Source organism: Phormidesmis sp. 146-33 (genome assembly GCF_052939515.1).
Window position 1 is genome coordinate 1 of record NZ_JBJPHU010000034.1, and the last position, 57,671, is coordinate 57,671.

The following is a 57,671-nucleotide window of genomic DNA, read 5'->3' on the forward strand; positions in this document are numbered from 1 at the left end:
CCCTCAAATAACGAATGTGATCCTCCCAACTCTTCAACAATACTCCTGCAAACGGTTCGCCGCGTCGATGATAGCCATTTCGTTCCCAAAAACCGAGGGCTTCGTGGTTGAGAAACTCTAAGCCATTGATCCATTTGGCACTCTTCCAGGCATAGAGATGAGGCACGACGAGACGCATTGGCCCACCGTGGTCAGGCGGAAGCGGGTCACCAAACAAGGTGTGAGCAAAAAAGTTTTCTTCTCGTAGAAAATCGTCCATTGAAATGTTGGTGGTGTAGCCGCCGTAGCAGTGTTCCATAAGGTGAACTGCTTGAGGATCGACTTCCACAAATTTCATAAAATCGGTCACTTTGATGCCAACCCACTGCACATCCAGCTTTGACCAGGTGGTGACACAGTGAAAATCAGCCGTGAAGCTGCTTTGGGGCATGTCCATAAAGTCAGACCAGCTAAAGATCTTTTCTTTTGCCAAACCCCAAACTTTGAATTGCCAGGTGTCTCGATCGACGACAGGCGTATCCCCATAGGTGAGAACTGGAAACCCATTGGTCAACCGTTGTCCGGGCGGAACGCGATCTCTTCGAGTTACTCGCAAGGGGTCGTGCATATCGGCTCCTGGCTTCTGGAAAAACTTCCCCAGCATTGCTTAAATTCCTACAGAGTTTTCACATTTACTGTGTAGCAAATTTTGGAACGATCGTGCGTCGTCAGAAGGCATGAGGCGGGAGAACTTTTAGTACGTCATCCCTCGGCCCTCATCCTTATTCTTCTTCGGCTTCTTCTTCGTTAGGCGGGTAGATAAAGCCTCTCGCCCGACCCGTCAAGATCGATTTGCCCATCGACAACGCTTTTTGCGCTTCGACGACTGCCTTGTGCTTCCAGGTGGCTTTGCGTTTGTCACGCTTTGATTTGGAGGTTTTCTTCTTAGGAACTGCCATGATATTCGTCCGCGATCGTTTTTAGACAACCTTCCTATTCTACGGCATTTTCATAAAGAGACTGAATGAGAGAACTTTTGTCGCACGTTTTCATAATTTAGTACATTTGTACTGCTATAGTGTAAGACAAACGTACTACTAAATAAGCTTCTTTGTCACATTAGCCCTTATTGGAGGAAGACGATGAGATATCGACGCTCCCATAGACAGTCTGTGAAGTATTTGTTGGCCGCTGGCACGCTGTTGGCATTGGCTGGCATGTTCATCAATCCGCGTGATCTTTTGAGCGCCAAAGCTCCTAAAGATGCCTGTCAACAGGTCATTCAGCCTCAGAAGGTACTTTCCAGAGAGGAATTGAGTCAGTTGCTAACGATTCCGGAGCGCGATCGCAAGAGTAGAGTCAGGGCGATCGTCAAAGAGCCATATTGCAAGTTGCCAAACTTGGAGATTAGAAGCGGCACAACAGCCCAACGAGACGCTTATCCGCTCGCTTTTGATCCGCAAACCTGGCTGATTATTTTGTACGAAGGGGATGAGTATGCTGGCTATTCATTCAGTTTTCGGCAGTGAGGGAGGTGAGGTAAAGATGCGATCGCTGGTGGTTTCCTGAACTGACTCATAGTTTCCCAAAATCGACCCGTGAAAAGCGTGAGATCAATGAAGTTGTTTCACTTCGTTGCGGGTTCTTCTGCCCCCCCAAGCTGCCAATTCTGGGCAGGGTGGCTTCAGTGTGAGAGTGAGAAAATGAAGATGGACTGAAATCACTAGCATAACCATCAGTCCATGACCCTCATAAAACAATTAAAGGCGATCAAAGACCCGCGTAAACCACGAGGGCAACGCTATGCGCTGTGGCTTGTGACGCTCGATTCTTGGCTACTGGTCGCTTAACAAACCGTGAATTGATAAAGTCTTTCGCTGCGGTTGTCAATGTAGGCAGTCTTCTAAATCCCATACCAGGGAGGAACTTAGAACCAGAAATCTGAAAATTTACCTCAACACAATGGCAACCCGCCGCATGTGGTCAAAAATTTAGATCAAGTATTTAAAGCACTTCTGTGTTGAAGTAGAAAGCAACTCAATAGCTCTTCTTATTTGAGAATATTTTTGCAGTCGCTGCCCACAGGATTTTAATGAAAGTTTACTGAGAAATCGATCGCTAAGTGCTCACAGGCTTACATACTTCTATGAAAGCTTCTGGGGAATCGCTTAATCATAGACTTAAATCAATTATTACAATCAGACAAAAACTCCGCGCCTACTATACTTTCCTCTCTACTGCAATCTCTCTACCAATACGGCGGACTCTATCAGACCCATCAAAAAAATCAAGGGTTTCTATCAATAACAAAAAGTCTATTACACAGTTAGATGTGATAGAAATTATAAGTAACAAAGATCCATTAAGAAAAGATTAGCACTGCCTAGAAATCCTCCACTAGTCATGGTTTGGGTAGGTGCTTTTTACGCCCATCAGTCTTCGTCCAGATTACAACCGAGAGATGATTGCGATGTCTCAACTGCTCCTCCAGTCCGTCTGGTTAATTCCTTGCTATTCACTTTTAGGCGCAGCCTTATCTGTCCTCTGGTTTCCAGGGATTACTCGCCGCACCGGGCCGCGTCCTGCGGGTTATGTAAATGTGATCATGACCTTTTTGTCGCTTATCCATGCGGCGATCGCTCTGCCTGCGACCTGGAATCAACCCGCCTATCAGCTATTTGTCCCCTGGCTGAATGTCGCCGGACTAGACCTGACGATTCCGATTGAGATTTCTTCGCTGACGATCGGTGCGATCGTCGTGATCACAGGGCTAAATGTGCTGTCCCAGATCTTCGCGATCGGCTACATGGAAATGGATTGGGGCTGGGGGCGGCTGTTTTCGCTGATGGCAGTGTTTGAAGCGGGGATGACGGCGCTGGTGTTGTGCAATTCCTTATTCTTCAGCTACATCATTCTCGAAATTCTCACTCTAGGAACCTACCTAATTGTTGGCATCTGGTTTAATCAATCGCTCGTGGTGACGGGTGCGCGAGATGCCTTTTTGACCAAACGCATTGGCGACCTTTTCTTGTTGATGGGTGTGGTTGCGCTGCTTCCGCTGGCGGGCACCTGGAACTTTGATGACCTGGCACTCTGGGCAAAAACGGCGAACGTTGATCCGGGTGTTGTGACCTTAGTCGGATTGGCGCTGATTGCGGGGCCGATGGGCAAATGCGCTCAGTTTCCGCTCCATTTGTGGCTAGATGAGGCGATGGAAGGGCCGGTTCCCGCGTCCGCTTTGCGAAATTCGGTCGTCGTGGCCACGGGTGCCTGGATCTTAGTCAAACTAGAACCCGTTTTGGCGCTGTCTCCCGTGGTTCAGTCAGCCATGATTGTGATTGGCACCATCTCAGCGATCGGGGGTTCTCTGATCGCCCTGGCACAAATCGACATCAAACGCGCCTTCTCTTATCTGGTAACTGCCTACATGGGCATCGTGTTCATCGCAGCCGGAGCCGGACAGACCGAAGCCGCCTTGTTGATTGTATTAACCCATGCGTTGTCGATGGCGTTGATGATGATGAGTAGTGGCGCGATCGTTTGGAATAGCATTACTCAAGATTTGACGATGCTGGGTGGCTTGTGGTCACGCCGTCCGGTTTCGGGTTCAGCGTTGATTGTGGCAGGGTTGGGCTTGATTGCTTTTCCGCCGTTGGGCACCTTTTGGGCGATGCTCAAACTCGCGGATGGGCTGCAAGCGTCTAATCATCCTTTCTTAGTAGGCGTGATTTTGCTGACGAATGCCCTGACCGCCTTTGGCATTACTCGCACCTTCTGCCTCGTCTTTGGTGGCAAACCCAAACAGATGTCCGAGCGATCGCCCGAAATTCACTGGCCGATGGCTCTCCCGATGATCGTTCTGATGGGCTTTACGCTTCACTTGCCGCTGATTCTTCAGTCTCTTTCACTCCTGCCTGCCTGGTCAGAGATGAATACCGACATGGCTCTATTGCTGATTTGGTCAAGCGTGTTTGGGGTGAGCATCAGTGCGGTAATTTATCTTGGCAACTATGTTCAAAAGCCAGTTCAATTCCCGGTAAAGGCGCTGCAAGATCTGGTGGCTTACGACTTCTACACGCCCAACATTTATCGCGGCAGCATTGTCTTAAGCGTTGCCATCATTTCTCGCGTGACTTCTTGGATTGACAGATATCTGGTCGATGGTCTGGTTAACTTATTTGGCATTGTCACCCTGTTTAGCGGTCAAAGCCTGAAATATAGCAACTCCGGGCAGTTTCAGTTTTATGCGTTGACAATTTTGTTTGGGGTGACGGCGCTGGGCTTGTTTCTCTGCTGGTCGTCGCTGTCTCGTCTGGTGCTGACAACCGCCGCTGCTCTTTTTCATCAAACCGTAGGCTAAAGGATCTTCGCCATGTTGAGTGCATTAATTTGGCTGCCACTAATTGGAGCCGCAATTATCGGATTTTTTCCTGGAGAAGTGCCTGCTGCTCGGATACGCAAAGCGGCGATCGCGGTCTCCTCTCTTATTCTGCTCTGGACACTTGTTCTGTTTACTCGGTTTGATCTGTCTGTGCCAGGAATGCAGATGCAGGAATTCATGACCTGGATTCCGACGCTGGGATTAAACTATCGATTGGGTGTCGATGGCTTATCTTTACCGCTGGTAGCGTTGACTAATCTATTGACGCTGGTGGTTATTTTTAGCAGTGACTCGCGATCGATAACTGCGATTTCTCTTAAGCGTCCCCGATTGTTTTATGCGTTGGTGTTGACAATCAGCGCAGGGATGGCGGGAGCGTTATTAGCCCAAAATTTACTGTTGTTTTTCCTGTTCTACGAGATTGAGCTAATTCCGTTTTATCTGCTGATTGTGATCTGGGGCAGTGAGAAGCGTGACTATGCAGGCATCAAGTTTTTGATCTACACGGCGGTTTCTGGAATCCTGATTCTGGCTGCCTTTCTTGCCCTCAATTGGCTCACGGGAGCTTCTAGCTTTGACTATGCAGACATCCAAACTCAAGGGTTGTCTCAGCGGACTCAGTTAATTCTCCTAACGCTAATGCTGGTTGGATTTGGCATCAAAATTCCGCTAGTACCGCTGCACACCTGGCTGCCTGACGCTTATGTAGAATCGTCTGCTTCGACGGCCATTTTGCTTGGTGGCGTATTGGCAAAGCTGGGAACCTATGGACTGGTACGCTTTTGTCTAGGTCTGTTTCCTGAAACCTGGGCGGTGGTGACCCCCGGACTCTCAGTTTTGGCGGCGGTCTGTGTGCTGTATGGCGCAATGGCGGCGATCGCTCAAAAAGACATCAAACGCATGGTGGCCTATAGCTCGATTGGGCACATGGGATACGTTCTATTAGGAACAGCCGCCCTAACGCCACTGGCTATGGTGGGTGCCGTTTCTCAGATGATCAGTCACGGTTTGATTTTGGCCCTCCTGTTCTATCTGGTTGGCGTGATTGAAGAAAAAGTCGGAACGCGCGATTTGGATGTTCTCAACGGGTTGTTGAATCCGATTCGGGGCTTACCTTTGACCAGCGCATTGCTAATTTTGGCAGGCATGGCCAGTGCAGGAATCCCTGGTATGGCGGGCTTTGTGGCAGAATTTTTGGTCTTCCAGGGCAGCTATACAGCGTTTCCGTTACCCACGCTCTTGTGTATCGCTGGAACCGCTTTAACCGCCGTTTACTTTGTGATTTTGCTTAACCGTACTTGCTTTGGCAAACTAAGCAACTACACCGCCTACTATCCCAGAGTTACCTTTTTAGAACAGGCTCCCGCTTTGATTTTGACAGCTCTGATCATCTGGCTTGGAGTACAACCGACCTGGATGGTGCGCTGGAGTGAAACCACAACCACGGCAATCGTTGCTGCAACTCCCCTATCAGAATCTCGCCGTCTCGCACAGCAACCCACCCTCAAAGTCAGTGAATTGAAAGCACCCGCGATCGTCAGTGTGAAGCCCTAATTCTTAGTTCGACGCGAATCCTAGCCCACACCCTTTATTCCTATGAACCTAGCCGCACCCCCCACCACCAAACTGCCTCCGTCACAGCACCCCTTTGCCGACATCATTCACCGTCTCGAAGCGGGTGGGGCCATGCTTCCTGACACCCCTGAGAACTTAATGCAGATCATCGGGTTGTACAAAGCCTATGCCGTGCCGATGGACTTTTATTGGCGAGACTTGCTTTACATTGGCGAGCAGGTTTTTCTCAATCCGTTTCCCTTTTTCAAATACTTCATCTCAGATGAATATCTCCAGCGTCACAACCACTATGCGGGCGATGATGCCGATTTGAGAATCTGGCGCGGAGTGGCGACGGCCCATCCAGAACTGCTGGAATTTATGGAAAAAGGCGAACTCAAGAAAAAACTACCGCGTCTGGCGCATCACCTGTGGCACGATCGCGTCAACATGGAGTTTGCTGAAGAGTGTATGCGGGCAATGCTCTGGCACCGAGGTATGTATGTGCCCGTCAACCAGTTTGATCCGTTCCTCGACAGTGATGAATATAAGGCGAATGCCGATCGCGCTATCAAGGCCTACTTCAAAGGCAATCCCGCGATGTTAGCGTTGCACAAAGCATTCCCCGATTTGTTTCTCGAACAGTGTCGTCAGTCATCCTACTATGCGAATCTCGGACTGTTTTGGGAAGTGATGGCTCCCGTGTTCTTCGAGATGTCTGATTTGTATGATGAAGGCAAGATCGCCAGCGTTCCTCAAGCAATGGATTTTTTGGTAAATGGCATCTTTGCGATCGCAGGTCGTCCTATTTACCATCACGTTTACATTCGCGGCGAGTGTTATGAAATCATTCCCAAATCCAAAGGCTTTACCTGGCTCTATGAAGCCGCTCTGCCCTACGTAGAAGCTGTCTTTTACCGCACGTCACCGTTTAGAGGCACCAAGTCCTACAACGCTCAGGCGGGCCAAGTTCCCGGTAAGCAGCCCGATTTTCACTATGGAGTTCTCTATGCTGACAAATTCCCCGTCGGCACGGCTGGCATTCCGCCGACGCTGTTGGCTCAAGACATGCTGCACTTCTTACCGGAATATCTGGTCGAGTATTACAAACAGCACTGTCGCGGTGAAGACGATATGTTGGTGCAGTTGGCAGTGAGCTTTCAGCGATCGATGTATTGTGTGACTTCTGCGGTCATTCAAGCGTTGCGAACCGCATTGCTCTATCCATTGGATGATCCCAATCCCAACCATCTCAAAGCCAATCGCGCCTTCTTTGAATCACAGCTCGATCGCTTCCTGCGTCCAGAGTCTCGGATTCGAGAAATTCAAAGTCAATCCTATCGCTAAAACCGTTGACAAGAGAGTGGGTGGAGCGATCTTTCTACTCTCTAATTCTGCCCTGTTGAATAGAACAGTTTGTTGAATAAGTTTGTTGAACAAAAAAAGGGGTTTACTGAGGCGGTTCTTTTAAGTGAAACGATAGCACCCACAAACCCCACCCGCTGATTCGTTTGCAAACTTAGCCCATCAAAATCACGTTATCGATTACATGAATGATTCCGTTATCGGCTTCGATGTCTGGCGCGACAACCGTGGCATTTTTGACCTCAAAGCCATCGATAAACTTGACAGGAATCGGCGACCCTTCTAGCGAAGTCACAGAACCCAGCTTTTCTAAATCGGCTTGTGTATATTTGCCAGACGCGACGTGAAACATCAAAATTCGAGTGAGTTGAGGAATGTTTTGTACCAGCGTTTGGATGGTTCCCGGTGGTAGTTTGGCGAAGGCTTCATCCGTTGGAGCAAACACCGTAAACGGGCCAGGACTCTTGAGCGCATCGACCAGATTTGCAGCCTTGACCGCCGTCACCAGCGTACTAAAAGACCCAGCGCCCACTGCAATATCAACAATATCAGCCATAGTTTTTACTTGTTGCGATCGTTAACGTCATAATCCATCAATTGGACATCTAAAACCATTACAGTTTGATACCAATCACTAGATTCAGGATGTGAATAGAATGCAAAACTCAACCCACATATTCAACACAGAGGAGCCTGAAAATCAGTGCCAGCGGCTCACCTCAATGGCTCATCTCAATAAAGAAAGCGTTGCATATCGGATGTGGGTGGCCAGCGATGCGCTACAAGTCAGCAACTCAGCGATGGCTCCAACAAAACCTTTTGACATGCAACGCAGATTGGAAGGGAGCATATGCTCTTGTGCATTATCATAGCTACAAAAGCTATCAATAGAAATCACTGTTCTCAATCACTCGCATAGATATTTATCTATTTACTTATTATGGCAGGAGCTTTTCCTTTGCAAAACGCTACTCTTCACCAACTCAAAGTTTTTGAAGCTGTCGCCCGTCACAGCAGTTTTACCCGTGCTGCGGAAGAATTATTTTTGACCCAGCCTACGGTCTCGATGCAGGTCAAGCAGCTTTCTAAAACGGTCGGCTTACCGCTATTTGAGCAGGTCGGCAAAAAGCTGTTTCTCACGTCCGCCGGGAAAGAACTCTATGCCACTTGTCAGGATGTGTTTGATCGCCTCTCTCAATTTGATATTGCGATCGCTGACCTCAAAGGACTCAAACAAGGCACGTTACGCATTGCTGTGATCACGACTGCCAAATATGTGATCCCCAGAATTTTGGGGCCGTTTTGTCAGCGCTACCCTGGGATTGACATTTCGCTAACGGTGACCAACCACCAATATATTCTAGACAGTCTGGCTGCCAACCGCGACGATCTTTATATCATTAGCCAACTGCCCGACGACTCAGAAGCGCAAACCCATTCCTTTATGGAAAATCCGCTCGTTGTGCTGGCTCCCCGTAGTCATCCTTTGGCAACCGAGAAAAACATCCCTCTCGAACGGATCGCTGAAGAACCTTTTATCATGCGAGAACCGGGATCAGGCACTCGAAAAACGGTTCAGAAGCTGTTTGATGCTCACGGGCTGACGATGAAGGTCAAGCTAGATTTGAGCAGTAATGAGGCGATCAAACAAGCGATCGCAGGCGGTATGGGAATCTCGATTCTCTCAAAACATACGCTGGCACTCGAAGGACTCAACAACCAACTGGCCGTTTTGGATGTAGAAGGCTTTCCGATCGAGCGTCAATGGTATGTGGTCTACCCCGGTGGAAAACAGTTGTCGGCGATCGCTCAGGCTTTCTTCGACTATTTGCTGAATGAAGGCAAACAAGTTGCCGAGCAAACGGCCTTCAAGGGACTGATTTAGGCGGATGGCAACGGATTCAGTAGATTAAAGTCAGATTTCTCTTCCGAGGTGGAGGTTGAGTAAAGAGGTGAAAATAGAGAAGTCAGAGAAAGAACTCTGCACCTAACTTCTAGACTGACTTGGTAAAGCGAGATGTCACCATTTGACCTGCTACAACCTAGACGAGATGCACTTCAGTCCCAACACGACCTGTTGAGCGAGAAGTTGCTGGAACTGCAGCGGAGTTGGGCGATCGCTGCCGATGCTTCCGTAAAATTCCAGCTCTCTAAACAAATTGAGCAGGTAGAAGCTGAAATTAAACAAGTGGTGCAGCAGCAAGAAGACCTTGAACATCTTTCGGAGGATGGTCGGCTGTATCAAGCTTTGCTGAAACTGGGTTACAGAAAGCAGGTACAAACGTTTCGCAAATTTGTGCAGGGAAATCCAGTCTCAGCATTTCTGATTCACGGAGAAATGGAGTTTGGGCAACGATGGCTGTTAAACCGACTGGTGGTGCAGCATACGCGAGACAGCATTACGGGCAAGGTGGTCAAGATTAACCTGACGCGGATAGCACGGCGAAGTGACGTAGCAGCACTTTGGCGAGAACTCGGAAGTCGAGTAGGACTAGGACGACAAGGAAAGACTCCGGAGATCGTGGAGCGGGTTTATCAATGGTGGCGAACTCAGAATGTGTTGCTGATTTTTTATGAGGTGGACTACCTGCCGGAGTCGTTTCTTGACGAGTTGCTGCGAGATTTTTGGCGACCTTTAGCAACGAGATCGTGGGAAGCCGGAAAAGCTGTGACTCCTTATAAATTGCTGATGTTTTTGGTGGATTATGACGGCTGTGTAGGGAGTTGGAAGATTCCATTTGCAGAGAACTTAGAGCCAACCTGGAAACCGGAAACTCCGGTAAAGCTAGCAAGGATTCGTGAATTTTCAGATCAGGAACTTATCAATTGGCTGGAGTTTTCGGCGGACGATTTACCGATCGCGTTAGTCGATGAGGTGGATGAAACCGTGCAGTCTATTCTAGAAAACAGCGAGGCGGGAATTCCTGAACCTGCAATGGGTGAAATTTGTCGATTAGTGGGGTCAGATTGGTATGAGAATGAGGACAAATGGTTGAAACTGTAAGACAAGCCTTGGAATACGGTGGAACAGTGCAGCCTAAGCTAGGAGAGCGAGGGACGAATGGGCAGTTGTTGGCTCCCTATCTGCCAAGTTCGGATTTAGTAGAGGCGGTGAATCTGGCTATCTATCTGGATCGTCCACTGTTACTGAAGGGGGAACCTGGATGTGGCAAGACGCAGTTGGCTTCGGCAGTTGCGTATGAGTTGGGATTGAGGTTGGAGGCTTGGTATGTTAAATCGACCAGTCGAGCAAAAGATGGATTGTACACTTATGATGCAGTTGGACGGTTGCGAGACGCTCAGTTGGCAGCATCCGGGCGATTGACCGATGAGCAAATTCAAAGAATTGACCATCCATTAACTTACATTCGGTGGGGATCGCTGGGTCGATCGTTTCTATCAGATCAGCGATCGGTCGTTTTAATCGACGAGGTTGACAAAGCTGATATTGATTTCCCCAATGACTTGCTGTTGGAGTTGGATGAGCGGCGATTTATTGTCGAAGAAACAGGGCAGGAAATTAAAGCCAAGGTTTCGCCGATCGTTCTAATTACCAGCAATGACGAGAAGGATTTGCCAGATGCATTTTTACGGCGTTGCTTATTTCACTATGTCGAATTTCCCAGTCAAGATCGTCTAATTCAAATTATGGAGATGCTCTTTCCAGACACCTCAAAGCTGCTGCTGGAACAGGCGATATCCCGCTTTCTAGAACTTCGAGAGAAAATGCGGAAAGATAAAGGTGAGTCGGGAAAGAAGGTCAGTACCAGTGAGTTAATTGATTGGTTTCGCGTATTGCGTCGTTATCCTGAAGACCAGGCACTCGCGCAACTAACTGGGAAATTGCCGTTTGCAGGAGTATTGTTGAAGAGTTGGGAGGATCACATTCGTTATTTGAGGGCGGGTAAAGGTGGATGAACTGCCGCTACTAGAATTGTTTACGCAGCTACGCAAGGCGGGGTTGCCTTTGGGCGTGGATGATTACCAGTCGGTGTTGCAGGCGCTGCAAGCAGGATACGGAGTTGGAGATCAAATCGCTTTAGCTCGACTATGCCGAACCTTATGGGTGCGATCGCCCGATGAGCGACAATTGTTTGAGTATTACTTTGAGCAGTTGATGAGTGAACGAGAAACTGGAGCGGAGGCTGCACAGCGTTCTCAACAGCAAAAATTCTTTCGCATTGCAGTGTTTGGAGGGATTCTTGGAGTTCTCATCAGTGTTGGGCTGGTTTGGTGGTTCACCCGTCCGAAGCTTCAATCTTCAATCACTACCCTCCCATCTCCAACGGTACAGAATGCTCCTATCCCAAGTCCATCTGTGGCAGTTCCTCCAATAGTTACGCTGCCGATTCGCAATCCAATTGAGGAGTGGGTTGTCCTGGTTTTAGTATCTAGCGGAGGCGGTTTGTGGCTCATCAGGTTACTGTTTCTTCGGAAGCAAAACTCTCCTGCTGTGGAGGCATCTACACCAAAACTACCGATCGCGTCCCAATTTCTGCCAGAAATCCAAGATGAAGTGCAAATTGCTCAAACAGTGCGGCAGATGGCAAATCAGGATCAGGTCGTGAGCGATCGCTGGTTACACACGACCGATTTTCTGCCCATTACAAAACGGCAGATGAAACAGAGTTGGCGACATTTACGCCGCTTGATTCGAGAAGGGACACCAACAGAATTGGACGTAGCAGCAACGGTGCAGCAGATTGCCGAATGTGGAGTGTTGTTAGATCCTGTGCTGGTTCCACCTCGGATCAATCGAACTGAACTGCTACTGCTGATTGATCAAGACGGATCGATGGTGGCGTTTCGATCACTTTCTGAACGATTAGTCGAAACGGCTGCGCGGGGTGGGCGGTTGGGTAAGATGGGCGTTTATTATTTTCATAACTGTCCGATCGGTTCTCTCTACCACGATCCTTTGCATCAGGAGGCGGAACCTATTGAGGAAGTGCTTGCAAAATTGAAGCGCGATCACACGGTAGTACTGATTTTTAGTGATGCGGGCGCAGCTCGTGGTGGGCTAAATTTAGAGCGAGTGAGGGTGACTATGGATTTTTTGATGCAAGTAAAGCAGCAAGTTCGCACTGTGGCGTGGCTCAATCCAATGCCTAGGTCGCGATGGATGACTACAACGGCGGAAGAAATTGCGCGATCGATTCCTATGTTTGAGGTGACCCGGCAGGGATTGGATGGGGCGATCGACGCTTTACGAGGTCGGCATCAAGCATTCGCTGAACCATTGGGAGAAGAGGGATGACTGCTTTATCTGAGACTCAATCTAGAGAATCGATGCGTCAGATTGCAACCTATCGGCGACGTTTTGGAGAGGGGCATTTTTATCTGGCTTGCCATGCAGCCTTACCTTTGGCACTGACACCTGATTTGTTGTATCGACTGTGGGCGAACTTCCAGAACGATCGTCACGATGCAGATCTCAACATTCCCTGGATTGCAGTCTCAGACTTGTTGTTATCAGGTCTGTGCGAAGAAGTAGGCTTTGAGCTTTATGAGATGGATGCAGCCATCCGAGAAGCATGTTTAAAGCAGCTAAGGAATGATCCCCACTTTGGGCTGGAGCGCATTCGAGAGCTAGCTGACTTTTTGGTTGCTTACATCGAACCGCAACTCGACAGTCTTGATCCAGATATTCAAGACTTTGCAACCGCGCAGAAATGGAGCGCCTTGGCGTATAGCAACCCCTATGAAGCAGCGCGTACAATCTCAACCGCTCTCGCTCAATTAAACCAAACCGACACAATTGAGTGGATTCGGATGGCAACGCTTCTAGAAACGCTGGAGGAACCACTGTTTGAATACCGATCGCTGCTTAATTACGCACAAGCGATCGCAGACTTCTCGCGAGGAAATTTGGAAGGTGCAATCCATCTCCTGAGCCAGATCCTCACGTCAACGAATCGACTCCAAATTGCTCAAGTTGATCTACCGATTCCAGAACTCCTCAAGGGAAAACTTGTAGCGCCTCAAGTTTCAGAACCTCAACAATCTCGCCCCAGAATTGAATTCCTTAAACAATATCGATGGCTAATAAGTGGAGGCATAACTGGATCTTTGGCTCTTGCTTCAGGTGTTTTCTATCTGTCGCAACCGAATCAATCGCCGCAGCCCACTCCTAGCGTTATTAGTGCTGCACCTTCACCACGAGTCACTCAATCTGTAACACCCTCACCTCAGCCTATCGCAACCCCATCAGTCACCCCAGAGTTACCGATTAACTCAACCCCTTCACCCAGTCCGACAAGCCGATCGACCGTTGAATCTACTCCTGCTTCTTCGCAAATAATCCCTTCGCCTAGTCCTTCTACCACTGGGATACCCCAACCCACTACATCCCCCAATGCTTCTACTGATGTCCCCAGTTCTCAACTAACCAACCAACCGGAGAACCTTCAATCACTGCCTACTGTAAACTCCTCTGACACAAATTTACCACCGCCACCGCCTGTTAATTTCCCTCCTCCAACGTCATCCTCAACCGTTCGTTATAGTGGAATGCTGTTGCAGATTAGCTCTAGGGGATCGGCAGTGGCAGATTTGCAGACTCGATTGAGTGCAGCAGGATATTTTAACGGTGTGATTGATGGAATTTTTAGTCCTCAAACACAAGCAGCAGTCATTCAATTCCAGCGCGACCAGGGATTGATCGCCGATGGAGTAGTTGGGTCTCAAGTGTATCAAGCATTGAACGACAGTTCCGGTACCGTAGGCACTATCCCTCGACCCATTGCCAACAGTCGCGAACTGACGATCGGCAGTAGCGGTTCAGATGTAGAGAATCTTCAAAACCAACTCGAAGCGCTAGGTTATTTTGATGCTTCTCCAACGGGATACTATGGCCTACTTACCAGAGATGCTGTTTTGCGGTTTCAAGCGGCTCAACGACTTCCACAAACAGGCATTGCAGATGCTAGAACGCTGAATCAATTGGGGACTGGAACGATCGGCTCTATCGATCGAGTCAATCGCTATGTTGTGGTTGTGCCGAGGAAAGATGAAACAACTTTGGCACAAGTTAGACGATTTTTTCCTGCGGCAGTTGAGAGAGAGTCTGCACGAGGTGCCTACGTAGAAGCAGGTCGCTATCCCAATATGGAGAGAGCCTCTCGACAAGCTGACCTCCTTCGGGTACGAGGACTTGATGTAAGGGTTGCTTATCGGTAAAAGATCTCACCTTCTGATTAACTTTCCCTTTATGACGGGGTTTTAAAAGGGCGATCGCTAGTTTCAAGATGCGCACTCATGCAGTCAGCGATCGCACAACCCGCAAAGATACCTCAAGAATACTCGCCAGTTGTGATTAATCTTTCTCGCTCCTGCAAACGTTCTTGAACATTGAATTGCAGAATCATTGCTGTAACTCGCCCCTCACCTGTCAAGGGGGGTGCGACCTCTACCTGATACTAAAGTGGCTAAAGCCCATTACTGGCAAAGCTTTTGGATGATTTCATAACAGTTTTTTTGATTATTCATTGGTCAATCTTACAGGCACCCAAAACCCTTATGGAGCAAAAGGCGGTTTGTTTTGTTCGATGTATCGGATGGAGGTCGCACCCGTCAAGGGAACGATCATTGCAGTCTCCAGCCGAAAATGGTCTTCCCATCGCTGAGTTCGGGGATTGAAGAAAGGGGTGAGTTGTCGGGTATCGGGGTCAATCGAACCCAAATCGGAACCTTTTGCACGATTGCAGTACGGACAAGCCAGAGCCAGGTTCTCAACCTCCGTCACTCCACCATGTTTCTCAGAAATGATGTGTTCCATCTCAAAGGTGAAGAGTGAGGCGCATTGAGGAAATAAGCAATATTCACATCGCTCTTTGGCTCTATCAATCACCCGTTGTCGCGCAGACGCAGAAACATAGCTCATGCAGATTTTTGGAGTTGCTTGTAAGCATGTGCTTTTGCCAACCGCACCCAGTGTTCCAGCGTTAGATAGCGGTCTAGCTCCGTTTCTTCCTGTCGAGATAGCGTTCCTGTTTTACTTTGAGCTAATAAGTGACTGACTCGTGATTGCAAAGTAGGGGAAGGGCGAATTCTCAAAATCTCCTCTGGAGGCGGCTGGCTGGCTAAAAGCTCAATAATTTCCAGCTCAGACTGAAACCGATCGGATTGCTCATTTAATAGCTCCTGAACGCCGCGCTCTAGAACTTCCGATAGTTGATCGTTAAATGGTTGTAACTTCTGCGCCAAACTGTCAGGCACTTCGACCCTAATCTGCATAGCCTTACTCTTGCTGATGGTGATTCGCTCGATTGAGTCTATCCTACAGAATTCCTCAAAGTATCGGGAAACATTTTTCTTTCACCTCGCCTCTCACTGAGCTTTCTCTAAATCAAGGGTAAAATCTATCTCGAAGACTCCAGAGGTAGTAACCAGAGTCAACGCGAAAACGATTGTTGTCCCTCTCAATCCTGAAAGCACCTCACCGCCTCACCTGGATCAAAAAATCTGAGCCATTACGCTCCTAGTAAGTAACAATAAACCCATCTTCTGCAAATCCTTCCACTGAAATGCTACCTTCCAATCCTTCATCCCAAGTAAATCCCGATACGATCGAACTCTTCTTTTCCTACTCCCATCGAGATGAAGACCTGATGAAAGAATTAGTCAAGCATCTCAGCATTCTCAAGCGACAGGGAATTATTCAAAATTGGCACGATCGACAAATCACCGCAGGCAGTGAATGGGCAGGCCAGATTGATGAGCATCTCAACGCGGCTCACGTCATCCTGCTTTTGATCAGCCCAGACTTTCTGGCATCTGACTACTGCTACGACATTGAACTAACTCGCGCAATGGAGCGGCACGAGAGCGGGACAGCCTGCGTGATTCCCGTCATTCTGCGTCCGGTGGATTGGCAGAGTGCACCCTTTGGCAAACTTCAAGCCGTGCCGAAAAATGCTCGGCCTGTGGCGCTCTGGGCAAATCAAGATGAAGCCTTCCAGGATATTGCTCGGAGCATCCGTCAGGTTGTTGAAGCAATGGCGAAGCAGGGGCACCAAACCCAACGACGAGTGCAAGCAGAGCTAGAAACTAGAACTTACCTCACACACAGGATTAGTCAGCAGCAGCGACGCATTCAACAAGAGATCGAGAGTCTCCAGCAAATGTATGATCTCTTGAGTGAAAAACTGCATCGATTGCGAACAGATTTGGCAACTCAGGCAGGAAGCGCGATCGCGTTTCAGCTCGAAAAAGAGATCGATCGCGCTGAAGCAGAACGCACCAACACTGAGCAACGGTTGAGAGAGCTAGAAAGCCAGCTTTAGAGACAAATTCAACTCCATACAACACCTAATGGCAAAATAACTCGACAACAATAGATCACTTGCCATTTCATCCGCTGATAACTTTGTGACGCGTTGTTTGAAGATCTGGTCAGCGTCAAAGTCAAATGAGAATCTCACTTACTCAACTAGACCTGTTGCTGTATGATTCATTCACTGTAGGATTAGTGCTCCCGTGCCTACTCTGGATCTTGGGCAACTGCAAGAGAATTGCCCCTACATTTGTCACTCTGGTAGTTTGTACTGGTCTACAATCCGTTTGGCGTAATCGGGGACATGTTGTTCTAGCTTTTCGGGGTAGTTGCGTTTTACATATAAATAGTTGCGGGTAAAGTGAGAGTCGATCGAGAAGCGGGCATATTCCAAACCTTTGGGGCCGATTTTCTCGATCACCACGCCCATTAGTTTAGCGGCCCACATCGGAAGCGTCACGCCTTGATCGTAGGCAGGAATGCTCTGCTGAACGGCATTATGGCGATCGCCTTGAGACATCACAGGCTGAGTGTCGATCTGGTCTTGCACCAGATCCAGCATTTCTTGACCGCGATCGTTTCGCACCACAATCCACTGCCAGCCAAAGGGTGCGCCCATGTATCCCACGACCAGATCCGCGAGGGAATTTACATAGTCAAAACAACTCATACAAGAGGGCGCAAACACATCTTTGAGTTGGTTGGTTTTGAGTCCAAAAAAGGGCACCCGTTCAACAGAGCCGTCCTCATGCTTGAAATGCACTCTAAAATCCTGCATGAATTCGTAATGCACCACTGTATCGGGCGATCGGCTAGTCGTTTCCAAAAACTTTTGCAGCCCGGCGCGATCGACGTTATCGACACAGGGCGTTCCCAACACATAGAGCTTTTCGAGACCCAATTCTTTCTCAACGGCTCTCAAGGCTTGAATCTGACAGCCTACTCCAATGACTAAAAGCCGCTTCATCCCAGACTGCTCAACCTGTTCAAGAATCGATAGATTGGGTGACAGCGTGGGTTTGTTAACTCGTGCCGCGAGAATTTCTTGAGGCGTACGGGCGATCACAGGTTTGGGCTGAAAGCGATCGTCGGCCGTATTTTGAACGCAAACTACCCCTTCGACCAGTCCGCGAGTCAGCATCTCAATGGCGATCGAGCTAACAATCCCCGTCCACTGCGCGCCAGGAATCGGCTCTTTTTTGCGGGCGGCCATCATGTCTTGACTCACGCCAAAGTACCATTCATCCGGATTGTCGAGATTGCGGGCGCGATCGTGAACCTGCTTTTCTAACTCAGCAATCTGTTGATTTAAGAAAGCACAGGCTTCTTTAACATAGTGAATGTAATAGGTGTCACACAGTCCACACTCGCTACACAACGCTTTCGCAGGACGGCGACTAGACGGTTTGAGCGCTTTTGCCTTTTTGTGGGAGCTTTGAAGCATTTTTTATCAGAGAATATCGAAACTGATTCACCTCTTGGATCTTCTCATGTTTGTTGAAGGCTGTGCGTTGCTTTGAGAATTTCAGACCGTTTCGTTAAGCAGTGCATCGCTGCGGAGAATCTCAGAGTGACATGAATTTTGACTTAAATGCTTCACTTGAGCCGCCCAACAGCAAAGCAAAATGATGTTATCGAACCGACGTTAAACCAGGTTTTGCAGAAAATTTGGGACGAGCGGAGTAGGTCGCAGCCAATGTCTCCACCGTAAACGCACAGGGTTTGGCAATCTTGTAGCCTTGAGCATAATCAAATCCGATCGCTTTCACCTTTGCCAGCGTTTCATCATCTTCGACACATTCTGCGATCGTTTTTAACTGCATCACATGTCCAATGTGGTTGATCGCTTCGACCATCGCGCTGGCCACAAAATCATGGGCAATTTCTTTAACAAAAGAGCCATCAATCTTGAGATAGTCAACAGGCAGATTTTTTAGGTAGCCAAACGAAGACATGCCGCTGCCAAAATCATCCAGTGCAAACCGACAACCCAACTGCTTGAGATCGCGAATCACTTGAGCCGCTTTACCCAGATTAGAGATTGCGATCGTTTCTGTAATCTCAAAACAAATCAGTTGCGGCGGAATCTGATGCAGCGTTAATTGTTCTTGAATAAACGTCACCAGACTCTCTTCGTTTATGCTTTCGCCTGACAAATTGATAGCAAACAGACAATCACACTCTAGATTTTGCTCTTGAGCATAACGCCAGAGATAACGGTAATACTCGCCTTGAGTTGCAAACAAAGTTCGGATTACCCAACGGTCGATCGCAGGCATCAGATGATACCTTTCGGCTGTCGAGAGAAATGCTGCGGGTAATAGCAACGTATTCGTCTCGTCTAACATCCGAATCAACACTTCATAATGCTCAGAGGATTGACGATCGGGAGCCAGTGGCAAAATAGGCTGATAGTAAAGTCGAAACCGATCTTCTTCTAGCGCTTTGGCGATCTGAGTGATCAACGGACTGCCGCTAACGCGAATCAGATGAGACGACTCAGGCTGATAAATTTCGATGCGATTTCGCCCCTGTTTTTTGGCTCGATAACAAGCTGCATCCGCTTGATTAAAACTGTCGATCGCACTCACATTCGCATCCATCAGCGTCAGACCAATACTCACGCCGATCGCAAAGGTTTTTCCCTGCCAGACAAATCGAAAGTTCTGGATTTTTTGGTGAATTTCTTGAGCCACCTCCCGGCCTTCTGCCAGAGAACACTGGTGCAACAGCAGCCCAAATTCATCTCCGCCCAACCGAGCCAACAGATCAGACTTTCGCACCCAGCTTTTCAACAAATCACTGACCTGACGCAACAGTTCATCGCCTGCCAGATGCCCACAGGTATCGTTGATGATTTTGAAGCGATCGAGATCCATACAGCAGAGGACGTGAGTTTGTCCGATTTGCGCCGTGTGGCAGGCTTGGTCGAGACATCGGTCAAATTCTCGCCGATTGACCAGCGTCGTCAGCATATCGTGACGTGCCTGCCAACAAAGTTGTCGAGCTAGACTTCGCGCTTGAGTGACATCTCGAAACACTAGTACTGCGCCAATGATTTGCCCTTCTTTAGCGCGGATTGGGGACGCAGAGAGATCGATCGCAAACTCACGTCCGTTTTTCTCTAGCAGTAAAGCGTGGTGGTTGAGTTCTACGGTGTTGCCCTTTCTCAGAACTGTTTTTAGCGGATTGCTGACAGGTTTGCGAGTTTCCTGATGCAGAATGTTGAAAACCTTGGAAAGAGCCATTCCTTTGGCGGTTTCACAAGTCCAACCTGTCAGACTTTCGGCTTTGGGGTTGAGCGATCGCACGTCTCCCACTTTGTTGGTCGTAATCACGGCATCTTCGATCGAGTGCAGCGTGATTTGGGCGAGTTCTTTTTCTTGAGCCAGCGCTTGTTGACTCTGTTTGAGACTGGACTGCACTAGCTCATGAATTCGTAACTGAGCCAACAGCAGATGAGGAATATCGAGCAGGGCGTATTCGTCAGGAAGCTGCACGACGATCGGCTCATATAACTGGTGCCGCGGTCGCTCTAAGGCTCGCTGTACGGCGGCCAAAATGGGGGTGTCTCCGGGCAAAATCAGCGGTTTAGTTTCGGTCGTTTTGTAAAAGAGGTGAAGCGGTTTTTTTAGGAAAAGCTCTGGGATGTAAGGGCGGCTGATCTGCTCAAAGAAATGTTTGCGCGAAATCATCCCCGCACACTGATTGGTTTCTAGCAAAATCACACCGGGCAGCGAGGTCGAAGTTTCAAACAGTTGGCTCACTAAAGCAGTGGGCGATCGCGCATCAACGCAGGCCTGATGAAGATACAAACAAGCTAAGGTCGCGTCTAAATCAAGCCTCGGCTCAAACAATCCTGGCATAGGAAATCACAGTCCAAAAGGGGGTCGGCTGAAAGAAGCAGGATAAACAGCATAGAGATAGATGCACCATGACCGTATAAATACCAGGATGACCTATAAACTGAGTACTTTTGGTTACAGATAGATTTAAACTAAGTAAAGGTCTGATTAACTTATTCCAATATCGAAGTTAAGCGTTAGAAACAGTTCAATAGCGACCCTGGACTTTGGACTCTAGACGGACTAAGCTTTTAGTCTCTCAAGGTCTCTCTTTTCCCGAATAAGCCCGAATAAGTATTAGAAAAGCCACCATTGGCGACTGCGATGACATCGAGTTCTGAACCCCCCCATTTTGAGTCGGTCACCGAGGGAGAACTGCACCCCTGGGATCTGGGCGATCGCGTCGAGGCTTTACAAGTCCTGCTCAATGCTCATGGGTTTGTTTTGAGAGTAGACGGAGAGTTTAACAGTCGGACAGAAGCCGCCGTCAGAGTCTACCAGGCTCAACACAACCTGAGAATTGATGGCATCGTGGGTATTCAAACCTGGGCAATGTTAAAAAAGACAGTCCAACCGGGGACACGATCGCTCAAGCAGGGTGACTCCGGAGCAGATGTTTATGAACTTCAAGGTTTGCTAAACGTCAACGGCTATTCGCTGAAGCGCAACGGGGTGTTTGATCCAGCTACTCATGCAGGTGTAGTAAACTTTCAGCAAACGCACAAACTCAGGGCAGACGGCGTAGTGGGAACCATTACCTGGAATCTGCTCCGCGGAAAACCTTTACCGCCTCCGCCTCCTAAGCAACAAAATTGGTTTGTTTGATCGCCCAAAACTTTCACCGAGTCTTTCATCGCTCTCGTATCCTAGAAAAAGGCAAACGCGCAGGATGATATGACTCAACAACCGATTCAGGTAATTGGCGGCGGATTAGCAGGCACCGAAGCCGCCTGGCAAATTGCTCAAGCAGGCGTACCCGTGATTTTGCACGAAATGCGACCAGAACGCCTCAGCCCCGCCCACCACAGCCAAGAGCTTGCCGAACTCGTATGCAGCAACTCGTTTGGGGCACAGTCTAGCGATCGCGCCTCTGGTCTACTCCATGAAGAACTGCGTCGATTGGGGTCGATCGTCATTGCCAAAGCGGATGAGCATCAAGTCCCGGCGGGGGGTGCGCTGGCGGTCGATCGGGCCCAGTTTAGTCAAGATCTCACAACGACGCTGGCTAACCATCCCTTGATCGAGTTGCGGCGTGGCGAAGTGCCCCAAATTCCTTCAGAAGGCGTTACCGTTCTCACAACCGGGCCGCTAACGACCCCAGAACTGGCCGAAGATTTACGGCAATTTACAGGCTTAGAGTATTTGAGTTTCTTTGATGCAGCCAGTCCGATCGTCGTGGGTGAATCAATCAACTTTGACATTGCATTTCTCGCATCGCGCTACGACAAAGGAGAAGCCGCCTACCTCAACTGCCCGATGAACAAAGATCAGTATTTGCATTTTTGGACAGAATTGTGCAAAGCAGAACAGGCAGAACTCAAGGATTTTGAGCGAGAAACGGCCAAGTTTTTTGAGGCTTGTTTGCCGATCGAAGAAATGGCCCGACGCGGCGAAGACACGATGCGATACGGGCCACTCAAGCCTGTGGGACTATTTGATTCGCGCCGAGGAGACTTTCGCGCCCCCGAAAATCAAATTCATCGTCCCTATGCCGTTGTGCAACTTCGCCAGGAGGACAAAGCGGGACAGCTCTGGAATCTCGTCGGCTTTCAAACCAACTTGCGCTGGGGAGAACAAAAGCGCGTCTTTCAGCTAATCCCTGGGTTAGAACAGGCCGAGTTTGTCCGCATGGGAGTCATGCACCGCAACACATTCATCAATTCACCTGAGCTACTGTCGCCCTCACTGCAATTCAAAAAGCGTCCGACTCTACTTGCGGCGGGTCAAATTAGCGGCACCGAAGGCTACACGGCTGCATCGGCTGGCGGCTGGCTGGCTGGCACCAATGCCGCTCGCATCGCTTTGGGGCTTCCGACTCTGACGCTTCCGGTGACAACGATGATGGGGTCGCTGTTTGACTTTATCTGTTCTGCCTCGCCCAAACATTTTCAGCCCATGCCGCCCAACTTTGGCATCTTGCCCACCCTGCCCCAAAAGATTCGCAACAAGCAAGAACGCTATGGGCTGTATCGCGATCGCTCCCTCTCTGACCTGACCACCTGGAGCCGAGAACATAGAGTGGGTGAGCGATCGTTTCAGTTGAGCCACTCTCAGTGAGGGTCGTTAACCCAGTGCTTTCGTGATGGCACTCTCAAACGGGTGCAAATTCAGGCTGCATAGCGGGGGTGGGAAGGGAGAGTAGGGAGCGATCGACGACCTGATCAATCAAGCCATACTCCACCGCTTCCTGCGCCGACATAAAGAGATCTCGTTCGGTATCTTGCTCAATTTGCTCCAGAGACTTCCCGGTATGGTTCGCCATACTCTGATTGATCCGGCGTTTTAGATAGAGAATTTCTCTAGCTTGAATCTCAATATCCACCGCCTGCCCCTGCGCCCCGCCAGAAGGTTGGTGAATCATAATGCGCGAACTGGGCAAACTGCTGCGCTTGCCTTTAGCGCCTGCACCTAATAGAAACGCGCCCATGCTGGCCGCAAATCCATAGCAGATTGTGCAAACATCTGGACGAATGTGATTCATTGTGTCGTAGATTCCTAAGCCATCCAGCACAGAGCCACCGGGAGAGTTGATGTAGAGGTAGATGTCTTTTTCGGGATCTTCTGCTTCTAAAAACAGCAGTTGGGCCACAATTCGATTGGCCATTTCTGACTCGACGGGTTCTGCCAAAAAAACAATTCGCTCTCGCAGCAACCGAGAATAAATGTCGAAGGCTCTTTCTCCCCGACCCGATTGTTCAATAACGGTAGGAATCATGATGTGGATTTCCTCAATGAGTTTGACGGATTCACAAATGGGTAATCGGCAGTAGGGTTGGTTGACGTGAATTCGATGAATCTCTTCGCTTTGGTTGCCTTGGATTGCTCCTAAATCTCTGCTCAATGAGGGACTCTGAACGAGGAATCTTGTCTAAAAGTCTCCCAGAATCGCGGGGTTGGAGAAGCATCAAACGACGCGAAATAATTTAATCGAACTAACTGATTAAAACTCCCATAACCGAGTGATGTTAGGCGACCAGAATGAAGACTTCTTCGAGTTCTAATAGCTGTTTGAGGTCAGATAGGCGAGTTGTCCATTGCTGGCTAAGGGATAGGCAGCTTTGGGTGTCTAGTCGATCGTGGATCAACGTCAATTTCACCCTGGCTCCAGCCTGCTCTAACTTAAACAGCACACGAGACGGTTGGACTTCAACAACATCAGGCGACCAGACGCTATAGGCAAGTCGATGTGGCGGATCGGACTGCAACACTTCGCCAACGCCTTCAGATTGACCATCTTGATTGATATGCTGCACGGGTGACCCCACCTGCCAGTCCGACGCAAGTTGCCCATCTCCCCAATATTGCTGGGTGAATGCGTCGCTGGTCAGCGCTTCCCAGAGTTTTTCGAGAGTGGTTGCAATGTAGGTCACATAAACAAAGGTGGGTTTAGTCATGTTCCGTCTCCCTGGTGTTTTCTTCGAGGCTGCGTTTTAACTCGCTCAGTGCGTCTAATTGATGGCGTTCATATTTACTCAACCAGCGATCGTAGATTTCTTGGATGGGTACTGGGTTCAGGTAATGCAGTTTTTCTCGCCCGTGCCAAACGATGACGACCAGATTTGCGGTTTCTAATACAGTGAGATGCTTTGTCACGGCTTGTCGCGTCATATCAAGGTGTTTGCATAGGTCTCCTAGGGTTTGTCCGTTGTGAATGTACAACTGGTCGAGCAATTTTCTGCGACTCTGGTCAGCAAGGGCTTTGAACACTGCATCCATATCAAAATAATACGCAACTAATTGGTTGCATGTCAAGCGATCGCTCTCTAAAAATTCGTGAGTTCTCTGAAAGTTATGCGCTGCGGGGTTCTGTCTTCCTGCTTCCAACCCCACTTCTCAGGAACTTCAAGGACTTTTCGAGCCACACAGAACTGATAAAGCTGACTGGTCTGAGCGATCGCAGCCTGATCCCTGCCCTCTTCTGTTAATTCGGTTAAATTGATTTACTTTGCAGGGCGGCCCTTCTGCCCAAGTCTGCTATCCTCTACTGCATTGGTTGCTTTAAGGTGCATGAACCAAAGTTTTAGACGTTCTCCACTCACTGCTAAGGAGCCTGAATTAAATAAGATCGGTCATTGCCTGGTGACTTCGCCCCCTAAATCCCCCATTCTGGGGGACTTTGAGATCGAAAAAATTCTGGATTCAAGGCAGTTTCGAGGTTCAAAGTCCCCCAAACTTGGGGGATTTAGGGGGCTGAAGCTGATTGAAACGAAGCGAAAAGCAACTGCGAGAATTGCAGTTTAATAAATTCTAATTTCTAAGGCTCAAATCGCCGAGTGGGTAGACGTTAAGGCTTTATTATCTAGCTGTAGAATCAAAAACTTCCAATAACTGGGAACGTTAGAATAAGTTCTCTATTCCTCACCCATGCTGCAATCCAGTCAACTCCCAGCGCAGATGCAACCAGACGACCTGTTTCGACGGTTTGTAGAGCAAGCCCCGGTGGCGATCGCTCTCTTTGACCAGAATCTACGCTACCAAGGACTCAGCCAGCGCTGGGTTGATGAATTTGGACTGGGCAGCATTTCAGAAATAATGGGTCAGTATTGCTATGACGTTTTACCTGATATTTCAACGCGCTGGCGAGAAGTGCATCAACAAAGTTTAGCAGGCGCGATCGTAGAAAGCGAAGTCGAACAACTACACTTTCCTAACGGCGAAACCAAATGGATGCAATGGCAAGTGAAACCCTATCGAGATCAACAAGATAATATCTCAGGCATCATCATGTATGCAGAAGTGATTTCACAGTGCATTCGCTTAGATGATTCTGAAAGCCACTCGATGGAATGGAAAACGCTAGAAGAAAATCTAGAAAATCACCAGCAGCGATCGATGATTGCACAGCTAGAACATGAGATCGCAGAACGCAAACGCACAGAAGCAGAGCTACAGGCTTTATTTGCTGCAATGACGGATGTGATCTTTGTTTTAGACGCTGAGGGACGTTATCTCAAGATTGCTCCGACGAATCCCGATTTACTTTACCAGCCTTCTGATCGGGTCATCGGCAAAACCATGCACGAAATTTTACCCCTAGAAGAAGCGACTCGATCGGTCAACTGCATTCAACAAGCGCTCAAGACTCAACGGGCTGTCAGTTTGGAATATAGCCTCTCGATCGACGGAAAGCTGCTCTGGTTTGATGCGACCGTTTCTCCGATGCTCGACAACACCGTAATTTGGGTGGCTCACGATGTCACCGATCGCAAACAAGCTGACAGAGCACTACAACTGATGCAGTTTTCGATCGATGGGGCAGCCGATCCGATTTTTTGGATCAAGTCAGATGCTCGGTTTTTTTATGCCAATCAAGCTGCCACCCAAGTCTTGGGCTATTCGCTTTCAGAGTTTATGTCTCTGTCAGTGCTGGATATCGATGTGGATTTTCCTGCCGAAGCCTGGAGCGCCCACTGGCAAATTCTCAAGCAGCAAGGTGGAATGGTTGCAGAATCACGGACTCGCACCAAAGCAGGAGCCATTATCCCGATCGAGTTTGCGATCAACTACCTCGAATTTGACGGCGAAGAATATAGCTTTGTGTATGTGCGCGACATCAGCAATCGCAAGCAAGCCGAAGCAGAACTTCGAGAATTTGCCGATCGCCAATCGCTGCTCAATCGCATTGCCAATCAGATTCGCCACTCGTTAGAACTGGATGTCGTTCTTGAGACTGCGCTCCAGGCCATTCACCAACTGCTAGAAGTCGATTACTGTTTTTTTGCGTGGCATATTCCTGACTCAGAATCGCCGATGTGGGAAGTGATCAAAGAAGCAAAGGGAGCAGATTTGCCAAGTGTGATTGGTTGTTATGCAGCGAGTCTCGTCGGTTTGGAGGCAAGACAGCTCCTCGATCAAGAAATTTTGCAAACGGATAACGTGGCGAATCTAGCAGAGTCAACCTATCAAAAATTTTTGCAGTCGATCGACTCCAAATCTTCGATTTTATTAACTGTGGAGACAAGCCTCGATCGCATTGGTCTAATTGCCTGCGACCATCGACAACAGCTTCACCCCTGGACACCGAGCGAAGTGGAACTGTTGAGAGCCGTCACGGCCCAGGTGGCCATTGCGATCGACCAGGCCGAACTCTACAAACAAAGCCTCGCCGCCGCCCAAACCGCCCAAGACCAGGCCCAACAGCTTGAAGAAACGCTGCAATCGCTGCAAAAAGCTCAAATTCACCTCGTCCAGAGCGAAAAAATGTCTAGCCTGGGGCAAATGGTGGCGGGCGTTGCTCACGAAATTAACAATCCGGTGAGCTTTATCTACGGCAACGTGATCCATATTCGCCAGTACGCCGAAGATCTGCTCGATTTGTTAGCGCTCTATCAAAGCCACTATCCGCAGCCAAATTCAGACATTCAAGCCAAAGCTGACGACATTGATCTTGTGTTTTTGCGCGAAGATTTGCCCAAACTGCTCAACTCGATGCAAGTGGGCACCGATCGCATTCGAGACATTGTGCGATCGCTGAGAATTTTTTCTCGACTGGATGAAGCTGACTGCAAAGTGGTAGACCTTCACGAAGGCATCGACAGTACGCTGATGATTCTGCAAAGTCGCCTTCGCCCCTCGCCCGATCGCCCCTCGATTGAGATTGTCAAAGCCTATGGTGAGTTGCCGCTAGTGCAATGCTACGCCGGACAGCTAAACCAGGTCTTTATGAATATTTTGACGAATGCGATCGATGCTCTCGAAGAAGCGGGAGAGTTGGTCAAAGGTCAAACGCCGACCCAGAAAGCAATGACAATTCGGATTCAAACTGAACGAGTGGGCGACCCCTTGCGGGTAACTCAAAGCGACCCCTTGCGGGTAACTCAAAAAGATCGCGTCAAGATTCGCATTCACAACACCGGATCGAGCATTCCCGAAGCGATTCAACAACGCTTATTTGACGCTTTTTTTACCACCAAACCTGTCGGACAAGGGACGGGGTTAGGCCTCTCCATCAGCTATCAAATCGTCACCGAAAAGCATGGCGGCCGTCTGGAATGTCGCTCTTCTCCAAAGTTTGGTACAGAATTTACGATCGAGATTCCCATCTCTCAAGGTCAAGATTAGCGAGAGTTTGAGAAAATTTGAGCAGAGCGAGTTTTCAAGTTTTGGCTTTTAGCTTTCTGTCTAACGTCTCCCGTCTAATGTCTTTAGTCTAAGAATGCCTTGGTCTAAGAATGTCTTTGGTCTAAGAATGAGCTAGATTGGCTAAGACGTAGGCTTTATTTTAATTTCAGCCCATGCGCTATAACGATCATCGCTGGTTTCGGCCAACTGCTCAATCAGATGCAGAAATCTTAGAGGTTTATCGCACCACCCATCGGTTTTACGAGGAAGCGCACTATCGAGAAGACCACGATCGCTACTGTGAATGGTATCAAGCGATCGCCCTCCAAAATCAGCAAGAGCTTGAGAAGATGCGCGGTGACATAAATCTATTTGGTTGGTTTTGCAAAAAGTAGGCTAAATCGCTTCTAGCTCAAAGTCTTGTAGATGTACCTTGAGCTTGGGGCCAAACTTCACCAAAATTGGGAAATTAGCACTGACCGGGCGGCCCTGCCACTCTTTGACGATTGCCACCACTTCCCCTTCTTGCCCCTTTAGCTCAAACGGCTGACTTCGATGTTCTGGATGGTGATAAATGACAACGGACTCCACAACCCGAACACGAGTTCCTACTTCCATAATCCTTAGTGTTTCCTTGTCGAGAGCGTTCACCACAATCAGTCCAACCCAAAATCTTTTCTACAGTCTTTTCATCTTTGCATAAGAGCGTCCCTCTTCCTCATTGTTTGAGAAAACTCCTGAGCGGCAGCCGTTCTCTAAGCTGATTAAAGCGCTGATTAAAGCCAACCGGATCGACAGAATACCAGACTCCTAGCCCCAATGCACTGGTGAGCAACAGCATCATAAAGATTCTCAAAGGCAACAGAGGCAGGGATTTGCGGCGAGTTGGGGCGATCGCTTCGGGCACGACCGCTTCGGGCAACACCGCCGGGATGATCGCAGGCTCAATAACAGATTCTTTGCGGGGCAGTTCGGGTAAGGGCGCAGACACCTGACAGTAGGTGAGCACGATCGAAGTGTTGTCATGCCCATTGCGATCGTTGGCCAACGCCAACCACGACTGAACGGCCGACTCTAGCGACCCTTTTTCTCGAAGAATCAAGTCTGCATAATCTCTCCAAGACTGCTCCACCAGGTCATGATCGCTCAAGCCATCCGAACAGAGCAGCAGCAGACCTTCTTCTTCCAAAACAAAGCGCTGCACGGCAGGATGGAGAAACTGACTGTCTCGTGTCCCCAAGGCCTGAGTCAACGCCCCCGAATCAGGACGCTTGAGCACATCGCGCTGCAAAGCCCGCCCAAACTTAACTTCTCGCGTCACCACATCATCATCCACCGTCAACTGATGACAATACTGCTGCGTGATCCAATACGCCCGACTATCGCCCACATTGACTAAGTAAACTTCGTGAGCATTGCTGGCGATCGTCCCTTCTGGCAGTCTCACCCGCTGGGGCACCTGAAGCGTCATGACGAGCGTGGTTCCCATGCGACGGCGAGCTTCTCGATCTTGGGCATCGTTTTGAGCCGCGATCACATTATTGACCACGCGCACGATCGCCGCCAGTTGGTCAGCGACGAGTTCTGGAGCAATCAGATCGGGCTGTTCGGCAATCTCGGTCAGCAGCGCCTTGATTTGTAATTGCAGCGACTGGACGGCTAACTGACTGGCCACTTCTCCGCCTTCATGGCCGCCGATGCCATCACAGACGATCGTCAACCGTGGGGTCAAATCGTCATGGGGCTGAGTGCGAGCTTGAATGGTCAGCGGATAGCAGGTGTCTTCATTGTGCGATCGCTGGGGGCCACTTTCTGTCGCGCCAAAGACTTGTAATCTCAGAGGCAGCCGCGCCGATTGTTCGAGTAAAAGCTGGTTGAGTTGGGCTGACACTTCAGATAGCGTCGCACCGCCCTGCATGGTGTCGCAGATTGATTTGAGGGAGTCGGCGATCGCAGGTTTGGCATCGGGCACCCAGATTTGCCAGCATTGACCCAGATTATTGAGCGAAGGATGGGCAAAAGAAGCCGTGACGTGGGTGGGATCGTCTTGATCTTGAATCAGTTCTTTAAGCCGAATTCGCCAGCCTTCGACGCGCAGATTGTCGGGAGACAGCAGACTCGACGCGACCTCCAACTCTGATAAAGGAGTCCAAAGCTGTAGAATCTGCCACAGCCAGTAGACCTGACGGACGGCGCTCGTTTGCTGCCAGACTTGAGCGATCGCCACTTGCAGTTGACCAGAAGCGTCGATTGGTGCATTTTCTAACAGCAGAATGTCTTCTGACTCGTCTTGATAAAACCCATACACTTCGGGCACATGCAGCCGCTGCGGGTAGAGTTGTAGATAAGGAAGCGCCTCGTCAGGCAGCATATCGGGAACGTGGGGATCGATTTCGGGGCGGGTGTCTCGCCAGATTTGAGGGGCAATAATCTGATAGCGATCGTTCTCTAGCGAAGTGCCCACAGTTTTTTGTGCGGCGGTGGCTCCGACGGCCCAGAGATAGCGATGCTCTGATGATTGCAAACTGCTCATGCCCTTAGAAAGCGCGATTGTGTGGTGTGTCATTTTTTTTGCGTTCTTTGCCGTTTGTCTCTGCATCACGAATGCCTTACGACAAATGACCCCAACTGTGAAGGGTTACGGAATCGAGGGAAACCTGATTGAAGATCAACTTAGGTCACTTGCTTGAGCGATTGAATGGTCAATTCTACCTCTCAATTGCCTTCTAAAAATCTCATTTAATATACAGCGTTATTTTGGTAGAAGGGTTTGAATTTCTGCTCTACCGCTTGATACTCTTTGACCCAAAATTTGACCCAAAACTGATATGCCACTAAGTCCGATCGCGGTTTGGTTCTTGATAGGGGTTACCCTGATTCTGGTCGAGTTCTTTTTGCCGACGGCGTTTATTGCCTTTGTGATGGGGGTGAGTGCGCTGATTGTGGCGGCCCTTTCGACCGTTTTGTCGCTTAATTTGCAGATTGCGCTTTGGGTCGTGCTGTCGATCGCGCTGGTGCTAATTTCTCGTCGATTTGTCAGTCGTCGTGCCGCACTTAAGTTAGATGCAACTGAGGCGCAGGCTTTGACGGAGATTCTACCTGGTGAGACGGGACGGGTACTCTATGAAGGCAATTCCTGGAATGCTCGTTGTGAAATGGAGGCGACGATCGCTCCCAATCAGCGTGTGTATGTGGTGGGGAGAAAGGGAACGACGTTAATTGTGATGCCGGATTTGATTCATTAGGAGACTACTTGTATGTGGGGTTGGTTTATTGCTTTGGTGGTTGGCGGCGGTGCCATTTCGAGCGTCAAGATTGTTCAACAGGGAAATGAGGCGCTGGTCGAACGGTTGGGCAGCTACGATCGCAAGCTGTCTCACGGTCTGAGTTTTGTGATTCCGGGACTCGATCGCATTGCCTTTCAGGAAACGATTCGGGAAAAGGTGCTTGACATTCCGCCGCAGCCTTGTATCACGCGCGATAATGTCTCGATCACCGTCGATGCGGTTGTCTATTGGAAGATTGTAGACATCGAGAAAGCCTATTACAAAGTGCAAGATCTGAATGCGGCTGTGGTCAATTTGGTGCTGACGCAGATTCGAGCCGAGATGGGGCAAATTGAACTGGATGAGACCTTTACGGCACGATCGCAGATCAACGAAATTCTCTTACGCGATCTGGATGTGGCGACCGATCCCTGGGGTGTGAAGGTGACGCGGGTTGAATTGCGAGACATCATTCCGTCGAATGCGGTGCAAGAATCGATGGAATTGCAGATGTCAGCAGAACGGCGCAAACGAGCCTCAATTTTGACTTCGGAAGGCGAACGAGAATCAGCCGTCAACTCAGCACGAGGCAAAGCAGAAGCTCAAATTTTGGATGCGGAAGCTCGTCAAAAAGCCGTCATTCTCGCTGCGGAAGCTGAACGGCAGAGCATTGTTCTCAAAGCGCAAGCCGAACGGCAACAACAAGTTCTCAAAGCTCAGGCGACGGCCGAAGCGATTCAAATTGTCACGCAGGCCTTGAAGACGGATTCTCGTGCAGCCGAAGCGGGTAAAGTGTTGCTGGCGTTGGGCTACCTGGATATGGGAGCGATCGTCGGTAAGAGTGACAGCAGCAAGGTAATGTTTATGGATCCGCGTAGCATTCCTGCCACGTTGCAGGGCATGTTGTCGATGACAGAGGACGGAAACGGTAAAGCTTAACGGTTAAAGTACAAAAGTCTCTAACGAAGGCACACTAGCGGGAAGGGCGAAAACGAGATCTGGACAATGAAATCTGGACAATGAAATCTGGACAATGAAATCTGGACAATGATTCAGCTTTAGCCTGAGTCGCAAGCCCATCTTGTTGCAGCTAAAACCGCCAGAATATTTTTATGCCTTCGTTAGACACACCCTCGAAAATGCTAGAAGCATTCAACCAACCGCAGCCCAAATTGGACGACGCGCTATGAAACTTTCTTCTCTCAGAAATTTGCCTCAAGAGTCGGTTTCTCACAATCTAGAAATCGTCAAACAGGTGATGCTGCGATCGTCCACGATTCCCCATTTAACTAACTTTTCTCAAGCGCGATTTGCCCCAGGACAACAGACGATCGCTCATGCTCATGCCGATATGTGGGAAACGTATCTCGTCGAGGCGGGGGAAGGCGTGATGCGAATTGATGGAGCAGAGGTTAAGCTGACGATCGGCACCTGCGTCTCTGTTGAACCCGGAGAAGTTCACGAAGTCATCAACACAGGCACGACAGAACTGGTGCTGACCTATTTTGGGATACAGGTTTGAGAAATGACAAGACTCAAGAGATTTTGCACAATTCATACCTGCTAATTGCGTTTAGAACCGCTTCGTCAACGAACAATTCAACGACGGTCTCAGCTATTATTCTTCCGACAATTAATCGTAGGCAACTAACACTTGAACGAGGGGTGGATCAGTCAAAACTCTGACCACAACGAAGCAGCAAAAAGATAGAAGAAGATTCGTGACGAAAGAATCCTTTCATCAAGGACTCCCTGAACTACAAAACATGGACACAACTGGACTCGAACCAGTGACCCCCACGATGTCAACGTGGTGCTCTAACCAACTGAGCTATGCGTCCAGACCGAATGAAATACTAACATACGTGACCTGTTGATCGCAAACAAATCTTGATCGCCCCCACCCCGCAAATATCTTTTGACAAACTGAGTGAAGAATTCTAAATAGTTGAATAACTCAGCCTTATGGTTGGTTACAGTTCATTACAGGGTATTACGAGAGCGATCGCTCCGTGATAGCTTCATGAAGGTTCATCAAGAAGTGCAGCGTTAGAGTAAGGAGAACACCTTGGAATCACGTTCACAGCAGACCCCCCACCCTGCCCTGCGGGAAGACTTTAGTGAGTATGTCGCCCATCTTCAGCTTCACATGGCGCTGCAAGCTCGCAATCTGGTGCCCCGTTTGACCAAAGCGGCCGACAGTCGAGAGCAAATGCTCCACCACACTCAGGCTACGATCGAAAAGCAAATTTCTCGCCAAGTTTTTTAGGACAATCGCCATTTTGTGAGTGCAATCGGGAGTCAAACCGGAGAAACCTTTTTTCCAAATTGGCTCCCATTTTGATGGAAATTTTTCTAAACGGCTGACTACAATCGAGAGGCACGCTACGATCTGTTAACCTACTTGAGAGCCTATTAGAGAAAGCCATGATGGATGCTGAAACAATCAAAGAGCGCATTAAACTCATCGAAGCCAAGCGCGAATCTCTAGTTCGTCTGCTAGAACAGCCTGATCTTGGCACCCTTCGCATTGATGTAAACCAGGCTTTAGAAGAAATGGACGACTTGATTGACGAGTTTAAGCGTACCTTTCCTCAAGCCAGTTAGATTTAGGGATGAGGGATGAGGGATGAGGGATGAGGGATGAGGGATGAAAAAGCTATCAGAGTTTTGGGATGCATTCTTTGCAAATTTGACTTCTCACTCCTCACTCCTCACTCACCTTGAGTTGCAGATAAACTATAACGATCGTGACTCCCAATAAAATTGTGGCGGCGGCGGCGGCGTACCCAAAGTCAAATTGGGCAAACGCTTGATCGTAAATGTAATAAACCAGCAGATTGGTTGAGTTGAGCGGGCCGCCTCCCGTGATGACATAGACCTGCTCAAAACTGCGAAGTGTGAAAATGGCCGTCGTCACAGCCGCAAAAATCAGCGTCGGACGCAATCCCGGTAGTGTGACATACCAAAACTTTTGCCAACTCCCCGCCCCGTCTAACTCAGCCGCTTCATATCGATTAAGGGGGATGGTCTGAAGTCCCGCCAAAAAGACTACGAGATTAAAGCCAAGCTGCTTCCAAATACTCAGCAAAATCAAAACGGGCATGGCCCAAACGGTGTCCTGTAGCCAGGGAATCGGTGCAATATTCACCACACTTAACCACTCGTTAACGGGGCCATCCGTTTGAAATAGCCAGCGAAACCCCAGACCGACCGCCACCAGAGACGTGATAGATGGAATAAAGTAAGCAGCCCGCAGCAAGCCTTGTAGAGCGATCGTTCGATCTAACAGTACTGCCAACCCCAACGGAATCACCAACCCAGGAATCACAGTCGCCACCGTAAAGTAAACCGTATTCCAAACCACCTGCCAAAAATCAGGACTGACCATCAGCCGCCAATAGTTTTTTAACCCGACCCAATGCACGCCTGCCCTCGTAAAGCTTCCGGCTGTAAAGCTGAGATAGCAGAGGTAAGCGATCGGATACAGCACAAACACACTCAAGAGAATCAGTGCCGGGGCCAAAAAGATCCAGGCGGCGATCGTGTCATTATCCAACCAAGATTGTTGAGAAGAACGGGAAGGTGCCATAGAGGAGACGGTTCCAAACAAGTAAAAACATTGTAGAGAATACGGGTTGGAAATTCTGGAAATGGAGTTTGAGTCTTGAATGTATACAGAAATTACCTTCTGACTTGATTATGAACGATCGTCGCTTACCCATTAAATTCGCCGTGTTGATTGGATTGATGGCGACGGCTGCGCTTTCTTCGAGTAACTCACAAGGAGTCGCCCAGATAGCCAAACCGTCTCCCGATAAGTCTTCTCGGCTGAGTGCAGTCAATCAGCAACTTGTGGGAGAGTGGCGAGGTAAAGAACCGGGTGTCCGTTCTAACTCACTGATTACCCTGATTTTTGCACCCGACGGAACGCTAATTGCATCCTTTATGAAGGGACAGGAAATGGTTGCGCTGCGATCGCGCTATGAATTAAACACTCAGACTCAACCGATGCAGATGCGGTGGTTGTTGGGAGAAATGTCTAAATCCTCCACAATCTTTGAGTTTGCGCCCGATGGACGCTTGCGGCTGGAGCGATTTCAACAAGCGAAGACCCCAAAAAAATTTGAAGTCGATACCCTGATGCAAAAGATATCAGATTCGACAACATTCAAACCCGATGCTCAAGCGATTGAACAAGTTGCAGGTCAGTCAGGAGAGCCAGAAGCGAGACGCTATCTCGATCTCTTAACTCAAGCACAACAGGCTTATCATTTTGAGACTAAAAAGTTTGCTACGTCGATCGCTCAACTCGACCTGGATCTCAAATTAGAAACCGCAGACTATCGCTATCAAATCGTGAGTCAGGGAGATGCAACCAAACAAATTAGAATCGTGGGCCGCGCCAAGCGATCGGGACTAAAAAGCTTTACGGGAGCGGTTTTCTTTGTGCCTGATGTAGCCGCTGTGCCCGGAGGCTATGTATCAAGTCTAGTTTGCGAAACCAACAGACCGTCTCAGTTAGCACCTGTGATGCCGCAATATCCATCCCATCCCTTTGCATCGCTTAAGTGTCCGTCAGGTTCTCAAGGCGCTAGAAGCGAAGCCTTAAAAAATTAGCCTGATCTCTCATTACTTGTTGACCAATCAAACTAAACTGACTGTTTGACGAGTCGATCGACGGTATGACTTCTAATCTCATTTCACCTGACACCTTGCCTGATCCTCAACCTGTGCCACCTGTCAAACTAGGAGTGATGGCATCGGGCAGCGGCAGTAATTTTGAAGCGATCGCTCAGGCGATTTGTGATCAGCAGCTTAACGCCCAAATTCAAGTTGTGATCTATAACAATCCGGGGGCAAAGGTCGTCGATCGCGCGACTCGATATGGTGTTCCCGCTGTGTTACTCAATCATCGAGAATTTGACAGTCGTGAAGAATTGGATAGAGCGATCGTGCAAACCCTCAAACAGTTTGATGTGGAGTGGGTGATCATGGCAGGCTGGATGCGAATTGTTACCCCGGTTCTGATTACGGCGTATCGCGATCGCATTTTGAATATTCATCCCAGTTTGCTCCCTAGCTTTAAAGGCAACCATGCGATCGAGCAGGCTTTAGAGGCGGGGGTGAAGATCACAGGCTGTACGGTTCATGTCGTCGTGCCAGAAGTGGATAGTGGCGAGATTATTATGCAGGCGGCCGTCCCGATCTTGTCAGACGACACACTTGAAACGCTACAAAATCGGATTCATGTCCAGGAGCATCATATCTTTCCGAGAGCGATCGCGCTGGCTACTCGTTCTTCCAGCCATCCTTAGAATCGTGAATTAAATAAGATCGTTTATTGCCAAGCGATCAAATTTGGGGGATTTAGGGGGCTGCAACCCATTGAAACGAAGCCAAAATCAACTGATCAGGCATATCTAAAGAATTTCAGGTTAATAAACTCGCGTTCCTTAGTCCAGCGGCGTAATCCTATGTCATGTGCCATTTCTCGCAAGGCGGGTCACAGAGCTTCTCGCTATCTCTCTTAGGGAAGATGCTCACCCTGTTTGAGTGCGGCATTATGAACACAGATTGAGAAGCTCATCGTCTAACACAAGGGCAGTCCAAACCGGGTAGGGACTGCTTTTTTATTGGAATTTATTTTGTGAATAAAGTGTTCTGACAATCACTAATTGGATTTAGGGGCTGCCCGGATTAGTAACCGTAGCGAAGCACTTTGTCGGATTTACACGCCTTTAGCGCTTGACAGCATGGCGGGTGGCGGGGTTCATCCAGCGTTCGAGGTAGCTAAACCCTTGGGAAGAGAGCAACGTCAGCACTAGATAGACGAGAGCCACGATCGCATACAGTTCAAAGGGTCGATAGTTCTCAGCAACAATCAGTTGACCTTGACGAAACAGTTCTTCAAAGCCGATCACCGCGACGAGACTGGTGTCTTTGAGCAAGGTGATGAATTCATTGCCCAACGGAGGCAACATGCGACGAAACGCTTGCGGGAAGATAATATAGCGAAGCGTCTGAACGGAATCGAGACCCAAAGATTCGGCGGCTTCGGATTGACCCGTTTCAATCGACTGAATGCCAGCGCGAACGATTTCACCAATGTAAGCCGAACTGTTGAAACTCAGCGCAATGACCGCTGCGACAAACCGATCGAACGTAAAATTTAATCCCAACGTCTGCACTAATGCTGGAATGCCAAAATAGATCATAAAAATCTGCACTAACAGCGGCGTACCGCGAAAGAAATCGATGTAAGCTCTCGCCGCCCAACGCAACGGACGAATTCTAGACAATCGCGCAATCCCAATCAGCGAGCCGCCAATCAGCCCCAACAAAACTGAAAAAGCAGCCAGTTGTAAGGTGACTAATGCACCTCTAAGAAGAACAGGTAAAGCCGTGAGAATCACAGTCCAAGATCCCGGTCGTGCTGTGGTAGGGGCCGCCTCGATCGACACAGGTAGCTGAGGAGGCTGAGTGCCAAACCATTTGCGATAGAGGCGATCGTAGGTGCCGTTTTCTAAAATGGTGGTTAGCCCTTGATTGATTCGGGCCAGATTGGGCGAGTTGCGGGGCGTGGGAATGCCGTAAAATTCCTCAGTTAATAGCTGATCCGAGACGCTAAGACCTTGCAGGTTGCCGCCTTTGACTGCGTAGGCGATGATTGGCGAATCGTGAATTACTGCGTCTACATTGCCATTTTTCAATTCTTGCAGGGCTGCCACTGCCGCGTTGAAGGTGCGAATTTTGGCATTGGGGATGCGCTTTGCGGTTTCTGCGCCCGTCGTGCCAATCTGGACAGCGACCTCTTTGCCCTGAAGATCGTCGAGGCTTTTGGCGTTTAGTTTGCCTGTTTGAGTGGCGATCGCTAACCCTGCTTTAAAGTAAGGTCGAGAAAAATCAACGGCCTGCGATCGAGCCGCCGTAATCGTCATCGCCCCCACCGCCGCATCCACCGTATTGGACTGAAGGGCTGGAATGATGCCGTCAAAAGCAATGCTCTGAAACCGCACATTAAATCCGGCTGCCTGCCCCACCGCCCGAATCAAATCAATGTCAAACCCCTGAATCTCACCGCTGGGCGATCGAAACTCAAATGGCGCATAAACTGGCTCGACCGCAACCGTTAGCGTATCCTGTTGACTAGAAGCTTTTTGAACATCGGTGAAAAAGAACAGCAAACAAATCACCGTAAGCAAAACCGATCGTATCCATCTGGTTGCTCGAAATTGATTCATGACAAAAGATCTGCACTGGAGGGGAGATGGGAGATACCGTCTTCTTCTATAAATGAAGGATTCAATTCAATTCCAAATCCGTCTCTAGTCCAATATTCCTCTTTAGTTCAATATTCCTCGCTGACATAGGCTATGAAAAATTCTCATGTGATTCAATTTGACCAGGTTGAGAAAAGTTTTGGAGCGGCCAAAGTTTTGCAGGGGATTAGTGGATATGTCGATCGCGGTGAAGTGCTCTCGGTGATTGGCTCGTCGGGATGTGGAAAAAGCACGCTGTTGCGCTGTCTCAATCGGTTAGAAACGATCGACGCGGGAGAGATTTGGGTAAATGGAATGGATTTGTCGCAGCCTAATTTGAGTCGAAGACAGTTGAGAGAAGTGCGATCGCAAGTGGGAATGGTCTTTCAGCAGTTCAATCTATTTCCCCATTTGAGTGTATTAGAGAATCTGATCCTGGCTCCTCAACAGGTGCTAAACAAATCCAATGCCGAAAGTCAAGAAAAAGGGCGATATTACTTATCTCAAGTAGGCTTGTCTGACAAAGCAGACGCATACCCCGAACAACTCTCAGGCGGACAACGACAACGGGTTGCGATCGCTCGGAGCCTCTGTATGGAACCCAAAGCCATTTTGTTTGATGAACCCACCAGTGCCCTCGATCCAGAACTCGTCGGCGAAGTGTTGGAAGTGATGCAAAAGCTGGCTGAGAATGGGATGACGATGGTGGTAGTGACCCATGAGATTCAGTTTGCGCGGGAAGTAGCTAGTCGGGTGATGTTTCTCGATCGCGGGCGTGTGGCCGAAGAAGGAATCGCTCGTGAGGTATTGACTAATCCTAAAAGTGAGCGGCTTCACACCTTTTTGAGTCGAATGCGACAGTCCGCGATCGCTTGAAATTGAATCTGACTGGCGGTTAAAACCGCGTTTATAAGAACGAAGTCTACCTTCGCAGACTAGGGAATAGGAAAGTAATTTAACCCGCGAAGGTGGGTTTTGTTCTCCTAGCTACGGTTTTAACCGCCAAGTTTATTCAATTCACAATCCTTGCGTTTATTTAATTTTCTTAGCGTTGCGGCGGCGAAAAGAGGTGTATCCGATCGTCGCGGCTCCAATTAAAAGCGCCAGGGTAGAGACAGGTTCGGGGACAGGTTCCGCTTGGTCAATCGGGTTCAACAAAAATCCTTGTTCTTGGCCATTGCGATAACCGATTCCTACAATTTGTCCCTGGTTATTAATTTTCTGTGCAGAAGTGAGTTTCCACTCTGAGTTATTGATCACCTGATTGAGATCAATTAAAGTGTTGTCTTGCCAGAGAACGGCCCGTCGATCGCCGTCTGGTGTATATGACAATCCGACAATCTGTTCTGTGTTGTTAATACTATACGCGAGACTGGTCACTTTACCGTTGTAGCCATCTTCACCCACACCACCTAAAGTTGCTAAATCAAGGGCGATCGAATTCTCCAGAGGATTCTTCCAAACTAGAGCATGAAGGGGCGCTTGATGGTCTCGATCGACTGCTCCAAATCCAACTACCTGCCCCAAGTTATTCATCCCTGACAGTTGAGTTGATTTAGAAAAACAGCCCGTTGAGATCGAAAAACAATAGCCCGGAGCATCCAAATAGCGTGTGTTGGCGCCATCTGACATCAAACCTCGACCGGGGCCACTGCGACCTCTCGCGATCATATAGCCAATCATCTTCCCATTGTCATTTATGGATGCAATGCGATGTCCTGGGAAGACATTTTGGCGTTCTCCTTGCGGCTGTTGCACATATCCTGATGCGCCGCCCTGAAAGTCTTGATAGTCGAGATTAAAGCCGATTTGTCCCTGGTTGTTGATGGTGGTGGCGATCGTTTTTACACAAAAGTCCTGACAAATCGACGACCCAACAATTCCTAAATCGCTAACCGTTTGACCATCGGAGCGAAAGGCTTGACTATAAATTTGAGTAGCCTCTGACTTAAACCCTTCTCCGACCAAAATGCCTTGATTGTTGATGGCTCTGGTCACTAAGGGACTATCTTGTGCGCCTGGTAGCGTCTTCAAATCGGTGAGTGTGCCGTTGTTCCAGAGGTAGTGCTGCCCGACAACTTGCCCGCGATCGTTCAAATCAGACGGCAAAAAAGGTAGGTCAGCCACCGAATACAAAGTAACCGCTTTAACCAAATCGACACTGGTTAGCAGCGCGATCGTCGTTCCAATAGTAGTTAGCAACCCGAATGATTGTAAAGTCATAATTACACACCTGTAGGGCTTTAGACTCGCACTAAGATTGATAGCATTGAATCTCCTAAAGGTCAGATCTCTAAATTACAAGAAAGGCAAAAGGCATGGGCCTAGAGAGGCGTTGTAGAAACAGACAGAAACATTTTTCTGATGGGCAGCGTCAGGAGTGAATGATCAAAAGAACAGCACGACAAAGACTCTGAGTCTCGATACTTTTTGAAGAATCAGGAATTCACGCAGCCACCTTTGTTTTAATTAGTGCGACTCATCCACAATTCATTACTTACAATCGAACTTTTTACTATGCGCTATCTGATTGTTTTGACCCTGTTAGGGCTACCTTTTTTCGTCAGTCCGATCGCAACTGCTCAGACTAATGAGTCATTAACCAACAATCCCGCCCTAGATGCAAAATTCAAGGAAATTGAGGGACTCAGCAAAGCAAAAAATCTAGCGCGTCAAGCAGCAGAAGCAGCGAATGGCGGTCTCGAAGTCTATCGATCGGAGTATTCGATGCATGGGGCTGCGGCTCGATCGCCCTTTCGGGATCAAGGAGATGCCTGGGTGTTTACCTTCAAAGGCGGTGTCCCCGGAGAAGCGCCCAATATTGAAAGTGAAGTCCAGGTGAATAAGACAGACTTTACGACTACGATCGTCTACAACGGTGCCGTTCGCTAGTCAAATCGACTGTAGGGGGAGTCTTCGGTCTCAAACTCAGGTACAGACGGAGGCACGACCCCTACTAGTTCAACGTCAGTTTGATGAACGCTTCGCTTCGCTTTTAGATCCAGGAACGCCCCCTAAATCCCCCACGAGTGAGGGACTTTGAACCAGAATTCCTCTCTTAAAGTCCCCCAAAATTGGCAGCTTGGGGGGCAGAAAGGGTGAATAACAAAGCGAAAAACCCCTCATCGAATTCACGTTAATTCAAAACTGACCCATTAGCTATTGTTCGCCTTTTGTCGCTGGCGAGTGAGAATGCTCATCACTTCGCCAAATGAGGGCGCAGGGAGTAGAGGACTCCAGTCTGTCGCATTCGCAAATCGTCGAACGTGGAGATTTTGAATCGTCTCCGTTACCCCGTCAGAGGAACCGATAATTAACACCCGCAGGATTTCAAACTCATCAGAATGAGGAATGGCAACGTCAGGTAAAAGATCCTGAAGCGGAATGCGAAGCGAAGTAATCGTGAAACGGGGAATGGTATCGGGAAGGAAACGACGTTGAATCAATTCTAGAAATGCGTAAGCGAAATCGCACAGCCAAAAACCAGCGTTCAAAAGGCGCTCTGCCATCGTGATTACTCCAAATTTAGGTTTCCAAAGAAACCCAAAAAACTAGCCGCCCCGACGGTCATAACAAGTCAGAGCGGCCAAAGGAGTGTTAGAATCCTCCATTAGCCCTCCGGACTGGTATCCGCAGTCTCGTGGGTTAGCTGCCCTTGGTTGCGTCAACAACTTTGGGCGGCGACAGACTAGATTTTTTGGGCGATCAGACAGCCTTCCCGTAACGAAAAGATGTCCTTGATTTGAGAGAATATCTGGAATTTCGATTCTCGTCAAGTAGATAGTTCAGTTTGGTGATTGATGTTGGTTTGATGAGAGTTTTTCGCTTCGTTGCTGGGTGCTTATGCCCCCCAACCCCCAATAATTTTGCTACCGTGTACACACAAGTCCGGAGTCGCTTCGTTTCAGTCGCCTTCAGCCCCCTAAATCCCCCAATCTGGGGGACTTTGATAAAGAGAGACTGCGAGCGTTCAAAGTCCCCCAATTTTGGGGGATTTAGGGGGCGAAGGATCTCGGCAATGACGGATCGATCAACTTGTGTGTAAACGGTAGATAATTTGGGGGGACTTTAAGAGAGGATTCGCGGTTCAAAATTACTCACCCGTGGGAGATTTAGGGGACTGTTTAAGTTTGCAGCCGAAAGGAAATCTCTCATGATTTTCGGGTTTGGCTGACGTAATTTTGGTCTTGTGTCAGGTCGTGTTCGTTGACCCAGAGGGCTTTATTTCCGTCAAAAATTCGGCATAGATAGAACGCTTCATCGTGAACCACTGGCTCGATTTTGACCACCTTCCAGCCGTGATCCCCGCGATAAGAAACGGTGTCACCCAGACGAATCGTTTGAGCTTGTTGAAGCTGAGGCGGACGAGCCAGCAGCGCATCACAACGATTCCACACCTCGATCGCACCTCTCTGTAACCAGGGCATGACTCGATCGACGCAAACAGCCAGGATCAATGTCGCGATCGTCATCACCGGAAGAGACCAGTAGTACCGCTCCAGATGATTGTCAACAACAAGATTGAGCGTACGGTCGACGACAAAGTTGTGAATCAAAAAATAACTGTAGCTGTGCAATCCCAACCATACTAGGAGCGATTCAATTTGTAGACGTTGAGATAGCGCTCGGAAGATCACCATACAACAGAGGGTCAACCCGATCGAGATCAGAAAATCATCAAAAATCCAACCAAATTTATAAAACTGAGCAATAAATCCAACAATGTAAACCGGAATGCCAACGAGTAAAGCTTTTTGAGCACGCCAGAAGATCATTCCTTTGCCCTGGAGAGAGGCTTTCGCGATCGCCATCCCCATCACAAAAGTACCGAGTTTGGCAATAAAAGGTAAAAAAGGTTGCCATCCCGCTGGGGTATCGATCACCACATAAGTCGGATGACCACCAAAAACATAAACTGCGAATGCTCTATAAACAAACGTAATTACCAGGCTGATTATAACTAGATTACGAGTGCCCCATCGCTGCGAGAGATGCCATAGAAACGGGAAGATAAACGCAAAACTCAAAATCAACGGAACGAACCACCACGGCCCATTCGTCGGCAACAACAAATCGCCACCATAGTCAAATAGTAGCGGAAACGTCATTCCTGCAAACGTGTGCCATGCGTCAGGAGCATAACTTTGGGTGAGTTGAGCGATCGCCCACAAAATCGGATACGCCAGCCAAGCAACTGTCCAAAATGGTAAAAGAATTCTCAGAAACCGCTTCTTGAGAAAGCTTTTGATCTCCAGTGGTCTCCCCTTTAACGACAGCACCAGACTAAACCCACTCACCAGCACAAACACATCCACAAACTGAAAGCCAAACCAAACGGGCAGACTCACGATTTGAGCAAGCCCCTGACCAAGCTGACTGGAGGCAGCCATCATCCGCTGCAAATTATCGAGCAAGCCCGTGGGCTGAGGCGTGTAGCTGTATTCTGTAAAGAGCAATTGGGCGTGATACCACAGGAGTAAAACCGCAGCAAAAATCCGAATGCCTTCTAGCCAGGCAAGTCGCTGAGATGAATTTTTTTGATATGAACTTTTTGAGAGCGAGGAACCATTTTCACGGGACTCAAAGCGATCGCGCTCCGGCTCAAATTTACCACTCCAAACGTTTTCCCAACCCAATCGTTTCCTAAAATTGGTCATTCTAACTTTCCACACAAAACTACGCCTTTAGAAGCTTGATATCAAATTAAAGAGAGCGCTCAGATGCAGTGCTTCAAATAAAAGTTATTAACAAACATCACAGGTCGAATATTTGACTTGAGTATTTAACCATATGCATCTCGTCTTGTTTTAGCTCTGATTAATTAGGACAAAAAAGGAGCGATCGCGCCATCCTTCGTAGGGTCAGAATTGAGTTGGAAAAGCAATTACTTCTATGTCATTCGTCATTGTCTCATCTGTAAAATTACTGATGCATCTAAGTAGAATTACATAATTTATTCTTAAGGGATTTCCCAAACATCCTGGATTCTACAGTATGGATTGTCTACGTAATCCGGTTCAATCTTGACATTGCTTATTTGGGTTGCTCTCTATGTCGGTCAAACTCACTCATCAGGATCAACGTCTACTCCAACAGCATCGCCTCAAGCGTTTGCGTCAGTTGTTTACCAAAACATTGGGGCTGTGTTCGCTAAAACTCAGTCGAGGAAATCGGCTTTCTATTCATTGTCCAGAACCCTGGATCGTCGATCGCCTCACAGACGATTTAGACCATTTGTTGTACTCAGCCCGGATGGTTGTAGGTGCGAGTTCTCTATCGATTTGCTACGCCGGAGAAGAAGTCTACCGCAAGAAAACGCGCCAGCGAGATAGCTCAATGCCCACAAAGTAAGGGGCAGTTCTTCTACTATGTGAGTAGTTTCCTTTTGGCGGTGTATGACGACGAATTCGATTGAGGTGCCGATCGCGCTGACGATCGCTGGCTCAGATAGCGGCGGTGGGGCAGGCATTCAGGCAGATTTACGGACGTTCGCCTTTCATCAAGTGCATGGCACCAGTGCGCTGACCTGTGTGACAGCTCAAAATACGATCGGGGTGACTCGCGTGGATGCGCTGCCTGTCGAGTCTGTGGTCGCTCAGATCGAAGCGGTGGTGCAAGATATCGGAGTGCAAGCCGCAAAGACCGGAATGCTGCTCAATCAAGAAATCATTGCAGCGGTTTCTCAGCAGATTGGCATTTTCAAGATTCAAAATCTGGTGGTTGATCCGGTGATGGTGTCTCGCACTGGGGCGCAACTGATTGATGATGGAGCGATCGCCACCCTCCGTTCCCAACTGATTCCGCAGGCCGTCATTGTCACGCCCAACCGCTACGAGGCTCAGATTCTCAGTGGTCTGGAGATTGTCACGCTAGAAGACATGCAGACAGCAGCACAGTGCATCTATCAACTGGGAGCAAAGGCGGTTCTAGTTAAAGGTGGCGGCATGAAGGGCGACCTGTGTGGCGTGGATGTGTGGTTCGATGGCGATCGCCTAAAAACTTTGACAACCGAACTGGTAGACACTAAGAACACACATGGTACTGGATGCACACTAGCAGCGGCGATCGCGGCCAATCTAGCTTTAGGAAAAGTAGGACTTGAGGCGGTGCGATCGGCAAAAGATTATGTGACGCACGCGCTGAAATACTCACTCAACATTGGTAAAGGTCAGGGGCCCGTCGGTCACTTCTTCCCGCTACTTATTCCAATCATTCCAAGACAGTCTTGAATATCCAGCAGGACATTGAAAGCTTTTTTCAGTATTGCCTCTTAACTCAGGAGGCTCAGGTACTGTTCGAGATCCGAAATTGGGTTGCTTGCTTTCACACCGTATACTCCCAAAGTTGCCAACTGTGGAATGTTGTTCTGTCACAGCTACCGTTATCTGGATATATGCCTTTAGCCCGTCTCCATACGGGAGCGCAGTTTGTTGAAACGCAGGATAACCATCAAGCGTTTTAAATAGACGAAAGTTGAGGTAGGTGTAGGCAAAATCAACAATTTTTATTTCTCCTATATACTTAGGACTGTTATCAAACTCGCCGTGCTGGTAAAAGTATTCTTCCTGGGTTCTTGTTAGGATTTCAACATAGTACTTTGCCTGTGCCTGCTTTGCTTTGGCAGCTTGGTCAACAGAATTAATAGAATGGGAGATTGAAATTGCAGCGACGATCGTCCCTAATGCAAAAGTAGCGATACCAGCAAAAACGAATTGTTTGCGGAGCGATCGTCCGTCTGAAATCTTCTCTACAACAGAAGCTTCAGGTTTTGGAAGTTGAGGATCTTTGAGGAACGCCAGCACTTCAGCAGCAGATTGAAAACGCTGATTTGGAACTGCAACCATCTTGTCGAGCAAATAACCCAATTCTTCAGAAACAGTATTCTCCTTGAGCCAGTCGCGCCAAACCCACTGATTGCTGCCATCAATCAGATCAAACGGCGAAACCTGCGTCAGCAAATGAATGCACGTCACTCCCAGACTATACAAATCGCTGGCAAAGGTCGCTTTTCCCCTGGCTTGCTCTGGGGCGATAAATTCCGCACTGCCGATCGTCGTTCCCGTTTTCAATAAAGCCGTTCCGGTTGCCTGTTTCGCCGCCCCAAAATCTACCAGCACCCATTGTTCATCGGCGCAGCGACGAATAATATTCTCTGGCTTAATGTCTCGATGAATTACGCCGCGATCGTGAATAAATTGCAGCACAGGCAAAATGCTGAACAACAGTTTCTCGATTTCTGTCTGAGTGAATGTGCCGCGATCGTGCAATTCCTGGGCCAAGTTCTGCCCGTCAATAAATTCTTGCACCAAATACTGGTAGCCCGCTTGCTGACAGTGATTTAGCAGTGCCGGAATTTGAGGATGTTCACCTAACTCTTTGAGTCTCAACGCTTCTTGCTCAAAGAGTGCCGCCGCCTGTGCCAAACTTGCCTGACTCTGAGGCGCAAACTGCTTGACCACACAGGGTGGTTTCTCGGACTGCGACTCGTCGATCGCCAAAAACGTTCTGCCAAACCCACCCTGCCCAATTAGACGAACGGCACGATAGCGATCGTTTAGCCGTAACTCGAAACCACAAACACAAGTTTCAACCTCCAAATTTTGCGGAGCCTGACAAAACGGATTGAGACAGTAACTCATGGCAGAAACCCAGTTCGCACTAATTTGACTAAAGCTTCTCACAAAAGATTTGGGAGAAATTCAAAGAGTCGATGAAGTTTGAGCCGAATTATTTCTACAGGATTGCAGCAAATCTGGAAGAGGCGCGAAGGATTACGTGACTCGTGCGTTTAGTTCTTCTGTGAAAGACTCCACCCTCACTTAGCTCAACAAAGAACACGCTGATTTGAGAACAAGGTGGCTGTGGTACGATCGTACGACTTAAAAATTGTTGAACTCATAGCGTTGAACTCATAACAATGGCTAAACAGCCAACCTCTCGTGCTGACCAGGATTCACCCTGGAAGCGGATTTTACAGCAATATTTTCAAGATGCACTAGCGTTCTTCTTTCCTGAAATTGCCAGGTTAATAGACTGGACGCAACCGCCAGAATTTCTCGACAAAGAGTTTGTCAAAATTGCCCCCGATGCCAAGGTTGGTAGACGTTTTGCTGACCAACTAGTCCGGGTAAAGCTGAAGCGGGGCAAAGCGTTGGTGCTGTTGATTCATGTGGAAGTGCAGGCCGCACCAGAACAGCGATTTGCAGAGCGCATCTTTGTATATTCCTTGCGGATTTTTGACTATTTCCACCAACCTGCGGTCAGTGTGGCAATTCTATGTGATGCCAGCCCGACTTGGCGACCGCAACAGTATGGCTTCTCCCTGCCTGGAACGACCTTAAACTTTGAGTTCAGTGTGGTGAAGCTGCTGGACTACCGTGACCGCATAGCAGAACTAGATGCGAGCCGGAATCCCTTCGCCATTGTGGTTAAGGCCCACTTAAAGCTCCAAGAGACGAAAAGGAATAGCACGACCCGAAAGATGTGGAAGATGCGATTAGTCCGGCAGCTTTACGAGGCGGGGTATAATCAAGAGCAGATCATGCATCTGTTCAACTTTCTGGATTGGGTGTTGGTGTTGCCCAAACATCTGGAAGCAGAATTTTGGACGGAGCTAAAAGCCTACGAGGAGGAACGCCACATGCCATACATCACAAGTGTTGAGCGGATTGGGTACGCGCAGGGACGAAAAGAAGGACGAAAAGAAGGACGAGAAGAAGGACGAGAAGAAGGACGAGAAGAAGGACGAAAAGAGGCAGCGCAGCTAGCTTTGGAACAACATCGATCGCTAATCATCCGTCAGTTAAGTCGAAAAGTCGGCGCTGTTCCCAATGGGGTCATTGAGCGCATGATGTCCTTGTCAATCGCTCAACTCGACTCCCTTGGCGAAGACCTGCTGGATTTTGGGTCGATTGAAGACTTGATCAGTTGGCTAGAAAGTCAGAAATAATAGAAACTGATCCACTGATGGCCAAAAACGTTCTGCCAAACCCGCCTTGGACAATCGGACGAACGGATTAATAGCGATCGCCCAATCGTAACTTAAATCCACACCCACAAATTTCAACGTCTAAATTTTGAGGAGTCTGACGAAAAGGGTTGAGACAGTACATGGTAGAAAACTGATTGGCGCTGATTTGATTAAAACCTCATACAAAATTTTGACCCAGTTCAAAGATTGGATGAAGATTAAGAAAAGCAAAGGTGAACAGTCTCGGTGAAATTGCTAGGATGCGACCACGAAAGCGATCGACGAGTGTGACAGTCTGAAACTTCAGATTTGCGGCACTTTTCTATCACTTTTTCTGATGGCTATTTGAGCAACCAGGGGTGATCAATCTATCAAAAATGATGGCGAAACCATACCCCAAGCAGCAAAATAGCGAAGCCAATTCTCTCCAAAGCTGAGTGATATAATTTCCGCAAGCTATCGAGCTAATTCACCCTAGTTAAAAATAGGAGAAATCCTTGTCACGTCGATACTATTTCACCTCTGAATCTGTTACCGAGGGCCATCCAGATAAAATCTGTGATCAGATCTCTGACACCATTTTGGATGCGCTGCTCGCTCAAGATCCCAAAAGCCGCGTGGCTGCCGAAGTCGTTGTCAACACTGGGTTGGTTCTCATTACGGGTGAGATTACCTCCAGCGCTCAAGTCAACTACATCGAATTAGCCCGCCAAAAGATCGCTGAAATTGGTTATACGGGCGCAGAAAATGGGTTTTCTGCCAACAGTTGCGCCGTGCTGATCGCGCTGGATGAACAATCCGCCGACATCGCTCAAGGGGTCAACACTGCCCAAGAAACTCGCGAAGAATCGAGCCAGGAAGTTCTAGATTCTACTGGCGCAGGCGATCAGGGAATTATGTTTGGTTTTGCGTGTAATGAAACGCCCGAACTGATGCCCTTGCCCATTAGCCTCGCTCACCGCATCTCTCGCAAACTGGCAGCCGTCCGCAAAACGGGTCAACTGTCTTACTTGCGTCCCGATGGCAAAACGCAGGTGACGGTGCTGTATGAAAACGATCGACCCGTCGGCATCGACACAATCTTGATCTCAACGCAACACACGGCAGCGATCGGAGACATTTCCGACGAAGCGGGCGTGCAGTCCAAGATCAAAGAAGACTTATGGACGCTGGTTGTACAGCCCATTTTTAGCGACATCGAAGTGCAGCCTGACGCAAACACGCGCTTTTTGGTGAATCCAACGGGCAAGTTTGTGATCGGCGGGCCGCAGGGCGATTCAGGTTTGACCGGACGCAAGATTATCGTCGATACCTACGGCGGTTATTCTCGTCACGGTGGCGGTGCATTTTCGGGCAAAGATCCCACCAAGGTCGATCGCAGTGCGGCGTATGCGGCTCGCTATGTGGCTAAAAACATTGTGGCGGCAGGGCTGGCTGACAAGTGCGAAGTGCAATTAAGCTATGCGATCGGGGTGGCTCGTCCGGTGAGCATCATGATCGAAACCTTTGGCACGGGCAAGGTCAGCGAAGATCAGCTTTTGGCGTTGGTCAATGAGCATTTTGAGCTGCGGCCGGCTGGCATTATCCAGGCTTTTAATCTGCGTGGGTTGCCTGGAGAGCGAGGTGGTCGCTTCTATCAAGAAGTTGCGGCTTATGGTCACTTTGGGCGTACCGATCTAGAGCTTCCCTGGGAGCAGACCGACAAGGCGGCGACGCTAAAATCAGCCCTGGTAGAAGTGGCAGTACGCGGCTAAAGGTCGTCACCTGCTAAAAGTGCCTGAAGTTTTTAGCACTTTACCCCCTGGAGAATCTATCTCTGGGGGTTATTTTTGTTGGGTCGTCTTAGTAAGGGAGCATGTCAGTTTTGCAGGCAGAATAATTTAGACAGTTAATAAGTTATTGAGATAAGCACAGCGGTGAGCCAACACTTGCGGGACATGCTCTGAGTTCCACTGTGCCCCAGAGAGTTTAGTACGCCGATTGATCTGCTTGACGGCTGATTCAACCGCTCCTGAGCCAATTGAACAAATCTGCTCACTCTGGTAGTCCTCATAGTTCACAATCCGGTGGTGGTGTTTACGCAGATAGGCGCAGAAGTTCGCTGCTTGCTTGCAGTGACAGTATTCAAATAGACCCAAGGTGGTCTTGACATTGCCTTTCCAAAGTAAAGCCCTTGCGGTCTCTAAGCGCCGCCTTGAACCCCCTACTTTCTCTAGATTCTCCATCACATCGAGAATCTCTCGTCGCTGACTGTCAGGAGCCATCGGCTTGATCAAGTTCCAGATGCCATCATGCCCATCCCCCCAAACAAGTCAATGGCGAATTCAAGGGTTGCTGGTGAACCCAATTAACTAGCTGCTGATTGTCTTGAAAACAAGCACCCGTTGCAAACTCATGCAGGCGCACACTTTCGTAGTCCAACCAGCGACATTCCTCTCCGATAGGAGTTCTGACCCGAATCTTACCGACATCGGCACTCAACTCCTCAATCATTTGTTCAGCCTGCGGCAACTCAAAGCTTGGGCGATGCACCAGGCGTTGCTGCGTTTTGGCGGGGACTCGAATCCCCGTGAACAGTTCGATATTTTGTTCGGTGTGCTGGTACGAAACATTGGCACTCACCCGTAAACAGCGCATCTCCAGATAGGGACTCAATCGCTGGTGCGAGGCAACCCCTAGCTGTTCCGCTTGCCTACGGCTCAGTCTGAGTTCTCCAAGGATACTTTTAACCGTGCGAGAACGTCCTGGAGTCCTTCTGGTCGTCGTGTTGATAAAAAAATTCCCTCTTCTGGCATGACATGTTTTTGCATCTGTTCGCGCACAGCTTGCTCAATCCCGCCTAACGTTTTCAGTTGTTCCGATGGGGTATCTTCGGACAGAATCTCAGCAATGGCTTGAACATGTTTTTGTAAGGCTTGTTCTTGTCCCGGAGTCATGGGCTTGCTTGTAAATCAACTTCCCTGTTTTCGCGAATTGCCTATCCTTTTGCAAAAGTGACATGCTCCCTGACAGTCGTCTCCATCTAAGCCAACGTGAATTCGATGAAATCTTTCGGGCGTTGCTGAATCAGGGGATGAATTGCCCAAAGCAGAGGGAAAGCCAATGTTTAGAGTCCCCAAAAATTGAGAGATTTAGGGGGCGAAAAGATGGACACCTTCCACAAATCCAGCCAATCAGCAACGCTGTTACTAAGTTCGTTCCTCAGAAGGAATCGCCTGCATCGCAAACTTAGAATTGAACAGACAAGCTGCCTTGAACGGTAAAAGGAATCCCAGGAATGATACTTGAACGGCTTTGTGTACCCGCAAAATAAACCGTGTCAAACAGATTCTTAAAGTTGAGTCCTGCTCGAACCTTACCCGTGTTGTAGAAAATGCCCGCATCGACCCGCGCATAGCTTGGAACTTCAAAACTGTTTGCTAAGTCGCCCGATCGCCCATCTACAAAAAACACACCTGCTCCAAAGCCTAACCCTTTGAGCCTGCCTGATTGCAGTGTGTAAGTCGTCCACAAGCTGGCAGTGTTGTAAGGAATGTTCACAAGCTGATTGCCTGCGGCGAAGCGATTATCTTGAGCAATTTCAGCATCCGTGTAAGCATAAGAAGCAATCACGTTCCAGCCAGGTAAAACTTCCCCGACGATATCCAGTTCGATGCCTTGGCTGCGTTGTTCTCCCACTTGAATTGAGAAATTTTGATCTCTTGGGTCAGAGGTCAATACATTCGTTTTTGTAATTTTGTAGCCTGCGAGTGTGGCAGACAGTCGATTGGGAATCAAATCAGCTTTGACCCCAATTTCGTATTGTGTTCCCCGTTCGGGCTTGAAGGTTTCTCGATCGAGATCTCGCCCAATTTGCGGCTGAAACGATCGTGCATAATTTGCATAGAAAGCAAGCGTTTTGCTCGGTTGATATACCAGTCCAGCATTTGGAGAAAAAGCATTTCCAGTCTGCTGAATACTCAAAGCTGGAGCGCCAGGACGGATTTCTTCTTGATCATAAGTATCAAACCGTCCACCTAAAACAAGCTTGAGGTTATCTAGTAGATCAATCTGATTTTGTAGATAGATGCCCAATGTTTTAACATCACTGTTGACATCCAGTTCTGGGCGACGACGCAAGGGTGAGATGACAACACTGTTATAGTTTGGGTTAAACAAATCAATTGGGGTAGCTGTTCCGGTGAAGTTGTTATTGAACCAGCCAGAAATTTTTGTCAGCTCAATTCCTGCTAAAAGTGTATGTCTGATCGGGCCAGTATTAAACTTGCTAATTAGATCATTTCGCCAGGTGTAAGTATCAAATAGCTGATCAATGGTACTTGTATTGAGTGGGACAGTCCGATTGTCTGGGCGGAGATTGCCTGCTTGAACCGTTAGAGGGCGGAGTTCCTGGCTGCTTGTGATGCGTAAAGTACTGCGAAAAGATAAGCGATCGCTAAACTGATGATCGAGAGATAAGTAGGCTCGTTTTTCATCAAACTCATTTGGTTTGCTTCCGGGGCCGAGATAGCGGCTAATCGGGACATCAGGCACACCTCTACCTAATGCAACAAGTCCCCGATCGATCGGTCGCTCATCTTTGATAAATGATCCTTCAAACGACAGCATTGTGCGGGGGCTAATTTTCCAGGCGAGACTGGGTGCAAGAAAGATGCGATCGCTGTCAACAAAATCACGAAAGCTTTCAGCCTGTTCAACTGCCACATTTAACCGATAAGAAACCGTACCTGTTGAGAACTCACATTAGTTCGCCCTGTGCGCTTTCTGTCGCCCAAAGCGTTTCCAGACAGCGGAACCACTGCTCAAGGAATTAGAGCGCCAATTGGGACTGGAGCCTGGGTGCTTTCTGACTATCGGAAAGATACTTACGCCGTTTTTAAGCGCAATGAAAACTACTGGGGTCAAAAACCAGCACTCGAACAAGTTACCGTCAAAATCATTCCAGATAGCGAGACACGAGTTTTAGCATTTGAGAAAAACGAAGTCGATCTGATCTATGGCAGCGATGAAATTAGCCTCGACTCATTTCGGCAACTGCGTGATTCTGGTCAATACATTGCAGAAGTCTCTCCCCCTTTGAACACGAGAGCCTTGGCAATCAACACCAATCGCGGCGCAACCAAAGACCTCAAAGTGCGGCAGGCCATTCAGCATAGTGTTAATAAAGATACGATCGTAACAGCCATCTTTTACAACACAGAGCAAAAAGCAGATACCTATTTTTCAAAAGAAGTGCCTTATGCCAATGTTGAGTTACAACCTTATTCCTATGATGTCGATCGCGCCAAAGCGCTACTCGATCAGGCTGGATGGCAGCAACCCGCAGGACAAGCGATCCGCCAGAAAAACGGTCAGCCACTGACACTTGACTTATCGTTTGGGGGGGACAACAAGGTTGATCGCGCGGTCGCAGAAGCCATTCAAGCTGATTTGAAAACCGTGGGAATCGAGGTGAAGCTACTGGGTGAGGAAAGGCAAGCCTGGAGAGAGCGGCAAGCAAGCGGTGAGTTTCATTTGATTGTGAATGAGACTTGGGGCCCGCCTTATGAACCTCAAGCAATGGTGTCATCGATGCGTGTTCCAAGTCATGCCGACTATGCTGCACAACAGGGTCTGCCGATGAAAGCAGAGATCGATCGTAAGATTGGCGAAGTATTGACAACAACTCAGAAAGAAAAGCGCCAACAGCTCTATCGAGACATTCTCACGACGCTGCATGAACAAGCCGTTTATCTGCCGATTTCTTACTCTACGAATGTTGCCGTATTGCACAAAAACCTCTCTGGATTTGAATTTATGCCCCAAGCTTATCAAGTCCCCATTAGCAAACTCAGCAAGTCTTAACCTCTTTCTAATCCTGTGAAACTAACCAACCACTATGTTTTTAGGCGTAGCCTGCAATTGATTCCAGTTCTGATAGGAATCTCGATCGTGGCATTTCTCTTACTTCAACTCATGCCCAGCAATCCTGCTGTTGTTGTGCTTCGAGCCGCCGACACTCCGACGACCCCAGAAGCGATCGCAGACATGCGAGAAAAGCTCGGTCTAAATCGTCCACTTTTGATTCAGTATCTAGACTGGCTTTGGCACGTTTTAAGATTGGACTTTGGGCGATCGTTCGTGACAGGCAAGCCAGTTTTACAAGAAGTCATAAACTACATTCCGACAACGTTGATGCTGATGCTCTGTACAACGGTGCTGATTTTTGTAGTAAGTTTGCCAATGGGGATTTTAGCTGCTTTGTATCGAGATACTGTTTTTGATCAGGTGAGTCGGCTATTTGCTTACACTGGCGTATCGATGCCGAGTTTTTGGCTGGGATTTTTGCTGCTGTATGTATTTAGTTTCAAGCTCGGCTGGTTTTCGATTACAAGTCGCGGCTCGATCCTGGATTGGGTTTTACCATCAGTTACTTTAGCGTTTGCACCTGCGGCAGTTTATGCAAGATTGCTGCGCGGCAGGATGCTCGAAAGTCTAAATCAAAACTATGTCCTGTACGCAAGGGCAAGAGGACTGTCAGAGCGACTGGTAGTGCTGCAATATGGGTTAAAGAATGCACTCTTGCCAGTCGTTACGGTGTTTGGCTTAAGTTTTGCTCACCTCTTAGCGGGAACGGTCGTCGTAGAGAATGTATTCGCGCTACCTGGACTCGGACGATTTGCAGTGCAATCAATTCTCAATCGTGACTATCCAATGATTCAGTGCTATGTCTGTCTGACCGCAGTGCTGTTTGTTGGAGTTAACTTCATGGTTGATTTGACTTATAGCTATTTTGATCCGCGCATTCGTTTTGGTAAACAGGAACTATAGTCATGACCATTTTGCAAAAATTGCTCGATCGTAGGCTAGCCTGGTTTAGTCTCAGCTTAATTGCGATCGTGCTGCTTCTCTCACTGTTTGCGCCGCAGATTGCCCCGCACGATCCTTTAGCGGTTGATTTGATGAAAAAGCTTCAGCCGCCTGGTGCTATTTTTCCACTGGGGACAGATCATCTCGGTCGCTGTGTTCTCTCCCGTCTAATCTATGGAGGGCAAGCCTCACTGTCAATTTCTCTGATCGTCGTCATGTTTACGACTTCGATCAGTCTACTCGTCGGGCTAGTTGCAGGCTATGTAGGCGGCAGAGTCGATAATTGGCTTATGCGGGTGTGTGATGTGTTTCTCGCATTTCCTTCGCTGATTTTGTCTCTTGCGATCGTCGGCACACTCGGCGGCGGCATTAATAATCTCATTCTTGCCTTAGTCGCAACTCACTGGGCGGGCTATGCGCGGATTGTTCGCAGTCGGGTTTTGAGCGTCAAAGAAAGTAACTTTGTCCAGGCGGTGATCGTTTCTGGTACGGGTGCCATTCCAATTATGCTCCGGCACATTTTGCCATACACGCTCATCGAGCTAACGGTACTGACAACACTCGATGTTAGTCATATTGTTTTACACATTGCAGGACTATCGTTTTTGGGACTTGGGATTCAGCCCCCTACGCCAGAATGGGGAGCAATGATCAATGATGGGCGCGAGTATTTTCGTCGTCAACCAGAACTCATGCTTTATCCTGGTCTAATGATTTTTCTCACAACTCTGGCATTTAATCTCGTTGGGGATGTGCTGCGCGATGTGCTTGACCCCCGGATGGAGCGGCAATCTGAAACTTTAAAGACGAAACTAGAACATGTCTAACGCGGTTTTAACGGTTGATCAATTAAAGGTTGCATTTTCAGGGCGTTCTATTGTTCACAATGTCAACTTTCAGCTACAACCTGGCAAAGTTTTAGGCATTATTGGCGAAAGTGGTAGCGGTAAAAGTGCAACTTGTTTATCGATTCTTGGTCTATTGCAAGGTGCAACGATTCAAGGGAGCATTCAGCTTTTAGGACAAGAATTAATTGGGCTAGAAACGGCAGAACTGCGGAAAATTCGCGGACAAAAGATCGGTATTGTGCTGCAAAATCCGGCAAGTTTCTTTAACCCGATCGCGCCGATTCAAAGACAATTTGTTGAAACACTACACGCTCACCGATCGCTTTCCCACGCGGACGCTCACTCGATTGCGATCGAACATCTCATAGCTGTCGGACTCACTGAACCCGAACGCATCCTGCGCCAATACCCATTTCAACTGAGTGGCGGAATGCTACAACGAGTCATGATTGCGATCGCGCGCTCCTTGCGGCCACAAGTGCTAATTGCGGATGAACCAACAACCGCTCTAGATGTGATTACACAAATGCAAATTCTAAACCTGATCAAACAACTTCAGCAGCAGACTAATTGTGCAGTCTTGTTAGTCACTCACGATTTAGGGGTGATTGCTCAAATGGCGGATGATGTTGCAGTCATGTGGAACGGTAAATTTGTTGAGCAAACGAGTGTAGAGCAGTTGTTTGACCATCCGCAGCATTCATATACGCGATCGCTGTTAGACTCCCGTTTGATCAATCGCATCGGAGAAAGACAATGAGCTTACTATCTGTGCAAAATGTCTCTAAAAGCTACTCTCTTCGACTGGGTTGGAGTGGTGAAACACAGTGCATTCCCGCTGTGCAAGATGTGTCGATCGAGCTTGAATCTGGAAGTTGTCTAGGAGTCGTTGGCGAAAGCGGAGCCGGGAAAAGTACATTAGGGCGAATTGTTTTGGGTCTAGAACAGCCCGATCGCGGCAAAACTTATTTTCTGGATCAAGAACTCAGTCAGCTAAGAACGCGGGAATTGCGATCGCTCAGACGAGACATGCAGGTTGTGTTTCAAGACAGTTTTGGCGCGGTCAATCCTCGCTTTAAGGTCAAAGCAATTATCAGTGAACCATTGCGAAACTATCTGAAAATTACAGCAGCAGAAACAACTGATCAAACGATTCAGCTTTTAGAAACGGTAGGTCTAACGGCGGCGGATGCTGATAAATTTCCGCATCAGTTTAGCGGCGGACAGTTGCAGCGCGTTACCATTGCACGAGCGATCGCACTCAAGCCAAAACTCATTGTTCTCGATGAACCTGTTTCTAGTCTAGACGTGACGACTCAAGCCCAAATCTTAGCGTTACTATTGAATCTGAAGCAGCAATTTCATTTATCTTACTTGTTCATTACTCACGATCTTGCGGCCGTGGCTTATCTGGCCGATCGTGTTGCAGTCATGTACAAGGGCGCAGTTGTGGAATCCATCAATTCCTCAGACTTTACCAAACTCCAGCATCCTTACTCACAGCAACTCATTGCCGCTCAACTTCCAACTCATGTCCGAGATCGTTGTGGCATGAACCCCATTTGATCTACATCAATCAGACAGCCTGTCGGCTTGACTGATTCCTTTCACCCGGTAATCTGCGCCTCTGTATTAACGTTAGTCTCCAACGAAGGCGCACCTGCGGGAAGAGCGAAAGAAACCTGCGTTTTCTTAGGAGTTCGATGAGAGGGACTCGCTTCGTTTCGATCGGCTTCAGCCCCCTAAATCCCCCAAATTGGGGGACTTTGACAAAGAAAAAGTTCCAGAGTTCAAAGA

49 protein-coding genes, 1 tRNA gene and 3 pseudogenes are annotated in these 57,671 nt (G+C 48.6%); 32 read left to right on the forward strand and 21 right to left on the reverse strand.

All coding sequences use genetic code 11. The annotated features are described in order from the left end of the window. Together ACJ2PR_RS15410 and rpmF are read right to left on the reverse strand one after the other, a co-directional pair. The coding region (locus tag ACJ2PR_RS15410; protein ID WP_446877643.1) for a sulfite oxidase-like oxidoreductase at positions 1-643 on the reverse strand (643 nt) is incomplete at its 3' end. Between the two features lie 118 nt (positions 644-761). Then, the gene (rpmF, locus tag ACJ2PR_RS15415) at positions 762-938 is read right to left on the reverse strand and encodes a 50S ribosomal protein L32 (protein WP_446861165.1); all 177 of its coding nucleotides are present in this window, start codon (positions 936-938) and stop codon (positions 762-764) included. A gap of 183 nt (positions 939-1,121) precedes the next feature. Here rpmF and ACJ2PR_RS15420 point away from each other — a divergent pair, with 183 nt between their 5' ends. From ACJ2PR_RS15420 to ACJ2PR_RS15435, 4 genes are all read left to right on the forward strand, one after another. After that, positions 1,122-1,508, forward strand: coding sequence for a hypothetical protein (locus ACJ2PR_RS15420; RefSeq protein WP_446877644.1), 387 nt, complete (start codon positions 1,122-1,124; stop codon positions 1,506-1,508). Between the two features lie 941 nt (positions 1,509-2,449). Continuing rightward, complete coding sequence (locus ACJ2PR_RS15425) at positions 2,450-4,339, forward strand: NAD(P)H-quinone oxidoreductase subunit F (RefSeq protein ID WP_446877645.1); 1,890 nt, start codon at positions 2,450-2,452, stop codon at positions 4,337-4,339. Positions 4,340-4,351: 12 nt separating this feature from the next. Continuing rightward, a complete protein-coding gene (locus ACJ2PR_RS15430) occupies positions 4,352-5,914 on the forward strand; it encodes an NADH-quinone oxidoreductase subunit M (RefSeq protein WP_446877646.1) in 1,563 nt (520 codons plus the stop codon). Between the two features lie 42 nt (positions 5,915-5,956). Continuing rightward, on the forward strand, positions 5,957-7,261 hold the full coding sequence (locus ACJ2PR_RS15435; protein ID WP_446877647.1) for a CO2 hydration protein: 1,305 nt from the start codon (positions 5,957-5,959) through the stop codon (positions 7,259-7,261). Between the two features lie 172 nt (positions 7,262-7,433). Here ACJ2PR_RS15435 and ACJ2PR_RS15440 read toward each other — a convergent pair whose 3' ends face one another. Then, positions 7,434-7,835 (reverse strand): fasciclin domain-containing protein, encoded by a 402-nt coding sequence (locus tag ACJ2PR_RS15440; protein WP_446861160.1) that lies wholly within the window; start codon positions 7,833-7,835, stop codon positions 7,434-7,436. Positions 7,836-8,237: 402 nt separating this feature from the next. Here ACJ2PR_RS15440 and ACJ2PR_RS15445 point away from each other — a divergent pair, with 402 nt between their 5' ends. The 5 genes from ACJ2PR_RS15445 to ACJ2PR_RS15465 all read left to right on the forward strand — a co-directional run bounded on the left by ACJ2PR_RS15445 (position 8,238) and on the right by ACJ2PR_RS15465 (position 14,458). Beyond that, positions 8,238-9,164 carry a LysR family transcriptional regulator gene (locus tag ACJ2PR_RS15445; RefSeq protein WP_446877648.1) on the forward strand — a complete coding sequence of 309 codons (927 nt, stop codon included), beginning with the start codon at positions 8,238-8,240 and terminating at the stop codon, positions 9,162-9,164. 132 nt (positions 9,165-9,296) lie between these two features. Continuing rightward, positions 9,297-10,283 carry a hypothetical protein gene (locus tag ACJ2PR_RS15450; protein WP_446877649.1) on the forward strand — a complete coding sequence of 329 codons (987 nt, stop codon included), beginning with the start codon at positions 9,297-9,299 and terminating at the stop codon, positions 10,281-10,283. Then, entirely contained in the window at positions 10,268-11,197 is a 930-nt protein-coding gene (locus ACJ2PR_RS15455) for an AAA family ATPase (protein ID WP_446877650.1), read from the forward strand. Before ACJ2PR_RS15450 ends, ACJ2PR_RS15455 begins: the two co-directional genes overlap by 16 nt. Further along, entirely contained in the window at positions 11,190-12,536 is a 1,347-nt protein-coding gene (locus ACJ2PR_RS15460) for a hypothetical protein (protein WP_446877651.1), read from the forward strand. Before ACJ2PR_RS15455 ends, ACJ2PR_RS15460 begins: the two co-directional genes overlap by 8 nt. Further along, positions 12,533-14,458 (forward strand): peptidoglycan-binding protein, encoded by a 1,926-nt coding sequence (locus tag ACJ2PR_RS15465; protein ID WP_446877652.1) that lies wholly within the window; start codon positions 12,533-12,535, stop codon positions 14,456-14,458. Before ACJ2PR_RS15460 ends, ACJ2PR_RS15465 begins: the two co-directional genes overlap by 4 nt. Positions 14,459-14,795: 337 nt before the next feature. Here the strand turns inward: ACJ2PR_RS15465 and ACJ2PR_RS15470 are convergent, their stop codons facing one another. Continuing rightward, positions 14,796-15,161 (reverse strand): HNH endonuclease, encoded by a 366-nt coding sequence (locus ACJ2PR_RS15470; protein ID WP_446877653.1) that lies wholly within the window; start codon positions 15,159-15,161, stop codon positions 14,796-14,798. Next, positions 15,158-15,514 carry a hypothetical protein gene (locus ACJ2PR_RS15475; RefSeq protein ID WP_446877654.1) on the reverse strand — a complete coding sequence of 119 codons (357 nt, stop codon included), beginning with the start codon at positions 15,512-15,514 and terminating at the stop codon, positions 15,158-15,160. Before ACJ2PR_RS15475 ends, ACJ2PR_RS15470 begins: the two co-directional genes overlap by 4 nt. A gap of 290 nt (positions 15,515-15,804) precedes the next feature. Here ACJ2PR_RS15475 and ACJ2PR_RS15480 point away from each other — a divergent pair, with 290 nt between their 5' ends. Further along, the gene (locus tag ACJ2PR_RS15480; RefSeq protein ID WP_446877655.1) at positions 15,805-16,563 is read left to right on the forward strand and encodes a TIR domain-containing protein; all 759 of its coding nucleotides are present in this window, start codon (positions 15,805-15,807) and stop codon (positions 16,561-16,563) included. A gap of 243 nt (positions 16,564-16,806) precedes the next feature. On the opposite strand, the gene ACJ2PR_RS15485 is transcribed toward ACJ2PR_RS15480, so the two are convergent. Next, a complete protein-coding gene (locus ACJ2PR_RS15485; RefSeq protein ID WP_446877656.1) occupies positions 16,807-17,997 on the reverse strand; it encodes a Coenzyme F420 hydrogenase/dehydrogenase, beta subunit C-terminal domain in 1,191 nt (396 codons plus the stop codon). A 187-nt stretch (positions 17,998-18,184) separates the two neighbouring features. Then, positions 18,185-20,419 (reverse strand): EAL domain-containing protein, encoded by a 2,235-nt coding sequence (locus ACJ2PR_RS15490; protein ID WP_446877657.1) that lies wholly within the window; start codon positions 20,417-20,419, stop codon positions 18,185-18,187. A gap of 303 nt (positions 20,420-20,722) precedes the next feature. Here ACJ2PR_RS15490 and ACJ2PR_RS15495 point away from each other — a divergent pair, with 303 nt between their 5' ends. Further along, positions 20,723-21,223, forward strand: a complete 501-nt coding sequence (locus ACJ2PR_RS15495; protein WP_446877658.1) for a peptidoglycan-binding domain-containing protein — start codon at positions 20,723-20,725, stop codon at positions 21,221-21,223. 69 nt (positions 21,224-21,292) lie between these two features. Next, positions 21,293-22,675, forward strand: coding sequence for an FADH(2)-oxidizing methylenetetrahydrofolate--tRNA-(uracil(54)-C(5))-methyltransferase TrmFO (gene trmFO / locus ACJ2PR_RS15500; RefSeq protein ID WP_446861154.1), 1,383 nt, complete (start codon positions 21,293-21,295; stop codon positions 22,673-22,675). 34 nt (positions 22,676-22,709) lie between these two features. Here trmFO and clpP read toward each other — a convergent pair whose 3' ends face one another. The 3 genes from clpP to ACJ2PR_RS15515 all read right to left on the reverse strand — a co-directional run bounded on the left by clpP (position 22,710) and on the right by ACJ2PR_RS15515 (position 24,442). Then, positions 22,710-23,333: an ATP-dependent Clp endopeptidase proteolytic subunit ClpP gene (clpP, locus tag ACJ2PR_RS15505; protein ID WP_446877686.1), complete on the reverse strand. Its 624-nt coding sequence runs from the start codon at positions 23,331-23,333 to the stop codon at positions 22,710-22,712. 250 nt (positions 23,334-23,583) lie between these two features. Next, positions 23,584-24,012, reverse strand: coding sequence for an SRPBCC family protein (locus ACJ2PR_RS15510; protein ID WP_446877659.1), 429 nt, complete (start codon positions 24,010-24,012; stop codon positions 23,584-23,586). Further along, entirely contained in the window at positions 24,005-24,442 is a 438-nt protein-coding gene (locus tag ACJ2PR_RS15515; protein ID WP_446877660.1) for an ArsR/SmtB family transcription factor, read from the reverse strand. Before ACJ2PR_RS15515 ends, ACJ2PR_RS15510 begins: the two co-directional genes overlap by 8 nt. Positions 24,443-24,982: 540 nt before the next feature. Here ACJ2PR_RS15515 and ACJ2PR_RS15520 point away from each other — a divergent pair. Further along, the gene (locus ACJ2PR_RS15520) at positions 24,983-27,679 is read left to right on the forward strand and encodes a PAS domain S-box protein (RefSeq protein WP_446877661.1); all 2,697 of its coding nucleotides are present in this window, start codon (positions 24,983-24,985) and stop codon (positions 27,677-27,679) included. 173 nt (positions 27,680-27,852) lie between these two features. Beyond that, entirely contained in the window at positions 27,853-28,074 is a 222-nt protein-coding gene (locus ACJ2PR_RS15525) for a hypothetical protein (RefSeq protein ID WP_446877662.1), read from the forward strand. Position 28,075: 1 nt separating this feature from the next. On the opposite strand, the gene ACJ2PR_RS15530 is transcribed toward ACJ2PR_RS15525, so the two are convergent. Both ACJ2PR_RS15530 and ACJ2PR_RS15535 read right to left on the reverse strand, forming a co-directional pair. Further along, complete coding sequence (locus ACJ2PR_RS15530; RefSeq protein WP_446877663.1) at positions 28,076-28,297, reverse strand: ferredoxin-thioredoxin reductase variable chain; 222 nt, start codon at positions 28,295-28,297, stop codon at positions 28,076-28,078. Between the two features lie 100 nt (positions 28,298-28,397). Further along, entirely contained in the window at positions 28,398-30,245 is a 1,848-nt protein-coding gene (locus tag ACJ2PR_RS15535; RefSeq protein WP_446877664.1) for a protein phosphatase 2C domain-containing protein, read from the reverse strand. Positions 30,246-30,507: 262 nt separating this feature from the next. Here ACJ2PR_RS15535 and ACJ2PR_RS15540 point away from each other — a divergent pair, with 262 nt between their 5' ends. The 3 genes from ACJ2PR_RS15540 (at position 30,508) to ACJ2PR_RS15550 (ending at position 32,467) form a co-directional block, all read left to right on the forward strand. After that, complete coding sequence (locus ACJ2PR_RS15540; protein WP_446861145.1) at positions 30,508-30,924, forward strand: NfeD family protein; 417 nt, start codon at positions 30,508-30,510, stop codon at positions 30,922-30,924. A 12-nt stretch (positions 30,925-30,936) separates the two neighbouring features. Next, positions 30,937-31,884 (forward strand): SPFH domain-containing protein, encoded by a 948-nt coding sequence (locus tag ACJ2PR_RS15545; RefSeq protein WP_446861144.1) that lies wholly within the window; start codon positions 30,937-30,939, stop codon positions 31,882-31,884. A gap of 142 nt (positions 31,885-32,026) precedes the next feature. Continuing rightward, positions 32,027-32,467 (forward strand): cupin domain-containing protein, encoded by a 441-nt coding sequence (locus ACJ2PR_RS15550; protein ID WP_446877665.1) that lies wholly within the window; start codon positions 32,027-32,029, stop codon positions 32,465-32,467. 245 nt (positions 32,468-32,712) lie between these two features. Here the strand turns inward: ACJ2PR_RS15550 and ACJ2PR_RS15555 are convergent. After that, a tRNA-Val gene (locus ACJ2PR_RS15555) sits at positions 32,713-32,786 on the reverse strand. A gap of 227 nt (positions 32,787-33,013) precedes the next feature. On the opposite strand from ACJ2PR_RS15555, the gene ACJ2PR_RS15560 reads away from it, so the two are divergent. Then, positions 33,014-33,214, forward strand: a complete 201-nt coding sequence (locus ACJ2PR_RS15560) for a hypothetical protein (protein ID WP_446861142.1) — start codon at positions 33,014-33,016, stop codon at positions 33,212-33,214. A 158-nt stretch (positions 33,215-33,372) separates the two neighbouring features. Beyond that, the gene (locus tag ACJ2PR_RS15565; protein WP_446875365.1) at positions 33,373-33,552 is read left to right on the forward strand and encodes a hypothetical protein; all 180 of its coding nucleotides are present in this window, start codon (positions 33,373-33,375) and stop codon (positions 33,550-33,552) included. Between the two features lie 100 nt (positions 33,553-33,652). Here the strand turns inward: ACJ2PR_RS15565 and ACJ2PR_RS15570 are convergent, their stop codons facing one another. Further along, on the reverse strand, positions 33,653-34,537 hold the full coding sequence (locus ACJ2PR_RS15570; protein WP_446877666.1) for a carbohydrate ABC transporter permease: 885 nt from the start codon (positions 34,535-34,537) through the stop codon (positions 33,653-33,655). 110 nt (positions 34,538-34,647) lie between these two features. Here ACJ2PR_RS15570 and ACJ2PR_RS15575 point away from each other — a divergent pair, with 110 nt between their 5' ends. After that, on the forward strand, positions 34,648-35,565 hold the full coding sequence (locus ACJ2PR_RS15575) for a type IV pilin-like G/H family protein (protein ID WP_446877667.1): 918 nt from the start codon (positions 34,648-34,650) through the stop codon (positions 35,563-35,565). 65 nt (positions 35,566-35,630) lie between these two features. Further along, positions 35,631-36,263, forward strand: a complete 633-nt coding sequence (gene purN / locus ACJ2PR_RS15580) for a phosphoribosylglycinamide formyltransferase (RefSeq protein ID WP_446861137.1) — start codon at positions 35,631-35,633, stop codon at positions 36,261-36,263. 423 nt (positions 36,264-36,686) lie between these two features. On the opposite strand, the gene ACJ2PR_RS15585 is transcribed toward purN, so the two are convergent. Beyond that, positions 36,687-38,189: an ABC transporter permease subunit gene (locus tag ACJ2PR_RS15585; protein WP_446877668.1), complete on the reverse strand. Its 1,503-nt coding sequence runs from the start codon at positions 38,187-38,189 to the stop codon at positions 36,687-36,689. Positions 38,190-38,321: 132 nt separating this feature from the next. Between ACJ2PR_RS15585 and ACJ2PR_RS15590 the strand changes: the two genes are divergently transcribed. Further along, complete coding sequence (locus tag ACJ2PR_RS15590) at positions 38,322-39,083, forward strand: amino acid ABC transporter ATP-binding protein (RefSeq protein ID WP_446861135.1); 762 nt, start codon at positions 38,322-38,324, stop codon at positions 39,081-39,083. Positions 39,084-39,239: 156 nt separating this feature from the next. Here ACJ2PR_RS15590 and ACJ2PR_RS15595 read toward each other — a convergent pair whose 3' ends face one another. Continuing rightward, positions 39,240-40,430, reverse strand: coding sequence for a PEP-CTERM sorting domain-containing protein (locus ACJ2PR_RS15595; RefSeq protein ID WP_446877669.1), 1,191 nt, complete (start codon positions 40,428-40,430; stop codon positions 39,240-39,242). A 294-nt stretch (positions 40,431-40,724) separates the two neighbouring features. Between ACJ2PR_RS15595 and ACJ2PR_RS15600 the strand changes: the two genes are divergently transcribed. After that, on the forward strand, positions 40,725-41,099 hold the full coding sequence (locus tag ACJ2PR_RS15600; RefSeq protein WP_446861133.1) for a hypothetical protein: 375 nt from the start codon (positions 40,725-40,727) through the stop codon (positions 41,097-41,099). 263 nt (positions 41,100-41,362) lie between these two features. Here the strand turns inward: ACJ2PR_RS15600 and ACJ2PR_RS15605 are convergent, their stop codons facing one another. Both ACJ2PR_RS15605 and ACJ2PR_RS15610 read right to left on the reverse strand, forming a co-directional pair. Next, positions 41,363-41,716, reverse strand: a complete 354-nt coding sequence (locus ACJ2PR_RS15605; protein ID WP_446877670.1) for a hypothetical protein — start codon at positions 41,714-41,716, stop codon at positions 41,363-41,365. Positions 41,717-42,358: 642 nt separating this feature from the next. Beyond that, positions 42,359-43,864 carry an acyltransferase gene (locus tag ACJ2PR_RS15610; RefSeq protein ID WP_446877671.1) on the reverse strand — a complete coding sequence of 502 codons (1,506 nt, stop codon included), beginning with the start codon at positions 43,862-43,864 and terminating at the stop codon, positions 42,359-42,361. A gap of 394 nt (positions 43,865-44,258) precedes the next feature. On the opposite strand from ACJ2PR_RS15610, the gene ACJ2PR_RS15615 reads away from it, so the two are divergent. Continuing rightward, positions 44,259-44,558: a hypothetical protein gene (locus ACJ2PR_RS15615; protein ID WP_446861130.1), complete on the forward strand. Its 300-nt coding sequence runs from the start codon at positions 44,259-44,261 to the stop codon at positions 44,556-44,558. 44 nt (positions 44,559-44,602) lie between these two features. Then, a complete protein-coding gene (thiD, locus tag ACJ2PR_RS15620; RefSeq protein WP_446877672.1) occupies positions 44,603-45,436 on the forward strand; it encodes a bifunctional hydroxymethylpyrimidine kinase/phosphomethylpyrimidine kinase in 834 nt (277 codons plus the stop codon). Here thiD and ACJ2PR_RS15625 read toward each other — a convergent pair. Beyond that, entirely contained in the window at positions 45,404-46,846 is a 1,443-nt protein-coding gene (locus ACJ2PR_RS15625; RefSeq protein ID WP_446877673.1) for a protein kinase domain-containing protein, read from the reverse strand. The genes thiD and ACJ2PR_RS15625 overlap by 33 nt on opposite strands. A 278-nt stretch (positions 46,847-47,124) precedes the next feature. Between ACJ2PR_RS15625 and ACJ2PR_RS15630 the strand changes: the two genes are divergently transcribed. Both ACJ2PR_RS15630 and metK read left to right on the forward strand, forming a co-directional pair. Next, on the forward strand, positions 47,125-48,156 hold the full coding sequence (locus ACJ2PR_RS15630; RefSeq protein ID WP_446877674.1) for a DUF4351 domain-containing protein: 1,032 nt from the start codon (positions 47,125-47,127) through the stop codon (positions 48,154-48,156). Between the two features lie 518 nt (positions 48,157-48,674). Continuing rightward, positions 48,675-49,931 (forward strand): methionine adenosyltransferase, encoded by a 1,257-nt coding sequence (metK, locus tag ACJ2PR_RS15635; protein WP_446877675.1) that lies wholly within the window; start codon positions 48,675-48,677, stop codon positions 49,929-49,931. Between the two features lie 126 nt (positions 49,932-50,057). On the opposite strand, the pseudogene ACJ2PR_RS15640 reads toward metK, so the two are convergent. Beyond that, a pseudogene (locus ACJ2PR_RS15640) lies at positions 50,058-51,113 on the reverse strand (ISKra4 family transposase). A gap of 292 nt (positions 51,114-51,405) precedes the next feature. Then, a pseudogene (locus ACJ2PR_RS15645) lies at positions 51,406-52,893 on the reverse strand (TonB-dependent siderophore receptor); the annotation flags it as partial. 30 nt (positions 52,894-52,923) lie between these two features. Here ACJ2PR_RS15645 and nikA point away from each other — a divergent pair. The 5 genes and pseudogenes from nikA to ACJ2PR_RS15670 form a co-directional block, all read left to right on the forward strand. Next, positions 52,924-54,021: pseudogene (nikA, locus tag ACJ2PR_RS15650) on the forward strand (nickel ABC transporter substrate-binding protein); the annotation flags it as partial. A gap of 15 nt (positions 54,022-54,036) precedes the next feature. Then, positions 54,037-54,987, forward strand: coding sequence for a nickel ABC transporter permease (gene nikB / locus ACJ2PR_RS15655; RefSeq protein WP_446877676.1), 951 nt, complete (start codon positions 54,037-54,039; stop codon positions 54,985-54,987). A 2-nt stretch (positions 54,988-54,989) separates the two neighbouring features. Continuing rightward, on the forward strand, positions 54,990-55,853 hold the full coding sequence (gene nikC, locus ACJ2PR_RS15660) for a nickel transporter permease (RefSeq protein ID WP_446877677.1): 864 nt from the start codon (positions 54,990-54,992) through the stop codon (positions 55,851-55,853). Then, on the forward strand, positions 55,846-56,634 hold the full coding sequence (locus ACJ2PR_RS15665) for an ABC transporter ATP-binding protein (protein WP_446877678.1): 789 nt from the start codon (positions 55,846-55,848) through the stop codon (positions 56,632-56,634). Before nikC ends, ACJ2PR_RS15665 begins: the two co-directional genes overlap by 8 nt. Continuing rightward, entirely contained in the window at positions 56,631-57,440 is an 810-nt protein-coding gene (locus ACJ2PR_RS15670) for an ATP-binding cassette domain-containing protein (protein WP_446877679.1), read from the forward strand. The genes ACJ2PR_RS15665 and ACJ2PR_RS15670 overlap by 4 nt, the downstream gene beginning before the upstream one ends. The last annotated feature ends 231 nt before the right edge of the window (positions 57,441-57,671 follow it).

Excerpts from the sequence above, each read along its gene's own strand:
- ACJ2PR_RS15630 (WP_446877674.1), top strand. The coding sequence starts at position 47,125 with ATGGCTAAACAGCCAACCTCTCGTGCTGACCAGGATTCACCCTGGAAG.
- ACJ2PR_RS15425 (WP_446877645.1), top strand. The coding sequence starts at position 2,450 with ATGTCTCAACTGCTCCTCCAGTCCGTCTGGTTAATTCCTTGCTATTCA.
- ACJ2PR_RS15625 (WP_446877673.1), bottom strand. The coding sequence starts at position 46,846 with ATGAGTTACTGTCTCAATCCGTTTTGTCAGGCTCCGCAAAATTTGGAG.
- ACJ2PR_RS15485 (WP_446877656.1), bottom strand. The coding sequence starts at position 17,997 with ATGCTTCAAAGCTCCCACAAAAAGGCAAAAGCGCTCAAACCGTCTAGT.
- ACJ2PR_RS15585 (WP_446877668.1), bottom strand. The coding sequence starts at position 38,189 with ATGAATCAATTTCGAGCAACCAGATGGATACGATCGGTTTTGCTTACG.
- ACJ2PR_RS15670 (WP_446877679.1), top strand. The coding sequence starts at position 56,631 with ATGAGCTTACTATCTGTGCAAAATGTCTCTAAAAGCTACTCTCTTCGA.
- ACJ2PR_RS15435 (WP_446877647.1), top strand. The coding sequence starts at position 5,957 with ATGAACCTAGCCGCACCCCCCACCACCAAACTGCCTCCGTCACAGCAC.
- ACJ2PR_RS15450 (WP_446877649.1), top strand. The coding sequence starts at position 9,297 with ATGTCACCATTTGACCTGCTACAACCTAGACGAGATGCACTTCAGTCC.
- trmFO (WP_446861154.1), top strand. The coding sequence starts at position 21,293 with ATGACTCAACAACCGATTCAGGTAATTGGCGGCGGATTAGCAGGCACC.
- ACJ2PR_RS15420 (WP_446877644.1), top strand. The coding sequence starts at position 1,122 with ATGAGATATCGACGCTCCCATAGACAGTCTGTGAAGTATTTGTTGGCC.
- ACJ2PR_RS15665 (WP_446877678.1), top strand. The coding sequence starts at position 55,846 with ATGTCTAACGCGGTTTTAACGGTTGATCAATTAAAGGTTGCATTTTCA.
- ACJ2PR_RS15535 (WP_446877664.1), bottom strand. The coding sequence starts at position 30,245 with ATGACACACCACACAATCGCGCTTTCTAAGGGCATGAGCAGTTTGCAA.
- ACJ2PR_RS15490 (WP_446877657.1), bottom strand. The coding sequence starts at position 20,419 with ATGCCAGGATTGTTTGAGCCGAGGCTTGATTTAGACGCGACCTTAGCT.
- ACJ2PR_RS15475 (WP_446877654.1), bottom strand. The coding sequence starts at position 15,514 with ATGCAGATTAGGGTCGAAGTGCCTGACAGTTTGGCGCAGAAGTTACAA.
- ACJ2PR_RS15545 (WP_446861144.1), top strand. The coding sequence starts at position 30,937 with ATGTGGGGTTGGTTTATTGCTTTGGTGGTTGGCGGCGGTGCCATTTCG.
- ACJ2PR_RS15565 (WP_446875365.1), top strand. The coding sequence starts at position 33,373 with ATGATGGATGCTGAAACAATCAAAGAGCGCATTAAACTCATCGAAGCC.
- ACJ2PR_RS15465 (WP_446877652.1), top strand. The coding sequence starts at position 12,533 with ATGACTGCTTTATCTGAGACTCAATCTAGAGAATCGATGCGTCAGATT.
- ACJ2PR_RS15510 (WP_446877659.1), bottom strand. The coding sequence starts at position 24,012 with ATGACTAAACCCACCTTTGTTTATGTGACCTACATTGCAACCACTCTC.
- ACJ2PR_RS15470 (WP_446877653.1), bottom strand. The coding sequence starts at position 15,161 with ATGAGCTATGTTTCTGCGTCTGCGCGACAACGGGTGATTGATAGAGCC.
- ACJ2PR_RS15600 (WP_446861133.1), top strand. The coding sequence starts at position 40,725 with ATGCGCTATCTGATTGTTTTGACCCTGTTAGGGCTACCTTTTTTCGTC.
- purN (WP_446861137.1), top strand. The coding sequence starts at position 35,631 with ATGACTTCTAATCTCATTTCACCTGACACCTTGCCTGATCCTCAACCT.
- ACJ2PR_RS15455 (WP_446877650.1), top strand. The coding sequence starts at position 10,268 with ATGGTTGAAACTGTAAGACAAGCCTTGGAATACGGTGGAACAGTGCAG.
- ACJ2PR_RS15480 (WP_446877655.1), top strand. The coding sequence starts at position 15,805 with ATGCTACCTTCCAATCCTTCATCCCAAGTAAATCCCGATACGATCGAA.
- ACJ2PR_RS15540 (WP_446861145.1), top strand. The coding sequence starts at position 30,508 with ATGCCACTAAGTCCGATCGCGGTTTGGTTCTTGATAGGGGTTACCCTG.
- ACJ2PR_RS15525 (WP_446877662.1), top strand. The coding sequence starts at position 27,853 with ATGCGCTATAACGATCATCGCTGGTTTCGGCCAACTGCTCAATCAGAT.
- ACJ2PR_RS15440 (WP_446861160.1), bottom strand. The coding sequence starts at position 7,835 with ATGGCTGATATTGTTGATATTGCAGTGGGCGCTGGGTCTTTTAGTACG.
- ACJ2PR_RS15530 (WP_446877663.1), bottom strand. The coding sequence starts at position 28,297 with ATGGAAGTAGGAACTCGTGTTCGGGTTGTGGAGTCCGTTGTCATTTAT.
- ACJ2PR_RS15615 (WP_446861130.1), top strand. The coding sequence starts at position 44,259 with ATGTCGGTCAAACTCACTCATCAGGATCAACGTCTACTCCAACAGCAT.
- ACJ2PR_RS15575 (WP_446877667.1), top strand. The coding sequence starts at position 34,648 with ATGAACGATCGTCGCTTACCCATTAAATTCGCCGTGTTGATTGGATTG.
- ACJ2PR_RS15495 (WP_446877658.1), top strand. The coding sequence starts at position 20,723 with ATGACATCGAGTTCTGAACCCCCCCATTTTGAGTCGGTCACCGAGGGA.
- clpP (WP_446877686.1), bottom strand. The coding sequence starts at position 23,333 with ATGATTCCTACCGTTATTGAACAATCGGGTCGGGGAGAAAGAGCCTTC.
- ACJ2PR_RS15610 (WP_446877671.1), bottom strand. The coding sequence starts at position 43,864 with ATGACCAATTTTAGGAAACGATTGGGTTGGGAAAACGTTTGGAGTGGT.
- ACJ2PR_RS15520 (WP_446877661.1), top strand. The coding sequence starts at position 24,983 with ATGCTGCAATCCAGTCAACTCCCAGCGCAGATGCAACCAGACGACCTG.
- thiD (WP_446877672.1), top strand. The coding sequence starts at position 44,603 with ATGACGACGAATTCGATTGAGGTGCCGATCGCGCTGACGATCGCTGGC.
- nikC (WP_446877677.1), top strand. The coding sequence starts at position 54,990 with ATGACCATTTTGCAAAAATTGCTCGATCGTAGGCTAGCCTGGTTTAGT.
- ACJ2PR_RS15430 (WP_446877646.1), top strand. The coding sequence starts at position 4,352 with ATGTTGAGTGCATTAATTTGGCTGCCACTAATTGGAGCCGCAATTATC.
- ACJ2PR_RS15570 (WP_446877666.1), bottom strand. The coding sequence starts at position 34,537 with ATGGCACCTTCCCGTTCTTCTCAACAATCTTGGTTGGATAATGACACG.
- ACJ2PR_RS15590 (WP_446861135.1), top strand. The coding sequence starts at position 38,322 with ATGAAAAATTCTCATGTGATTCAATTTGACCAGGTTGAGAAAAGTTTT.
- ACJ2PR_RS15595 (WP_446877669.1), bottom strand. The coding sequence starts at position 40,430 with ATGACTTTACAATCATTCGGGTTGCTAACTACTATTGGAACGACGATC.
- rpmF (WP_446861165.1), bottom strand. The coding sequence starts at position 938 with ATGGCAGTTCCTAAGAAGAAAACCTCCAAATCAAAGCGTGACAAACGC.
- ACJ2PR_RS15605 (WP_446877670.1), bottom strand. The coding sequence starts at position 41,716 with ATGGCAGAGCGCCTTTTGAACGCTGGTTTTTGGCTGTGCGATTTCGCT.